Origin of the sequence: Flagellimonas sp. (genome assembly GCF_965215805.1) — a bacterium.
GTDB lineage: Bacteria > Bacteroidota > Bacteroidia > Flavobacteriales > Flavobacteriaceae > Flagellimonas.
Genome location: NZ_OZ244124.1, coordinates 2,544,918 through 2,601,795, shown reverse-complemented (window position 1 = coordinate 2,601,795; position 56,878 = coordinate 2,544,918). Strand labels below are relative to the sequence as shown.

Below are 56,878 nucleotides of genomic sequence, written 5' to 3'. Positions count from 1 at the left end.
TTTTTGAAAACTTCTTTGCGGATTTCGGCAAAAAACCATCGGATTATTACCAATTGGAAAAGCTAAGTCCGGCCTATAAGATCTTCTTTAAGGACGATAGTGTAACCATTGGTGACTGTATGGATCAAATTTGTCTTGAATTTGACCGTATTGAAAGCGGCAGTGGAAATCACCTTCGGACTTTTATCAAAAAAGCCCAGGAGAATTACAATATTGCCATTAACAAAGTGGTCCTAAAGCCTGGTATCTCCCCTTTTGAATTGGTGACCAAGGATACGGTACTTCGCTTGGACCAATTTTTCAAGAGCATAAGCCAAGAGGTACGGAAGCGGTTTGAAAACCCCAAATTGATCTCTACTTTGGAGTTTCCTGTGTTGTTTTTGGGAGCCAAGCCCAGCAAGACCCCTTCTTTTTACAGCTTTATGAATTTTGCGGATTTCGGTTTGGGAACATGGCATCCCAAGGGTGGTATGTACGAAATCATTAAGGCAATGGTTCAATTGGCCCAAGAACTCGGGGTCAAAATTCGAACCAATCATCCTGTTGATAAAATTTTGGTACTTGATGGAGAAATCTGCGGTGTCCGTAGCAATGGTGCTAACCTTACCTCCGATTATGTGATAAGCGGTGCTGACTACCATCATTCCGAAACCTTGTTGGATAAAAAATATCGGCAATATTCCGAAACCTATTGGGATACCCGTACCTATGCCCCCTCTGCCCTTTTGTTTTACGTAGGATTCAACAAAAAATTGAAAAACGTTCATCATCATAATCTCTTTTTTGACACCGATTTTGAACGGCACACCCAAGAAATCTATGATGAACCCCAATGGCCGAGTGACCCTTTGTTTTATGCCAACTTTCCTTCCATAACAGATGGAACCATGGCTCCCAAAGACAATGAAACAGGATTCTTTCTTGTCCCCATTGCACCCAATTTAGAGGACACTACAGAATTGAGGGCTCAATATTTTGATATTGTGATGGATAGATTTGAATCTTTGACAGAGCAAGAAGTAAGAAATTCCATTATCTTTAAAGAGAGCTTCTGCGTTAAAGATTTTATTGAGCAATACAATTCCTATAAGGGTAATGCCTACGGAATGGCCAATACACTGAAACAAACAGCTTTTTTAAGACCAAATCTTAAAAGCAGCAAGGTAAAAAACTTGTTTTTCACAGGTCAGCTTACGGTTCCTGGTCCAGGAGTACCACCGGCTTTGATTTCTGGAAAATTAGTGGCAAATCTGTTAACCAAAAACTTAAAGTGATGAAATCTATCTTCGATGATGTCTCCAGGGATTGCAGTAAGATTGTTACCAAGACTTATAGCACTTCCTTTGCTTTGGCCACAAAAATGTTGGCGCCTTCCATTCGAAAGGACATCTACAATATTTATGGGTTTGTGCGTTTTGCGGATGAAATTGTGGACACTTTTCACGATTATGACAAAGAGGTTTTGTTTGATCAGTTTGAAAGGGACATGGAATTGGCTTTGGAGCGAAAAATTAGCCTCAATCCTATATTAAATTCCTTTCAGCATACCTATCACAAATATGATATCCCACATCATTTGGTAGAAGCTTTTATGAACAGTATGCGAATGGACCTCACCAAGAAAGACTATCAGAGTTTTGAGGAATACAAGGGTTACATTTATGGTTCCGCAGATGTAGTTGGACTTATGTGCCTCTGTGTTTTTGTGAACGGAGATCAGGCAAAATATGAGGAACTCAAGGAATATGCCATGGCTTTGGGCTCGGCCTTTCAAAAAGTGAACTTTCTGCGTGATCTAAAAGCGGATTTTGAAGATTTGGAACGCACCTATTTTCCCAACACCAACTTGATGGAGTTGGATGAGGCCTCCAAAAAACGGATTGTAGACGAAATTAGAGCTGATTTTGCCATGGCCTACTCAGGAATTCTTAAACTTCCAAAAGAGGCCAAATTTGGGGTTTATACCGCCTATAGGTACTACAAAAAACTGCTTCAGAAACTACAGAGTACGCCTCCCCTGGAAATTAAGAACACCCGGATCCGTGTGCCGGATTATCAAAAATTGGGGCTTTTGGCCCAGTCGTATGTAAATTATAAACTCCAACTGCTCTAAATGAAGATTGCCCTTTGGATATTGATTTTTTTGGGGACTTTTTCCATTATGGAATTTATGGCCTGGTTCACGCATAAATATGTGATGCACGGCTTCTTATGGAGTTTACACAAAGATCACCATAAAAAGGACCACGACTCTTGGTTTGAGCGCAATGATGCCTTTTTCATTTTCTATGCCATTGTTAGCATGGTCTGCTTCTATTTGGGAGCGGAAACCGAATTTTGGTACGGCTGGCCCTTGGGTTTTGGTATTTTGGCCTATGGTATTGCTTACTTTATGGTGCACGATATTTTCATCCACCAACGTTTTAAGTGGTTCAGAAACGCCAACAATTGGTATGCTAGAGGAGTGCGCAGAGCCCATAAAATTCACCACAAACACTTGAGCAAGGAAGACGGGGAATGTTTTGGGATGCTGGTAGTACCTTTCAAATACTTCAAGAAATAAAATCACTCAGCCACCAGCTGATCCAATAACTCCCAAGTCTCTTCGGAATCCCATTGGGCTGCTCCAATTTCCCTAACCACAATAGCTCCCGATTTATCAAGTATAAAGGTTGCAGGAATGCTTCGCGATACCAATAAATCAGGTGTGCGGGAAGCTTCAAAATACACAGGAAGGTCAAATTCCCGCCTGGCCAAAAAAGATTGCACCTTTTCTTTCTCGTCATTGGCAACAAATGCGAATACCACTTTGTCCTTATATGCATTGTGAAGTCTGTCCATGCTAGGGAGTTCCGCAACACAAGGAGGGCACCAAGTAGCCCAAAAATTGACCAAAACTACTTTTCCGCGGGTATTTTCAAAGTTGAGCTGATTACCATCCAAATCCACCAAGCTCCAGTGGTAATTTTCCAAAGTTTCCCTTTTATCTTCAGCAATAACAGCAGCATTGCCCGAAAACAGTTTACCCGTTAAAACGCGAAGATGAAATCCAATCGGGGTAAATAAAATCAGGATGATGGCCAAAATCCAGATTCCATTGCTAATTTGTTCCTTGCTCAACTTCATGGTAATTCCACTATTCCGCTATCAAAGTGTCCAGGAGCGTGTACACTTTATCATTGCTCCAATCCGCAATCTTCTCTTTATAAATGACAACATTGCCTGACTTATCAATCACATATGAAGCGGGAACCACATCAGGATTTATGGGCATTTTTTCGCCAATGATCAAATAGGTCACTGGAAAGGTGTATTCATGTTTTTCCATAAATTCCTCAACCGGAGGTCTATTCTCATTGGTAATTATATAGAAATCCATCTTTCCCTTGTAGGCATCGTACATTTCTTGGATACTGGCAAGCTCTGCTTCACTGGGCAATCGCCATGAGGCCCATAAATTGATGAAGACCACTTTTCCCTTGGATCGCTCAAAATTGAAGAAATTCCATTCAGCATCTTTCAATTTCCAGTCAAAGTCCCCCAATTTTTCCCTTTGGGAAGCCTCTATAATAGGTGGTGCCGAAGCAAAAATCCTATTCAGCAACACTTTGCCATAGTGACCTGTGGGGCCAAAAAAAAAGGAAAGCACAAAAAGAATCAGAATAACGTTAATGATAGTCTTTTTAGTTCCTTTTTTCATTTCGATGGGTTTGTCTCAAAACTAAAAAACTCCTGACATAAAATCAGGAGTTTTTCATATTTAAAGTAAAACTATTTTAAGCATTTTCCTTTTTGATCATATTCAAGGCAGAACCCTCCTTGAACCAATCAATTTGGGAAGCATTGTACGAATGGTTTGCAATGATATTGTCTTTGCTACCATCAGCATGAACCACTTCCAAGGTTAAGGGCTTACCTGGAACGAAATCTGCAATATCCACAAAATTGAAGGTATCGTCCTCTTGAATCAAATCGTAATCGCTTTCATTGGCAAAAGTCAGAGCCAACATCCCTTGCTTCTTCAAATTGGTTTCGTGAATCCTAGCAAAAGATTTCACCAAAACAGCGGCAACTCCCAAATGTCTTGGCTGCATGGCCGCATGTTCCCTAGACGATCCTTCCCCGTAATTATGGTCTCCCACAACTATGGTTCTAATCCCCTCTTTCTTGTAGGCTCTTTGCGCATCTGGAACTGCTGCATATTCTCCTATAAGTTGGTTCTTCACAAAATTGGTCTGCTTGTTAAAGGCATTTACGGCACCTATCAAGGTGTTATTTGCAATATTGTCCAAATGCCCCCTGTACCTCAACCAAGGTCCAGCCATGGAAATATGGTCCGTAGTACATTTTCCAAAAGCCTTGATCAATAATTTTACACCTTGCAGGCTCTCTATGGAAATAGGAACAAATGGCTCCAACAATTGAAGTCTTTCAGAAGTGGACGATACCACTACCTGAACTCCACTTCCGTCTTCCATGGGAGCAATGAATCCAGCATCTTCCACAGCAAAACCTTCAGGAGGCAATTCATAGCCTCTTGGTTCATCCAACATCACTTCTTCCCCATCCTCATTGATCAATTTATCCGTTACTGGATTAAAATCCAGTCGACCTGAAATAGCAATTGCGGTAACCAATTCAGGTGACCCTACAAATGCAAGTGTATTTGGGTTTCCATCCGCACGCTTGGCAAAGTTTCTATTGAAGGAGTGTACAATGGTATTTCTGGGTCCTTCCGCCGCCTTATCTCCATATCTATCCCACATTCCAATACATGGGCCACAGGCATTGGCAAATACGGTTGCCCCAATACTGTTGAAGGTATCAATAAATCCATCACGGTCAATAGTGTAGCGCACTTGTTCCGATCCCGGAGTAATCGTGAACTTGGATTTGGTCTTTAAGTTTTTATCTGCAACTTGTTTAGCCAAGGAAGCCGCTCTCGAAATATCCTCATAAGAAGAGTTGGTACAGGATCCGATAAGACCCACCTCAACATTCAAAGGCCAGTCATTGGCCTTAGCGGCCTCACTCATTTGGGAAATTGGCGTAGCCAAATCTGGAGTAAAAGGACCGTTCAAATGAGGTTCTAAGGTACTTAGATCGATTTCTATTAGCTGATCAAAGTATTGCTCTGGATTTGCATACACTTCAGGATCCGCTGTAAGGTGTTCTTTCACTTCCAATGCCGCATCCGCCACATCCGACCTATCGGTTGCACGTAAATAGCGATCCATGGATTCATCATAACCAAAAGTAGAGGTGGTTGCCCCAATTTCGGCTCCCATATTACAAATGGTTCCCTTACCGGTACAGGACATAGCGGTGGCTCCTTCTCCAAAATATTCAACAATGGCCCCAGTTCCTCCTTTTGCGGTAAGAATACCGGCAACTTTTAGAATTACATCCTTTGGAGCGGTCCAACCGGATAGTTTTCCGGTCAATTTTACACCGATCAGTTTTGGAAATTTCAGTTCCCAAGCCATTCCAGCCATTACGTCCACAGCGTCAGCTCCACCAACTCCAATGGCCACCATTCCCAAACCGCCTGCGTTAACAGTGTGGGAGTCGGTTCCAATCATCATACCACCGGGAAAGGCGTAGTTTTCCAAAACCACTTGGTGGATAATTCCTGCTCCAGGCTTCCAAAATCCAATTCCATATTTATTGGATACGGATTCCAAAAAGTTGAATACCTCATTACTGGTTTCGTTGGCACGTTTCAAATCCGTTTTGGCATCGACTTTGGCTTGAATAAGGTGATCACAATGTACCGTTGTGGGCACGGCAACCTTGGGTTTACCGGCATGCATAAACTGCAACAAAGCCATTTGGGCGGTTGCATCCTGGCAAGCTACCCGATCAGGAGCAAAATCCACATAGTCCTTGCCCCTTGTAAACTGTTTTGTGGGTGTTCCTTCCCACAAATGGGAATACAATATTTTTTCAGCTAGGGTCAACGGTTTTCCCACTAAGTCGCGGGCCTTCTCGATGCGCTCACCCATGGAGGCATATACCCCCTTGATCATGTCAATGTCAAACGCCATTCTGCAATTGGATTTAAGATTTTTGTAATTCGGCTAATTTACTAAAATACCTACGATTTAGGAATTAGAATTTAGCAAATAAGTCGAGGGAATATTGTATTTATAACAATTCCAGGATGATTTTCTCCTCAGAAATGCCTTCGGCCTCCGCTTTGTAGTTTTTGAGAATTCTATGGCGAAGAATTCCCATGGCCACTGCTTGGACATCTTCAATATCCGGTGAGAATTTTCCATGGATCGCAGCATGTGCTTTTGCTCCCAAGACCAAATTCTGGGATGCCCTTGGGCCTGCGCCCCAGTCCACGTAAGTATTTATAAAATCAGAGGTGTTTGGTATTCCAGGGCGGGTCTTGTTTACCAAGTTTACCGTGTAGTCTATGACATTATCGGGTACGGGAATTCTCCGCACCAAATGCTGAACAGCCACAATTTCTTCCGCGTTAAAAAGCGGATTTAGTTCTGGATGCTCATCTGAAGTTGTGGATTTCACAACCTGGATTTCTTCTGCGATGGACGGATATTTGAGCTCAATGGCAAACATAAATCGGTCCAATTGCGCTTCGGGCAAGGGATAGGTTCCCTCTTGTTCTATTGGGTTTTGGGTTGCCAAAACAAAATAGGGCATGGCAAGCTTATGTTGCTCTCCTGCTATGGTCACCGCCTTTTCTTGCATGGCCTCCAATAACGCAGCTTGGGTTTTGGGCGGGGTACGGTTGATTTCATCCGCTAAAATGATATTCGCAAAAACGGGTCCTTTGATGAACTTAAAATTTCTGTTTTGATCCAATACCTCACTCCCTAAAATATCGCTGGGCATTAAATCCGGGGTAAATTGGATTCGTTTAAAATCCAGACCCAGGGTTTGGGCAATGGTATTTACCATCAAGGTTTTGGCCAAACCAGGAACACCAATCAACAGCGAATGCCCCCCCGTATATATGGAAAGTAGAATTTGCTCGATCACCTTTTCCTGGCCCACAATGACCTTGGCAATCTCATCTTTTAATTCTTGATGTTTTTTTACGAGACTTTCTACCGCTGCAACGTCTGACATGCACTTACTCCTTTACCCAGTTGTTTGCAAAATCGCACTCCCTGTTTTCGTTGTTAACATGGATGTAGGTGTCTTCAATGTGCTCGTTCATCCACTCTTTTATAGCCTTGAACTGCTTTTCACGCAGGGCCAATTCCTGAATTTTGAGATAGTCCTTTGCAAAATCTGCTCTATGCTCGTCATAGCGATTGGAAATCTTCATGATCTTAAATTTGGGAGGGCCTCCCCTGGGATCATCTTCCTTTATGGGTCTCGAAATTTCTTCGTCCTTTAGATTTCGTACCTGATTGTACAGCGCGGGATCCATATTGGTCAATTCAAACCGTGAACCGTAGTTGATGGGGTTTCGGAGTACACCACCATCATTTTTGGTTTCTTTTTCATCGGAAAAGTTCAGGGCCGCCTCTGCGAAGGTGTATTTTCCGTCCATGATGTGTTGGCGAATACTGTCCAGTTCCTTGACGGCAGCATCAATGGCACTTTGCGGAATTTCAGGAATCATTAAAATGTGCCTAAGATCCAGTTCCTGTCCGCGTATTTTTTCAATGAAGATGATGTGGTATCCAAACGGGGATTCAAAAGGTTCGGATATTTCCCCTTCCTGCAAGCTAAATGCCACATCCTTAAATTCCTTTACAAATGGGGTTTCCCTCGTCATACTATAAAAACCTCCCTTGGATTTGGAACCTGGGTCTTGGGAATAAAGAATGGCTTTTACATTGAAACTGGCATCGTTATCCTCCACATCCTGTTTGATCTGTTTCAAACGGTCTATAACCTTTTGTTTTTCCTCTTCGGGTGCCGTAGGTTGTTTTACAATCTGGGCAATTTCAAGTTCCGCTCCAAAAACAGGCAATTCATCTTCGGGAATCTTACTAAAGAACTGCCTCACCTCTTCAGGGGTTACCTCCAGTTCTTCCACTATACTGCTCTGCATTTTTTCAGATAGCATGCGCAACTTATTGATTTCGAAGAGTTCTTCCCTAAAACTTTCGATATCAGGTTTCTTATAGAACTTGAGCACTTTATCCATAGACCCAACTTGGGCTACCAACTGCTGAATCTGTCTATCGCTCTGCGCATTTACCTGATCATCGGAAACCAGCAAACTGTCCTGAACCGCCTGGTGGGCATATAAACGATCTTCCATCAACTTGCCCAAAAGACTGCATTTGGTAATATCTTCGGTAGATGCCCCTTGACTTTTTAAATCGATCAATGTTTTATCCACATCGGAATCCAAGATTACATAATCCCCAATTACCGCTGCAATTCCATCCAACTTTACCCGCTTAATAGCCTCCGTTGAATCTGCTGTGGCCTGCATGGCCTGATCAGCATCCTGGGCATTAAGGATTCCAGCAATTGCAAAAAACAATAGGCCAAATACTTTTTTATTCATCTTTTTCATATACCTCAAATTCTTTCTTCTTAATAGCTTCGTCAATTATCTCAGTTTCCAGCTTTCTAACGTATTGCATTCTCCTACGATTCAAAATCAGCTGTTTAATATCTGGTAAAATATACTCAAAAGGAGCTATATCATTAATTTCCAGGACATCTGTAACCTGTCCCAAATATACCTCCAAGGAATCCTGTAATTCAAAAAATTGTGATTTTTTTAAGTAGTCCTCTTCATTCAAAGGGGTTAGAGGTGGGATTTCCTCCATTACACGGGAGGTACGTACCCAAATAGAATCGTTGAAATGGATCTTCTTGAACTGTACCGCAATGGAATCCAGATATATACGATCCTCCTCACTCCATGCTTTCATTCTCGAAACCACATCGTCCTTGTCCAAAAATTGAGCAGGCAGCCCAACAAATCGAAGTTGAACCAGTTTTTCACCCAGTTTAAAATTCTCTTTTTCCCTTTCGTAATATTGTCTAAGCTGCGCAGTGGAAACAGCCGTATCTTGCTCTTTGAACACCAAAGCTTCAACATACGCCCTTGTATATAGATCGGACCTGTAATCGGAAACCAAGCGATCAAACTCTGCCAATTTTTCCTCAGGTAAGTTGATCTTGGATTTGGATAGCAACAATTGCTTGGAAGCCCAATTGTTAATATAATTGGTCACAAAGAGGGCACTATCCTGGGGCGACATATCATCCCGAATCAAAGGAGCCACATCTTCCCTGTACAAAAATTCCTCCCCAACCCTGGCCAAAGGTTCTTTTTCCACTTTTTGCCTGAACAAGGAATCGCAGGAAGTGAGAACCAACAAGCCTGATATCAAAACTGAGAATAAAGTATGCTTTTGAAAACCATGCATTGCGCAAAAATAACAATTACTTAAACCCTTACAAGTAGGTTATATCCCTGTTAACAGATTTTTATTAGCCAATCCCCACTATTTAATTTATTACATTAGTAGCAGAACCTATACCGATGAAATACACTTGTGAAATTACAGTTGATCTTCCACGGGATGCATTTATTGAAAAATTGGACAATCCCGATAATATGAGACATTGGCAACGGGGGCTTTTGGGCTATGAACATTTATCCGACAAACCTGGCACAGAAGGTTCCCAGATGTCCTTGAGATATAAAATGGGCAAACGGGAGTTTGAAATGGTAGAAACTATTTTAAAACGCAACCTTCCGGACGAATTCCACATGACCTATGATACCAAAGGGGTACACAACATCCAAAAGAACCATTTTAAGGAAGTTGACGGAAAAACCCTCTGGGTTTCGGAAAGCGAGTTTCAGTTTTCCGGTTTTGGCATGAAATTGATGGCGTTTCTGATGCCTGGCGCATTCAAAAAACAGTCTTTAAAGTATCTGGAAGATTTTAAGGCTTTTGCCGAAACAGGAAAATCAGTTCTGGATAATGGATAAAGTACTGGACAAAAAAATCAAGCTCATTTGGGATTTTCGGGGACCAGGGGCAGCGCGAACAGCCGAACACTACCGCAAACATCTGGAAGAATTTATTGTGATCGAAGAGCTCAAGTTTGACATTACGGGCCATAAGCACTTGAGCCCCACCCACAGCATCACCTTTATGGTGGTTGCCGAATTTGAGCTACCAGAAGTAAAGGACATACTAAAACCCCACAGGGGAGAAGTGTATTTGGATGGATACTAAAATTTCAATCTTTGTTAAGGTAATCGCCACCGTTCTATTGCTGACAGTGATTTTCATATCCTGTGAGGGAAATTCCAAGGGCAATGTGCTAGATGCGGTTCTTGCATCAAATAACCCCAAAATTAAAATGGTGATGGACAGTTTGGAGCAGTTTGAGGTGCAAATAAGATATACCCAAATAGACCGCTCACAGGACAGCATTGTTTTTACCGATTACGACTTTCAAGTGGATGAAGACAACTATTTTTATCCTGCCAGTACGGTCAAGTTTCCAGCTGCGGTCGCCGCTTTGGAAAAAATAAATGAAATTGATTCCCTTTCCGTGAACACCCGTTTTTATGTGGAAGGAGATTCCGTAGAGACCACTTTTGCCAAGGCGGTTTCAGAGATTTTTGCGGTTTCGGACAATGCGGCCAACAATCGATTGCTTGAGTTATTGGGACAGGATCAGCTGAACCAACGAATGCAAGAAAGGGGGGTGGAACCTATCCGAATTGCGCATCGTCTTTCCACTTCAAATGCCGATGAGATTACCTCAAAATCCTTGGTCATATACCTAAACGATTCTACCACATCGCTCAGTCAACCTATTATAAACACATTTCCAGAGGAACTTGCCATAAAGCGCGTCCATAAAGGAAGTGGGTACTACGATGACGAAGGACTCCAAAATGGCGCCTTTGATTTTTCCTTGAAAAACTATTATCCAATAAAAGCCCAACACGCGCTGTTAAAACGAATCATATTTCCTGAAAGTTTTGTGGTGGAAGAGCGTTTCAATCTAAGCTCCGAGCAACGGCGTCTTCTACTTGATGCCATGTATATGCTTCCTGGGGATGTGGGGTACGATTCGGAGAAATACTATGACAGTTATGTAAAATTCTTCATGTTTGGAGATTCAACAGACCCCATTCCAGACCACATTAAAATCTACAACAAAGTGGGTTACGCCTACGGTACCTTGACCGACTGTGCCTACATCACAGATGAGCAAAACGACATTGATTTTCTGGTGACTGCGACCATTTTGGTCAATAAAGATGGTATCTTTAATGATAATGCCTACGAATACGACGAGATTGGGATCCCATTTTTAGCACAATTGGGAAGGGAACTTTATCAACAAGAATTAAAACGGAAACGATGAGCCAACTTACGTTTGACAGCTTCACCAAGAAGATTTATATAAAGTCCACCATGGAAAAGCTCTACTGGTGTTGGGGTACTGAAGCGGGAATTTGCTCCTGGTTTTTACGTTCTTCAGTGTACACATCCACCAGCGGAGAACGGCGTAAACCAGAAGATCAGGTTCAAGCTGGGGACAGTTACACTTGGATGTGGCATAACTGGGACGGAGAGGAAAAAGGAACAGTACTGAAGGCGAATGGAAGCGATTTCTTGGAAATCTCCTTTGCGGACAGCAAAGTTTCTGTCTCTTTGGAACAGCATGAAACCGCAGTACTGGTCAGTTTAAAACAACACCAAATCCCTACAGATGAGACCAGCAAGCTCAACATACATCATGGGTGCAGCAATGGATGGACCTTTTGGCTGGCCAACCTAAAAGCCTATTTGGAGCATGGAATTCTATTGAATGAGACTGAATTCGATTTAAGGAATATCCCCCTATCGGGCTACGAGTTTGTGAATATGTAAATTGATATCGGCCCAATAAAAGAAATAACTGTTTATGCGGTTAAATACCCTTTTAATAGGCGATTGTCACTTCGAGCGTAGTCGAGAAGTCTTAATAAAACCGATTCTTTAGCTGGCCTCGACTGCGCTCGACCTGACAAACATCACAAGCTATTTATAATCTACTAAACAGGTATATTTTCAAATTCAATTCACATTGAATCATGTAAAAAGTTTTGCTCCATTATGTTGTCACGGCAGGATGTATCAGATTACAATCAAGGAAATCAGAAAAATAATGATCATCGCAGTAACGCCTAAAACCAAAGTTCCTGCTGTCTGAATCTGGTTACCTTGTCGCACGTTCATCCCAGTGAGTTCCGTAAATACCCAAAAGAAACTATCGTTGGCATGTGAAACCACGGCAGATCCAGCCCCGATGGCCAGAACGGTCATGGTTTTCATAAAGGGTGCATCCAACCCCAAAGCTGGTAAAATGGGTGCTACAATGGACGCTGTGGTTATGAGGGCCACGGTGGAGGAACCTTGGGTGGTCTTTAAACAAGCCGCTAAAAGAAACGGGAAAAACAGCCCTATTTGAACATCGGACAGGCTTTCTGTTATCACCTCTGCCATCCCAGAATTCTGAAGCATTTTTCCAAATATTCCACCAGCACCTGTAATCAATATTATAGGAGCGGCAATTTTTACCGAATCCCCTATCCAACCCGAAGCGGCATAGATTTTTTTATCCAGTTTTTCAGGTAAAAGCAAGGTGAGGATAATTCCTATCAACAGGGCAATCATGGGAGTGCCCAAAAAAGAAACAATGGGATAAAACGAGCTTTCCTGCAATCCCAGTTCAGGATAATCAAAAATCGATTTTAAAACGATAAGCAAGATTGGCACAACTATCGAAAGCATCGATTTCCATAATTTGGGGAGGTGTGATGGGTTTTCAATGCTTTCCAAGCGATACGGAATGATAATTTTGGAGGCCACCTTTTTTGCAAAAAGATAGCATGTACTCAATGACAACAAACTCACTAAAATTCCCCAGGCCACCACACTACCCAATGGGGCATCCAAAATGCCTGCCGCTGCAATGGGTCCTGGAGTTGGAGGAACCATGACGTGGGTTGCCGTTAAACCCAAAGCCAAAGCCGCGGTGGTTCCAGCATAAGAGACTTTTGCTTTATGGGATAAGGCTTTGTTCAAGGAATTCATCATAAGAAAAGCACTGTCGGCGAATACGGGAATAGACAATACGTAGCCTGTTAACATCATGGCCAAATGAATAGATCTTTCCCCAATCCATTGTAAAATGGAGTTGGCAATGACAAGCGCTCCTCCCGATTTTTCCAAAATGGTGCCTATAACCACCCCAAAAAATATGATCAATCCAATTTTGCCCATAATACCGCCAAATCCATCGTTAATGGAAGCGATGATCGTGGAAACATCCATTCCCGCCAAAAAGCCATATCCAATAGCTGCTAGTAATAGCACAAAAAAGGGATGGATCCCAAACCGTACAATACCTAAAATGATAAAAGCCAAAGCAAGCAGCAATGCAACGATATAAAGCATAGTCAATGTTTAAGATGAAGTTGTTTTTGATTTTTCATATTGCATCGTGTTGAGGGAATATTACCATTCGGTAAAACTTCCATCTTCATTTCTCCAAATAGGATTGCTCCATTGATGACCAACTTTCTGAGCCTCCTTTAATTTTTCCTCATCAATACGCACTCCCAAGCCAGGTTCTTTGAGTAATGGGATGTACCCATCCTCCAGGGTGAAAACTTCCGGGTTTTCCATATAGTCCAAAAGATCGTATCCTTGATTATAGTGAATGCCCAAGCTACTTTCCTGAATAACAGCATTTATGCAAGCAAAATCTATCTGCAATGCCGAAGCCAACGAGATAGGGCCCAATGGGCAATGGGGTGCCAGAGCCACATCATAGGCTTCCGCCATGGCCGCAATCCTTCGTACTTCCGAAATTCCACCTGCGTGACTAAGGTCGGGTTGGATAATATCAACCACCCCTCGATGAAGCACTTCTTTAAAATCCCATCTGGAATACATGCGTTCCCCTGTGGCAATAGGAATAGAGCTATAGGTATATATATGATCTAGGGCGTCGTTGTTTTCGGTCAATACGGGTTCTTCTATAAACATGGGATTGTAGGCTGCCAACTCATCAATGAGTGACTTTACCATGCCTTTGTGTACCCTTCCGTGAAAATCGAGGCCAATATCGAGTGCATTACCAAACTCTTCACGTAATAATTGGATGTTTTTGGCTACATCTTTTATTTTTTTGTTGGAATCAATCCACTCGAAAGCTCCCGTGGCATTCATTTTTACGGCCTTATAACCTTCTTTCACTTTGGATTGGGCTTGCTCAATGACCACTTCCGGGCTATCGCCACCAATCCAGCAATACATTTTCATTTTCTGCCTGACAGCACCTCCCAACAATTCATGGACAGGAACACCCAATGATTTTCCCTTGATATCCCAGAGTGCCTGATCAATTCCAGCCAAGGCGCTCATTAAAATGGGCCCGCCCCTGTAAAATCCACCTCTGTACAAGGTCTGCCAAATGTCCTCAATTGCGTGGGCGGAACGCCCTTTTAGGTATTGTGAAAGTTCATTTACACAAGCCGCCACGGTGTCCGCCCTACCTTCCACAACGGGTTCTCCCCACCCAAAAATGCCCTCCTTAGTGGTTATTTTCAAAAACAACCAACGCGGTGGAACCTTGAAGAGCTCTACTTTTTCAATCTGTAATGCGTCCATATTTCTTTGTAAATGCTACGAATTGTTGCGCCTTACTGACGATTTCGCCCAAATCTTCTTGCTTACTTGTCTCCTTTTTAACCAATGTACTAGCAATGCCAACGCCATCAATTCCCGCCTTGAACCACTCTTCCAAATTATCCATTCCGATTCCACCTACGGCAAAGAATTTAGTTTCTGAAAAGGGCCCTTTTAGGGATTTGAAGTACGAAATACCCAACTGACCGGAAGGAAAGAGCTTTATGATGTCCGCACCATAAACAACCGCATTCGCAATTTCCGTCGGGGTAAAAGCTCCCATGGCAACAGGTATGTTAGCCTTAATCGCTTTATCCGTTACTTCTTTATTGGTATTTGGGGTTATCAAAAATTGGGCTCCTGCCTTTATGGCCTTTAGTGCGAGTTCTGTGTTTGTAATCGTCCCGGCGCCGATCAAAATATTGGGATACTTCTTTCTGGCATCGGCAATTTCCATTTCAAAACCAGGAGTGTTCGAGGTAATTTCCAATACCTTGATTCCCCCTTGAACCAAGGCGTCAATAACCTTGGATGTATACTGTCCGTTTTTTAGCCGAACAATGGAAATGAGCTTTTCTTCCAGTAACTGCTGTACAATCTCTTCTTTTTTCATCGTATCACGTGCCCAGATAGGTTGCCATTCATAATTGAGCGTATTTCTTCTTCAGTGCTTGTGTGCAAATCTCCCTTTAGGGTGTGTTTTAATGCAAAAGCAGCCGTTGCAAACTCTATACTTGTATCGCTATTCCATCCATTGTCAATAGCATGCAAATAAGCCGCCGCAAAGGCATCACCAGTACCAAAACGATCTTCAATCTGCACACTATAAGGTTTGGATGTAGTTATTTCACCATTTGACCAGAGCATTCCCATCAACTTGTTTTGGGAAGCCGAGTCGTGCTCCCGGATTGTAAATACCATATTGTTGACATTAAATAAGCCATTGACTACCTTCATAGCTTCTTTTGTCCGCTCTACGACATTATCTCCTGAAAATTCTAGATCGTATACATCTGCCAATGCGCCCAGATTAGCAAAAACGGTATCTGAACTTGCAATTATGGAATTAAATACTTCCCTAGCTGCCTTACCATCTTGCCATAGTGATCTTCTAAAGTTTAAATCAAAACTGACTTTAACTCCCATTTCTTTGGCGATTTTTGCAAGCCATATGGTTTCCTTGGCACACCGGGCTGACAAGGCAGGCGTAATTCCTGAAAGATGTAACCACTCCTTGTCCTTCAAAATGGTTTTCCAATCAAATTCTTTGGCTTTTATTTGGCTTATGGCTGAGTTTTCTCTGTCATAAATTACCTTGGATGGTCGGATGGACGAGCCCAATTCAATAAAATAGGTTCCCAATCGCTTACCTCCTACCAATACATTTTCTGTGGAAACCCCAAATTGTTTGAGGCTCATCAAGGCAGCATTACCTATAGGATTTTTAGGCACCTTGCTCACAAAATCAACTTGATTTCCCAAACAGGCGAGGGAAACCGCTACATTGGATTCTGCCCCAGCATAACCCACAGAAAATTTGGGAGCCACGGATAGTTTACCGCCCTTTACTGCTGGGGTAAGTCGTAACATGATTTCACCAAAAGTGACAAATCCTTTCATGGTCTTAGTGCTTTTATATAGTTTTCACGAGTGACTTTTAAATGCTCCTTCATAAAACTTTCCGCTCTTAATGGGTGTTTTCCAATGATGGCATCGGTTATCATTTGATGGAAATAGAGCATTTTTTCTTTTTCTTCCTCCAAATTTCCTGCAATCGTCTTACCAAAAACACCGAGCTTAAATTTTGGCATCAAATTGAAAACAGGGTCTATCAACATATGAAGTACAGGATTATCAATGCAGTCAAGGATGATTCTATGGAATTGATTGTCCAATTCAGCTTCTTCCTTTTTGTCCTCTAACGGACACTGCCGCATCTTTTCCATATTCTCCTGAAGCAGATCCATGTGTTTTTCCTTTCTGATTACTGCCGATTTTGAAGCAATCATAGGTTCTATCATAGCACGGGAATCTATGGTATGCAGCAGTACATCCTGATTGGAAGAGAGGCCAAAGAAAAGATTCAAGGTCTCAGAAGCATTTTGGATACTCATTTCTGAAACATAAACCCCGCTTCCCTTTTTCACGTCGACAATCCCCTTGGCATTGAGACCCTTTATCGCTTCCCTAACCACTGTTCTGCTCACATTAAAAATGGAACAAAGCTCATTTTCCGTAGGTATTTTTTGCAAAGGTTGGTATTGGCCTATTCTAATGGCCCTGGTCAATTCAGCCTCCACATGCCCGCTCAGAGATTCGCGTTTTTCAATGGGTTCAAACATCAAATTCTAAATTTGTCATACATCATACAAATTTATAAAAATAAATATACTTACCTAGTGCATAACAAGTTCAACCCATCATGTAGTCCATTTGGGCAGTGCGCCTGAAATGGAACTACCACTTTCAGGAATGCACCTTTTCGGCATCAACGTACAAAATCCAAGGCTACATCAAAATTGCAGTAAAAGATGAAAGTTTAGCCTTCAAGGATTTCCGTAACGGGAGTTTCCCATTGTCCATTGGCCAACAATACTTCGTCAAAATTGATTCCAGGAATGGGCTTTAATTCTTCCTTGTCCACATCCCATTCAATTTTTTGGCCCAATTTCCAGGATAAGCCAGCCATGTGTGCCGCTATGGCTTCCTCAAAACCTTCCTTGATACCACAACTGACCTTTCCTCCATTCTTTATCACACTCAACCATTCGCGCATGTGCAGGAAGGTAGAGTCCACCCGAACCCCATTGATATAGGTCCACATCAATCCTTTGTCCGCAAAATATTGGGAAGTGGCCGATGAGATCGCATCGGGAACATTGGCAGCTGGGTTATATTGATAAATGGGCACATTAGGCTGCATTTTTCCCAATTCCAGCATATCCCCGTAGCGGGTAGAGGCTCCATCTGGCCAAACCGTGAGTCTGTTTCCCAATTCCATGGTGGCATCATGCCCCATTAATACTGTAGGTCTGTTAAATGAATTTCCCAAAGAAGCACTGTAACAAAACGTCATACCGTTTTCCTTGCCTTTATTTTGACTACTTCCCGTGGAATAGTTCGGGAATTCCATATTCACTTGCAAAACATCAGGTACATCACGGCCATCGTTGTGGGTATAGATTCCCCCAGACGCGCTTACGGATTCAGGAATACCCATATTCAACACACAATTCAAGCGGTCATAGTCATGCGTAAGCAGATCCCCGGAAAGTCCTGATCCATAGGCCCACCACTTTCGCCATCTGAAAAAGTGGTTTTTGTTAAACGGCACTTTGGGTGCCGATCCCAAGAATTGTTCCCAGTCTATGGTCTGTGGATTGGCCTGTTCATGAATGTCATAGTTCCAAGCACCATTGTCATCATTACGATTGGTGTTGGTCTGGATTAGGGAAACGTGACCAAGGGTTCCTTTTTCCACAATGTCCCTTGCTGTTATAAAACTCAAGGTCTGTCTATGCTGGTGTCCAACGGCAAAAGTGGCTTTGGACGCCCTTGCAGCCTCCCGAAGCCTATAGGTCTCTTCCACGGTATGCGTCATGGGTTTTTCCACATACACACTAACGTTGTTGTTAAGGGCTTCAATGGACATTGGAGCGTGCCAATGATCAGGTGTGGCAATCACCACCGCATCTACGTTTCCACTACGTATCATGGCCGTATAGGTGTCATACCTCTTGATCTTGTTGTCGTCCGTGTTGAATGACCTCAGCGCCTTTTCTGCCCGTACGTCAAAAACATCGCAAACCCCAACCAAATTTATATTCAGCTTATCCTGTTTTTCAAAATCCGCCAAAGCCGAATGGTTTGGATCTTCCTCTGCCGCCAATCTCATCTCCTCTTTCCATTCTTGTGTAGCAAAACCCAGAGATCGGCAAAGTTGCTCCCCTCGGATTCCAAAACCAATAATACCAACTCTAATTGGGTCTCCGTCTATGCCTGGTACTGTTGGAGGCAAAGATGGCATAATATTCAACTGTTCCAATATTTGGTTGCGTTCCCTCATTTTTCTTCCTACACCGGCTGCACCAGCCCACCAAACTGCTCCTAAAATGGGTAATCCGCCCAATCCTTTTAATAAATCTCTTCTTGTCCAGTCCATTATTGTTGCGTTTTGGTTAATCTTCCTTTTCTAAAGTATGCAAGACCAAAAAATTGGCCCGTTGGGAAATTGTAGAGCAATATACACGCTACCAATTCAATTAGGTTTTTGTTTACAATCCAATAATTCCCTTCCACATTGATTTGGTGAACCCCTGGTAAGGATGGATGGGCCAAGTAGTACAAGCTGAGCAGCCCAATACCTACCAAGGCTCCCTTTTTTTCAAAAATCCCCAATAACAACGTAATCCCGACGATTAGCAGGGCAACCATGTTCAGCACATCTACCCATTGAAGCATAGGTTCTTGGGCAAGCATGAAAAAAACAGGTTTTAGTGGCCCTTGGGCCGATGCCAAATACCCAAATGAAGTCCATTCGGGGTTGTATAGTTTCGTTACCCCTTCATACAGAAAATGCCATCCAATAAGAATTCTGAGCAGGGTAATACTCATCGTGACCTTGCGGTCTGCAGCAGTATTGACCATAGTCCTTGATTTTGATTTAGTACAAACAAACCAAAGCTACAAGGAAAAATTAAATGACAAAATGATAATTATCACGAGTTTGCTGAAGTGAATCAAGGTTTCACCGGAACCCCATACAAATCAAAGTCAGACGCTTCCGTGATTTCTATGTTCACAAACTCCCCAATTTTCACGTAGTGCTGGCTTGCATCAATCAAGACCTCGTTGTCCACATCTGGAGAATCAAATTCCGTTCGGCCCACAAAATGGTTCCCTTCCTTACGATCAATGATACATCGAAATGTTTTACCCACTTTTTCTTGGTTGAGTTCCCAAGAGATTTGGGATTGGAGCTCCATGATCTCATTGGCCCGTTCCTGCTTTATGTCCTCTGGAACGTCATCGGTCAAGCTATAGGCATGTGTATTTTCCTCATGGCTATAGGTGAAGCAACCCAACCGTTCAAATCGCATTTCCCCGACCCATTCTTTTAGCGTATTAAAATCTTCTTCACTTTCACCAGGGTATCCCACAATCAAGGTGGTACGAATTGCCATTCCAGGCACCGCAGTTCTAAAATCCTCCAACAATTGTGTTGTTTTTGCCTTGGTGGTTCCCCTTCTCATGCTCTTTAAGATGGCATCCGAGATATGCTGCAAAGGAATATCAATATAATTGCAAACCTTTGGTTCTCTCTTCATTACTTCCAGCACATCCACGGGGAAACCTGTAGGAAAGGCGTAGTGCAGACGAATCCACTCTATCCCTTCCACTTTTACAAGTGCCTCAAGCAATTCGGCCAGATTCCGCTTTTTATACAAATCCAAGCCGTAGTAGGTAAGGTCCTGGGCAATCAGAATCAACTCTTTTACTCCTTTGGCAGCCAATTTTTCGGACTCACTCACCAACTCTTCTATGGGTTTGCTCCTGTGCTTACCACGCATCAAGGGAATGGCACAAAAGGAACAGGGCCTATCACAGCCTTCGGCAATTTTCAAATACGCATAGTTCTTGGGAGTCGTGGTCAATCGCTCCCCAATGAGTTCATGCTTATAGTCCGCTCCAAGCGCTTTCAACAAATTGGGAAGGTCACTGGTTCCAAAATATTCATCCACATTCGGAATCTCCTTTTCCAAATCGGGTTTGTAACGCTCACTTAAGCAGCCTGTCACAAAAACCTTGTCCACATCCCCTGCTTCCTTTTTCTGGACGTACTCCAAAATTGTATTGACACTCTCCTCCTTTGCATTGGCAATAAATCCACAAGTATTGATCACCACCACATTACCTTCTTCCTCATGGGCCACTTCCTTGTTGTTGGCCCTCAACTGTCCCATGAGCACCTCTGAATCGTAGACATTTTTGCTACATCCAAGGGTTACTACATTGATTTTGTTCTTTTTGAGTGTTTTTGTTCGCATAATTGCCTTAAAATGGGGTGCAAAAATACGAATACCATATCAATCTCTTTTAGGAATCATATTGGAAGTGTCCACTGGAAAGCTATCGTATTTGTTGTACAGCTTCAAATACTTTTGAGGGTCTATGGGTTCTTCTGACAAAGTTTCCAAAAGTCCACGGAAAAATCCCTCCCGTTTTTGTGATGGATTAAAGAGCAACGTAAGTTCCACTTTTTCCTCAGTGTCATTTTGAAATCCATGAGGTGTGAACCTGGGGACATAGATAATGGCCCCCTTTCCTGCTTTAAAGATGTCTTCCCCCACTTGAATGGTCAGTTCACCTTTGTCCACAATAAAGGTCTCGTCCATAAACCTATGGTAGTGCAATTTGGCACCAATGGCCATGGGGTTCAACGTGATCTTGTAAACTCCCAGTTGATCGTTGGACATTTCACTGGTGACTTTAAAGGTAAACTCAATATCCTTGAGCAATAGCCGTTCCCCCTCGTTGGGCAATATTACAGTAGCTTTGTTTTCAAGAACATCGTTAAAATAATCGGTTTTAGTTTTAGCTATATTATTCATTTGTTGTCATGTTAAGGGTTGAATCAATTGCAAGTTGAAGAGTCTTTTTGTTCTTATCCACCAAATTTTGGTAGGCAGTTCCTTCCAGGGAGAAGGTTTCAACATCCTTTATCCCCATATGCGCAAAAATGGCCTTGAGGTAAGGTTCCTGGAAATCCAATTTTTCCATTGGAGTGTTTTTATAGACCCCTCCCTTGGAAGTGATCAAAAACACCTTTTTGTTTTGGAGTAATCCGTGATACCCCTGTTCATCCATGCCGAAGGTATGCCCTGCCCGTACCACCTGATCCATATAGGCCTTAAGGTTGGAAGGCACATTAAGATTGTAAAGGGGGCTGCTCACCACCACTTCATCAGCCTTTTTAAGTTCGCTAATCAGCCGATTGGAAAGCGCCACTGCATTTTTCTGATGGACATCTGCCTCGTGTGGAGAAACATGGAAGCCCTCTATGGTGTTGTTCCGGATATGCGGCAATTGTTCCCGAGTTAAATCCCTGTGGATAACACGGCCATCCGGGTTGGATTGTTTCCATCTTGCTTCAAAATAATCTGCCAATTCCCTGGAATGGGAACCTAGCTTTCTGGCGCTACAGTCAATTCGTAACAATGTCTTCATAGTATTTTGCTTCATATGAATAGGACAAAATCCGAACGGAAAACGTGACACTGTTCCCATAGTATTTCTTATTTTTTCTTTAATGCGGTTACTTGGATTTCAATTTTCATTCGGGGATCCGATAGCCCGGCAGAAATCATGGTGGCTGCCGGTCGAACAGTTCCAAAAAATTCACGGAGTACAGGCCAACACTGTTCAAATTCCTGTGCATTGGGAAGGATATACAGTACACGTACCACATCTTGTAAACCGGATTCGGCTTTCACCAGGGCCTCATCAATATTTTTAAGGCATTGCCTTGTCTGTTCTGTCAAATCTTCTGAGATGGTCATGTTGGTGTAATCAAAACCCGTGGTACCGGAAACAAAGACCCATCGGCCATCCACTATGGCGCGGGAATAGGCAATCTGTTGCTCAAAGGTTGAACCTGAGCTAATTCGTTCTCTAGTCATGTATTTTTTTGATTTATGGATTAACGGCCGATTTAAGTGCCTTTAATTTATTGGGTGCCAGTTGCGCATGGATTTGGACGATCTTTCCATCCTCAATCTGAAATATCTGGCAATTGACCAACACCCCGTCCTGGTAGTAAAGCAAGGCAGGTTGATGGTTAACCTCGGTAACAACTATCTTGTTTTTTTGTTGATACGTCTTAAACACGTAGAGAAGAAGCTTAACGGCTGCTTGAAGACCTTGGGTCAGTTCCCGAACCACTTGGATTTCGTCGCCACCATCGGCTGAAACCATAATATCTTCGGACAACATTTGCTCCAAGTTTTTGACATCCCCACTTCGAATGCTATCCACATATCGTTTTAGATACGCCTTGGGAACCTTGGCATGGTCTATGGAAACTCCTCTTTTTAGGGAGCGCAACCTACTCCTACCCCTGCTCAACAGCTTTCTTGAATTCTCAAGGGTCATTTCCAACACCAAACCAATTTCCTTATGGGAATACCCAAATGCTTCTTTAAGAATAAAAACTGCTCTTTCCTTTGGTGAAAGTTTTTCCAAAAGCACCATCATGGAATAGGATATGATCGCTGAGCTATCTATCTGTTCGTCGGTGGTATCCGTAGCAATGGGTTCTGGAAGCCATAAGGCATCGGACAAGCCCAATTGCCGTTTCTTTTTAAGGTTGATGGACTCGTTGATTACGGATCGTACAAGATATCCCATTTCATTTTGGACAGCTTGGTTTTTTACGTCCTGGTATTTGATCAAGATTTCCTGTATGGCGTCCTTGGCATCATCCGCCGAGCCTAAAATGTTATAGGCATAGGGAAATAACTTATTTTGATAATCTTCCATGACTTAATGACAAACCAAAACCAAAAAACGTGACATTATTTTGAAAAAAGATTGCTTTCCAACAAGATACTTGTACAAAAACCAGGGAACCATGGAATCAATCCATATATGCTTTTGGAATTTTACGTGCTTGGACAAGGGATTCAAAAGCAGCCCCGAGGGCATATAGTTTTCCCTCTTGAAATTGTTTTCCAACAAAGGTCAAATTTATGGGTTCTCCAGAAACTTTATATCCCATGGGAACAGTGAGGGCGGGATATTCAGCGGCGGCCGCTGCGCCAGCGTCATGGTTGTTAATAGATAGAATGGCATCCAAGCCATAATCGTTCATAGGAGTATTAAAATAGGTGCGTCCAGCCCTCCTTGTCCTTTGTTTAATCTCTTTAAGACCATCGGCAGATGTGGTGTCCGCCAAAATCCCATCCAAACGAGCTTGGTCATAAGGAATTCTGGTCAGACTGTCTTTTTTATTAAACTCCACAACGTCTTGTACACTTCGCACTGCAACTCGATTTGTATCCTTTACATGCGCACCAATATATGATGGCAAGTCATTTTTCATATCGATATTGAGAATGGAAAGGAATCCATCAAAATTGACTTCAGGGGGTTCAAATTCAATAATTTTTGCCCCAGCTGCTCTTAATTGCTCCATGGTCTCCCTGTAAATGGAATCACTTTTCATATAGTTTTTGAAGGCACCAAATTTTTTACCCTTCAAACTCACTTTCTCAGCATACCAATTTTCATCCCAATCCGCTTTGACCGACTTTTCATCCTCTATGTCAAACCCCCTCATGGCATCCAGAAGTATACCGTTATCCACAACACTTTTGGTCATGGGGCCTGGGGTATCCAAAGTACTCGAAATGGGTACAATACCAGTACGGCTCAGCAGACCTACTGTAGGTTTCATTCCCACCACGGAGTTTTGGCCCGAGGGAGACAAGATAGAGCCTGAAGTTTCCGTTCCAACTGCAGCCACGGCGTAATTGGCCGCCACCGAGGTCCCACTTCCAGCACTGGACCCACCTGTATCAAAGGCACGACGACCGTAGGGGTTCAAAGTTTGCCCACCAACAGCACTTTGTCCGTTGGGGCACTCACAAATAAAATTGGCCCATTCACTTAGGTTTACCTTGCCCAAAATGAGTGCGCCGTTTTCTTTTAATCGTTGCACGATAAATGCGTCCTCCGTTTGGTTATCCCGTAGTGCTATAGCCCCAGCAGTGGTATTCATTCCGGAGGTACCGATATTGTCCTTCAGTAAAATTGGCATTCCGTAGATAGGATGGTGTCCTTCCGCATTGGTATCCAATTTCTTGGCTTCATCCAAAACATTGGGGTTTAGCGCAATTAACGTGTTCAAAGTGGTGGCTTTATCCAGCTCATACCTATAGATTCTACTGAGATAGAACAGTACCAATTCCGTGTAGTTGAATTTGCCCTCCTTAATCGCGTTTTGTATGGTTGGTATGTCCTGTTCCAACACCAACGGTTTCATCATTTCGTATTTTTCCTTTGGGAACTTGGACACCTCGGCATAAAGCGGAGCAAAAACCTCATTCTTGTCCAAAATTTTGGATTGAATGAATTTGAATCGCATTCGCTCATTTTCATGATTAGCGTTCTCCTGAATTTCTGCGGTCTCGTCATATGGAGTCCAAAGGGACTCCTTGGTTGTCTCCGTTATTTCTTTTTCCGTATCCACAGCTGCGGAAGCACTTTCATCTTCAGTATCAACCTCTTTCTTCTCAATGAATTGGCAGGATTGCAACGCAAAACATAATGTCACCATTCCCAAGGCAACCCTAAGGGAATTCTTTCGCATTTTCATTTTTGTTCCAGTAATTTTTCCCATTTAGCAATGTTCTTTTGATTCATCCGAACAAACTCATCTTTCTCCAGATTTGCAGCAATTTTTAGTGACTTCCGAGCAGAAGCTATGGCTGACCCATAATCTCCCAACTGGGCTTCCACAAGGGATTTTACCCTATGAAAGTAATAAGTGTCACCTCCCAATTCTAGGGCCTTGTTCAAATAACCCAAAGCTCTTTTGGGGTCTTTGTTTTGCTCCTGCAGGTAGCGTGCCGCTTCATAATAGGTTTGGGCTGTTGGCGATTTCTCCAACTTTTTTGCGATTTCCCTTTCCATTTGGGCATGGGTATCTACTTTGAAGGGGATTACCACCTGCGTGTTTGCCCATACCAATTTCATCTGCGCGGAATTATGGGTTATGGCATCAAAAGTGATCAGAAAGTTCTCTTGATGGCCACCTATTTTCTCGGGTTGCACCGAGATACGAAATAGGTCTTCCTCTGGTTTATAGTTCTTTCGACCATCTCCCCAATGGCTCAAATTGTTGTGGAATGCAATTTCCCATGCTTCTGATTCAGGAAAAGCATATAGCGCATAAGTCCCTTTGGGAAGGACTTTTCCCATAACCTCCATATCCGTATCCACAGTAATTTTAGTGGATTCATTGGCCCCAACACGCCAAATGCGACCGTAAGGTACCAAGTCGCCAAAAATATTTCTCCCTCTAACAGCAGGTCTGGAATAGTGGACTATTATCTTAGAAAGTCCCACAGCCTGTTCCACCATCGCTGCGGGACTAGCTTTGGGATGTGTGAGCTGTGCTGTGAGTTGCGTTGTTGACAGCACAAGCAGTAATCCAAAAATTTGCAAGGTCAATTTAAGCTGCGCCATGCTGATATCAATCTAAGTCAATTTCCCAATCATCTGTTCTAAAAGCCGAAGCAGGTAAGCCCTCCTGATTGAACAAATTGGGCAATGCCTTGTCATAAAATGCAAACCTGACTGCAACGGGTTCCTTTACTTTTGAAGAAGACACTTCTACCCTATTGCCTTTGATTCTTGCCTTGGCTTCATGAAACACTTGGTCCTCGCCTGCTATATAAAACTCTTTCAAAGTTTTCCCATCCATCTTCAGTCCGTTTTCAGCATGGTCAAAATCCAGCGTTATTTTGTTCCGCTTGATTTCCATGCTTTTGTACACGGGTCCGCTATAGGTTAAATCTGTTACGCCATAGGTTTTGGCCAAAGCCCATAGTGCCAATCGCCTGCCCACTTCCTGTTTATTGGTGGGGTGTATATCTTTCAGATTACCGATATCATTGGTAACGGCCATGCCCGTATTAGGAACGGATTGCATGGTGTACAACTGGGCATCCCGCACCACTGCGGCTTTGATATCTTTTTTCTCTTTGTCATAATCATAGGGTGCAATTTGGGCAAAGTAAAAGGGGAAATTCTTATTCCATTGTTCTCTCCAAGAATTGATCAATAAAGGGAACGACTTGTAATAGGATTTGGAATTGGCCCTATTGGATTCCCCTTGATACCAAATGGTTCCTGCAATGTCAAATTTCAACAGGGGATGAACCATTCCATTATAAGCAGTACCAGGTAGATGGGGCCACCATTCGAATTCTGAAATCTGCTGTGCAGCTAACTTTAATTCCTTGTCTTTCTCTATTTGTTCTTCCGGTATCCAAACTTCTACAGGGGTACCTCCCCAATTGGAACTGATCAATCCCACAGGTACGGATAAATCCTTATGGAGTTTTCTGCCGAAAAAATAGGCCACAGAACTAAAGTTCTGCATGGATTCAGGTGTGCAAGACGACCATTCGCCAGGTGTATCGTTCTGTGGGGTATCGGATTTTCGCTGTGGTACCTGAAAAAATCTAATATTGGGATAATTGGCGGCAGCTATTTCTTCCTTTACATTATCCAACCCCATATTGGGAGTCCACTGCATGTTGGATTGGCCCGAAGCTATCCAAACCTCCCCAATCATCACATTGGATAAAACAATTTCTTCATGACCCTTGATCGTAACCGTGTAAGGGCCACCCGCAATCGGTGTGGGCAATTGGACCGACCAAACACCCTGATGGGCCTTTGCTGTGACTTCAATATTGTCCCATGATCCAGAGATCGTAATCGTTTCACCCGTGTGGGTGGTCCAACCCCAAATGGTTGCTGTTGATTGTTGTTGGAGGACCATGTTATCCGAAATAATGGTGGGTGTCCATATTTTGGCAAAGGCAAAGCTTGTGCAGAATAGAAATATGAAAAAAAGTAATCTTCCCATAATGAGGTTTAATTGGTTGTTATTTAGAATTGAAGATAATCTCTCCCTATTTAGGAGTTCCCAAAAGGTACAAAATAACTCCGGGACCGGATTTGACCCTTTGGATTTCCCAATGGTATGAATCTACCTGTTCCAAAGAAGCCACCAAAGCTTCCATTTCCTTAACGGAGTAGGTACGAAGGGAGGATACAATGCCATCCCACAACACAAACAAGGGAACAATGGGAATAAGATAGGTAAACAGCAGACGACCCCATTTGAAGGGTCTAATAAAAGGGGTAGTCAACAAAACACTGATTGGTGAGAACAACATGGCCAAAATACTCGGAACACTTCGTTCCTGGGCTTCAAATACACCAATGCCTGAACTGGCATTTACTGCATTTTGAAGAATTTTTTGAGCATCTTTGGGTTTAAAATGATGTAGGGAAAGGAACTGCGTTCTAAAACCCTTTAAATTTTCAGGCACATTTCTGGCATCCACTGGGGGGTCTATGAATTCAAAATTTCCCGCCTGCTTTTGGGTAAATTTAAAGGCATTGAGGTTGGGGTAAAAATCGGTCAAAACAATTTTTAATCCAGGATTGGATTTCAATAATTCCGAGTTCAACCAAAGTAGGCCGCCGCCACCGCCGGAGCCCAAATCCACAATGGTATCGACTCCGCAGGTTTTAAGCCCTTTTTCCAGCACGGGAACAATAGGCTTGTACATTTTGGTCTTGTTGGAAAGAAATTGCAGAAAATCTGTACCGTAATTGCGCAGAAAAGCGGGAAACCACTTTTGATCCTCAAATTCGAACAGATGAATTCTACCCATAAAGCTGATTATTCTATTTTAAAAAAGGAATCTACAAACTCATATTTATTGAACACTTGTAGGTCTTCAATACCTTCTCCCACCCCAATATATTTTACGGGTATTTGAAATTGGTCAGAAATTCCGATGACCACCCCACCTTTGGCCGTACCATCCAATTTGGTGACCGCCAAACTGGAAACTTCTGTTGCCTTGGTAAACTGTTTGGCCTGTTCAAATGCATTTTGTCCTGTTGAACCATCCAAAACCAGAAGTACATCATGCGGGGCGTCCGGCACCACCTTTTGCATTACCCGTTTTACCTTGGAAAGCTCATTCATAAGGTTGACTTTGTTATGTAGTCGGCCTGCGGTATCTATCAACACAACATCGGCCTCTTCCGCAACCGCGGAGTTTAGGGTATCAAAAGCTACTGAAGCCGGGTCACTTCCCATTTTTTGTTTGATGATGGGTACATCCACCCGATCCGCCCAAACTTGTAACTGGTCAATGGCGGCAGCCCTAAAGGTATCTCCAGCACCCAAAACAACTTTTAGTCCTTGATTTTTGAATTGGTGGGCCAACTTGCCAATCGTGGTGGTCTTCCCAACTCCATTTACGCCAACCACCATGATCACATAGGGCTTTTTATCTTTCGGCACTACGAAATCCGTGTCCTCTCCCACATGGGTTTCGGACAATAAACCAGCTATTTCTTCCCGTAGGATCGTATTGAGTTCATCGGTTCCCAAATACTTGTCCCGGGACACCCGTTCTTCTATCCTATCAATAATTTTCAACGTGGTGTCCACTCCAACATCGGATGTAACAAGGACTTCCTCCAAATTATCCAACACCTCATCATCCACTTTGGATTTCCCTGCAACGGCCTTCCCCAACTTTCCAAAAAAACTGGTTTTCGACTTTTCCAGGCCTTTGTCCAAAGTCTCTTTTTTATCAGAGGAAAAAATGTTTTTAAATAGGCTCATAAGCAATCTTCATCAAGCTTCAAAGATAGGAAAGTAAAGGCATAAAAAAAGCCGCTTAATAAGCGGCTTTCAATTTCTTCGACAACTGATTATTTTTTGTTCAACCAGTCGTTTACCAATTCTGGCGCCATAACTGACTCCACAAAAGTATAGGCTCCTGTTTTTGGAGACTTGACCATTTTGATGGCCTTGGTCAATCTTTTGGATGATGACTGAAGCGTTGCTACTGTTTTCTTTGCCATGGCTTACTTGTTATTGCTTTGAATCTTACTTCGTAAAATCCGAATTACTTAATTTCTTTATGAATTGTCATACGCTTAAGAATGGGATTGAATTTTTTAATCTCCATTCTATCGGGCGTGTTCTTTTTGTTCTTGGTAGTAATATATCTAGAAGTACCGGGCATACCAGACTCCTTGTGTTCTGTACACTCCAAAATAACCTGAATTCTATTTCCTTTCTTTGCCATTGTCTTGAACTTAAAATCTTGTCAATCTATTTTTTGGAATTGATTTCCTTTAAAACAGCAGAGATTCCTTTTTTATTGATGATTTTTAAACCTTTGGATGATACATTAAGGGTTACCCAACGATCTTCTTCTGGGATGTAAAATTTCTTTTTGGAAATATTCGAGTCAAACCTTCTCTTGGTTTTATTGATAGAGAAGGAAACGTTGTTTCCAAACATCACCTTTTTTCCTGTAACTTCACAAACTTTAGACATCTCCCTAACTTTTGAGTGATTTTATTGAGGCTGCAAATTTATGCCATTTATACGGACGGACAAAATTCTTTTTCAGAAATTTAAAATTTCTTTCCAAAGCATTTCAAACGCTCTATTTACCGAGCGGTTCACGATACGTTCCCTGTTCTTGCCGATGGTAAATTTCTGGGCAAATGTATCATTTGGAGTGGCGATGGCAATAAAAACGGTTCCCACTTCGGCATCGGAATCCCCTTTGGTTGGTCCTGCGTTCCCTGTTGTGGCTATTGCAAAATCCGTATCCAACAGATTTTGAACATTTTTTGCCATGGCTATGGCCACGGGCTCGCTCACTACCGAATGCGCCTCAACCATGTCTTGCGGAACGTCCAACACTTTAATTTTGGTCTCGGTGGCGTAACTAACCACACTCCCTTTAAAGTAGGCTGAAGCCCCTGGAACAGCTGTGATTTTTTCCGCTATTTTTCCCCCGGTAAAGCTCTCGGCGGTGGCCAAGGTCAGCTTTTTTTTGGTCATGACCTTTCCTATCTGTTGTTCTATGGAATCCCCATCGTCCTCCCCGTAAATTATATCGCCAATCAATCGATAAAGACCTTGCACCTCCTTCTCCACTGCCTCCACAATGGTTTGCTTCTCCTTGCCCTTGGCCGTCAGTCTGAGTCGTACTTTCCCAAGGTTCGGCAAATAGGCCAGTTTTATAAAGTTGGGAAGATTGTCTTCCCAATTTTCAATTTTGTCCGCCAAAGCGCTTTCTCCCAATCCATAGGTAACAATGGTCTTGTGATATATATGGGGTCGCTCAAATTCTTTGGTGATTTTGGGAACAACCAGATTACGGATCAGGTGTTTCATCTCAAAAGGTACCCCTGGTAAGGAAACAAAGACCGTTTCGCCTCGTTTCATCCATAATCCTGGCGCCGTTCCATTGGGATTTTGAAGAACCACCGCTTTAGAAGGCACCAAAGCTTGTTTTCTATTCAAATCGGAAATGGGAGTGGAAAAATATTTCTTGAAGAGTTCCTCAACATTTTTAAGTACGGCATCATCCTGTACCAGTTCATCATCCAAAAACTCACAAAGGGTATGTTTCGTGATGTCATCCTTGGTAGGTCCAAGTCCTCCCGTCATGATTACAATGGAAGATCGGGTTCCCGCAGTTTCCATAACATCCAAAATTTGCTCCCGATCATCTTGCACGGAAGTTATTTGGTGAACGGAAACACCAATCTTGTTGAGTTCCTTTGCTATAAATGTAGAGTTGGAGTCCACCACCTGTCCAATGAGAATCTCATCCCCAATGGTTATGATTTCTGCCTGCATTTAAAGATCAAAATCTTTTTGAAGTTCGGACACTACTTGAAGTACATCCTTCTTTAGAAGGGGAAATTTTTGCTCAATTTCGTCCATATTGGCCGTGTTCTTGCCCAAGGTTTCAATTTCCAGGGCCGTGGCACGGGTCTGTTCCATTCCCAGAAGATCCACATTGGGTTTGATTTTGTGGGCGAGCTTGTAAACATTTTCATAATCCCGCGCTCCAATGGCCGTTTCCAAGCCTTCCAAATCAACGGGAACTTCTTCCAAAAACACAGAAATAACAGATATTACGAAATCTTGGTCGCCTTCCGCCATTTCATTAATCTTGTCGAGGTTGTAAATCATTATTTCACATTAATTTCAAACAGCTGTTCTCCTTCCAGCATCCCTACAAGGTAATCATTTGGGCTTACTTTACCAACACCGGCAGGGGTGCCAGTGAACAAAATATCGCCCTTTTTGAGCATAAAATAAGTGGAAACATGAGCAATAAGTTCATCTATTTTCCACAGCATCAAGGAAGTATTGCCATTTTGGACTTCCTCTTCATTTTTTATTAGTTGAAATGATAAGTTGTCAACATTTTCGTACGAATTTTTCAGCTTCCACCTACCAACAATGGCTGACCCATCAAATCCCTTTGCTTTTTCCCAGGGTAATCCTTTTGCTTTTAACTTGGATTGAAGGTCTCTTGCCGTAAAATCAATTCCCAATCCAATTTCATCATAATAGGTATGTGCAAATTGTGGGGCTATATGCTTGCCCACTTTTTTGATTTTTACCAAGACCTCCACCTCGTAATGAATGTCCTCTGAAAATTCTGGAATGTAAAAATCCTGCTCTTTGGGCAAGATGGCGGAATCGGGTTTGATAAATACTACAGGTTCTTCAGGACGTTCGTTGTTCAACTCATCAATATGCGCAGCATAGTTTCTTCCAATGCATATCAGCTTCATTCCCTTTTGTGATTTTGATTATGACAATTTGTTGTTCAGTTTGCTCAACTTTATCTGGGTAAGTACTTTTTTGGTGTACAATGGGAAATCGGCATTCAAAATCCAACCAAAATATCCAGGTTCGGATTCCATCACCTCATCCACAGTTTTGCCCTTATGCTTTCCAAAGGCAAAGATGGGCCGCTCTTGATCATCAATGCCAATGAATCCCGCAAAATCCAAGGATTGTTTACGTGTTGTGAATTCCGAGAGTTTTTTCACATTGTTCTCCAACTCGGGGTATCTGTCCAGTTGGGCCAAGAGTACTTCGTAGGTCGCCAAGGTGTCGGCTTGGGCACTGTGTGCATCTTCCAAATTCTTGTCGCAGTAAAATTTGTAGGCCGCTTCCAAGGTTCTTTTTTCCATTTTATGAAAGATGGTCTGTACATCTACGGAAACCATGTTCTTCATATCAAAATCCACATCGGCCCTAAGCATTTCCTCGGCAAGCAATGGGATATCGAACCGATCCGAATTAAACCCTGCCAGATCACTGTCCTTGATCATTTTATAGATTTCCTTGGACAACTGTTTAAAGGTAGGCTCATTGGCCACCTTTTCGTTGGAAATACCATGCACGGCCACCACTTCAGGCGGGATGGGCATCTCGGGATTCACCAGCCAGGTCTTACTTTCCTTGTTACCATTGGGAAAAACCTTTAGGATGGAAATTTCCACAATTCTGTCCTTGGCCACATTGATTCCCGTAGTCTCCAAATCGAAAAAACAAATAGGCTTGGTAAGTTGTAACTCCATAAAATTCTATTTCGATTTAGAAAATAACCAAGTTAACAATTCAGGTTCTTCAAAGGTGTTGTCCCAGCTATTATGACCTACACCTGGGTAAACTGTATATTTCACGTTAATCCCTGACTGCCCCATGGCCTTCACCATGTCTCCTGAACATTTTTCCGGTACAACCTCATCCGCAGCCCCATGGAATACCCACCAATGCGGTTTGCCCAATTTTTTGCTGATGTTGGGATTGGCTCCACCACAAATAGGAAATGCAGCGGCAAACATTTTTGGATTTCTTCGTACCAGTTCAAAGGTTCCCATTCCGCCCATGGAAAGTCCGCCTACATACAACCTGTTTTTATCCAGCTTGTAGTTCTTCTTCAAGTATTTTATAAGACCTTCCAGTAGCAACATATCCTTTGTGGGTTCCGCATTTTCATAAAAGATGAATTCCCGATTCCCGAAATCTCCCTTAACATCAATTTTGGCCCAAGAACTGTTGGCGGCGCATTGCGGGAATACCACTATCGCCTTCTGTTGCTCTCTTACCTCATCTTGTAAAAACAGCCCTGACCCATGGACCAGTTGCGACTCGTTATTATTGCCCCGCTCCCCGGAACCATGAAGGAAAAGTATCAAGGGGTATTTTTCCTTTGGATTGTAATCTTTGGGTAAAAGCAGTCTATAGGGCAGACTATCCCCATTTTTTACAAAATGTTTTTTCTGATAAACGGAAAGGTCCTGAGCACTCATAGGCAAGCAGAACAAAATAAGAAACCCTAAAGCAAGGGGCATAAGCTGTTTCATGGATTGATGAATTAATTCAACCCCTAAAATAAGCATAGTGAAATGAAAAAGACCTCTTTTACGGGCTAGATTTCCCGATTAATATCCCAGGCTTCCAAATAATCCGCCACAGTCTTTACAAACATACCGCCAAGAGCGCCGTTGACCACCCTATGATCATAACTATGGGAGAGGAACATCTTACTGCGGATACCAATATACTCCCCTTGATCGGTTTCAATTACAGATGGCATCTTGCGGATAGCACCCAAGGCAAGAATTCCTACTTGGGGTTGATTGATAATGGGCGTACCAAAAATACTTCCAAAGGAACCTACGTTGGTCACGGTATAGGTGCCATCTTGGACCTCATCTGGCTTTAATTCGTTGTTTCTGGCCCTATTGGCCAAATCGTTCACGGTTTTGGCCATCCCCACCAAATTAAGTTGGTCGGCGTTTTTAATCACTGGAACAATAAGGTTGCCATCAGGTAAGGCTGCAGCCATACCTAAATTGATGTTCTTCTTTTTGATGACCTTGTCCCCATCCAAGGAAATGTTCATCAAAGGATATTTTTTAAGAGCCATGGCAACTGCCTCCATAAAAATGGGCGTAAAGGTAAGTTTCTCCCCCTCCCTTTTCTGGAAAGCATCCTTCATTTTGTTCCTCCAGTTGACCACATTGGTTACATCCACTTCCACAAAACTTTGTACATGCGCCGATGTAGTTATGCTCTCTACCATGTGGTGGGCGATCAACTTGCCCATCCTGGTCAAAGGAATGACTTCATCACCACTCGCTACTGGTATCGGTGCAGCCTTGGCCTCCTCCTTTTTAGGTTTTGCGGGAGAAGGTGCGGCTTCTTTGGTTTCTGGTGCAGCGGTAACTGGGCTACCGTTGGTTGAACGATGCTCCAAAAATGCCTTGATATCGTTTTTTGTGACCCTTCCTTCCTTACCTGTTCCAATTATGGTTTCCAATTCTTCCATGGAAACGCCCTCTTCCTTGGCAATATTCCGCACCAAGGGTGAGTAAAATCTTTCGGAAGACCCAAAATCAGGTGTTGGTGTTGCAATGGATTCTTGTACTTGGGATATCTGGCTTTCAAGTTCCGCTGCAGGAACTTCAATGGCTTCCTCGGGCTCCGTTGTATCTTGTCCGTTTGATGCTGCCTCGACAACTTGATCAGTTTGAATAACGGCTACCACCTCTCCAACTTTGATTACATCATCCACGTTGAAACGCTTTTCCAAAAGCACACCCTCTACTTCACTGGGCACCTCTGAATCAACTTTATCCGTGGCAATCTCAAAGATGGCTTCATCCATTTCAATAGTGTCGCCCACTTCCTTCAACCATGTAGTCAATGTTGCCTCTGCAACACTTTCTCCCATCTGCGGTAACTTCAATTCAAATTTTGACATATTCTTATTTAACGAACGGATATCGACCTTTATTTTGCAAAAATAATAAAGAAATCCGCTTATTCTTATTTTTTATGCATTATTCTGCCGCTATCAACTTGCCTTGATTGCGTTTTCAAACGGAATTCTATTCAAGATGCTCCTGCCCAAAGTGACTTCATCTGCATATTCCAGTTCATCCCCTACGGAAATTCCACGGGCAATGGTGGAAGTAGTCACCTTTAACCCCTCCAACTGCTTATAGATATAGAAATTGGTAGTATCTCCTTCCATAGTAGAGCTCAAGGCAAAAATCAGTTCCTGCACTTCCCCTTGTTTCACCCTATTGATCAAGGGAACAATATTTAAATCTTGCGGTCCAATACCTTCCATAGGGGATATTTTGCCACCCAGTACATGGTACAATCCTTTGTATTGGGAAGTACTCTCAATGGCCATTACATCCCTGATGTCCTCCACAACGCATACCAAGGAGCGGTCTCGTTTGGGACTGGCACAAATCTCACAAATCTCTGTATCTGAGATATTGTTGCAGGTTTTGCAAAAATTCACCTCGCTTCTGAGCTTGGATAAAGCTTCCGCCAAGTGATTTGTCTGCTGCTCGGGCTGCTTCAGCAAATGCAGCACCAATCTAAGGGCCGTGCGCTTGCCTATGCCCGGTAATTGGGACATTTCATAAACGGCATTCTCCAAAAGCTTCGATGAAAAATCCATAGTTCTGCTTATCCCACAAAATTACGATTTTACGGTTACCAATTTACTTTTGTACTTTGCAATTCAAATTCCTCTTATGTCCGCATTTCAGATTCTCTTGCTCGTTGGCGCCTATTTCATGGTGCTAATGCTCATTTCGTATTTTACAGGTAAAAACGACAGTAACGCAGATTTTTTTAAAGCTGGGAAACAATCGCCTTGGTATCTTGTGGCCTTTGGTATGGTGGGAGCCTCACTTTCCGGGGTTACTTTCATATCCGTTCCTGGGTGGATTGAAGCTTCCCAATTTGGATACATGCAGGTGGTTTTAGGGTATCTGTTTGGGTACTTTGTGGTTGCCTATGTGCTTCTGCCCCTCTACTATAAAATGAACCTGACTTCCATCTATGAGTATCTCTTGGAACGATTTGGAGTTGTAAGCCATAAGACTGGAGCCTTCTTTTTCTTTATTTCCCGGGTTTTGGGAGCAGCGTTTAGACTGTATTTGGTAGCTATTGTCCTTCAACAGTTCGTCTTTGATGATTTGGGTGTACGCTTTGAATTTACCGTGGTCATATCCATTCTTTTGATTTGGATCTATACCAACAGAGGAGGTATTAAGACCATTGTTTGGACGGATACCCTCCAGACACTGTTCATGATATTGGCTGTTGTGCTTTCCATTATCCTAATCAATAGGGAACTGGACTGGAGCTTTGGCGAGTTTTTGGTATCGGAAGAACTAAAAGCCTATGATAAATTCCTGTTCACGGAGAGTTTTCTGGATAGAAACCACTTTGTAAAATCCTTTATCGGCGGTATGTTCGTTACCATTTGTATGACTGGACTTGATCAGGACATGATGCAAAAAAACCTCACCTGTAAATCCCTAAAAGATGCACAGAAGAACATGGTTTCCTTTAGTTTGGTCTTGGTAGGAGTGACATTCCTGTTCATGCTGCTGGGAGCCCTCCTATTCATCTATGCAGGCAAAAATGGGATTTCCATTCCGCTAATGGATGGTAAACCCAAATCCGACCTATTGTTTCCTGAGGTGGCCTTAAACAGTGGTTTGGGCATGACACTCTCCATTACCTTTATGTTGGGACTTGTGGCCGCCGCCTATAGCAGTGCAGATAGTGCCCTCACCTCCTTGACCACTTCTTTTTGTGTGGACTTTTTGGAGGTGGAGAAAAAAGAGGAATCCCGGCAAAAGCAGATACGAAAACGAACCCATATTATCATGAGTGTGATGCTTGTTTTGGTGATCATCGCATTCAAGTACATCCTAAACAGCAATGTCATAGATAGTTTGCTTACCGTTGCTGGATACACCTACGGTCCGCTATTGGGTCTTTTTGCCTTTGGGATTCTCACCAAACAAAAGATTCACGATCAGTGGGTGTGGTTGGTAAGTGCCCTTTCTGTTGCCACTATTTGGACAGTGGCCAACATACCTTCCGAATACTTGGGTGGCTATGTTTTGGGATATGAATTGCTTCCTTTAAATGGACTTTTGACCTTTTTTGGACTTTGGCTTATCCGAAAAAAGGGAGAAAAAGTTAGTACTGTCCAGTAGTCAACAAGACCAAGGTGCAGGAATTTTCCACCATTATTCCGGCATCTTCCAAAATTCTAACAAATTCAGGGTTTTCTGTACCTGGATTAAAAATCACTCGTTTGGGCTTTAAATCCAGTATGTCTTGGTAGTATTCCTTCTGACGCAACGGATTGAGGTACAAAGTAATGGTGTCAACATTAGGAAAATCATCCAGCTTGGTTTTAATTTGTACTTCGGAAACGTTCCCTTCCCTTGCCCCAAATGCCATTGTATCGATGTTGTTCTCAACTAATCTGCGGATTGCAAGGTTACTATATCTACTGGGATTTAAGGACGCACCAAAAACAAGTGTCATAAGCATTTGTTAATTTATATGTTAAACTGATATAAAGATTGTAACTATTAAAAAAAAAGCCCGTCTATTGTACGTACAAAATTAAGCATTGGTAAGTCTGTATTTTTTTATAGTTAATGGTTAGTGTTTAGTATAGCTTATCAATGTATTTGGCCCTGGTGTTTCGGTTTAGACTGAAAGTCAGGGCCTATTTTTTTTCCAAACCTGGATTTTTGTCCGCATAAAACCTCCTGCCTTACAAGCCCTTATCTTTTTTGTGGTTGTTAAAATGTGTTAAACCCAAAAGGAAATGTAACATTCTCCGTTTAACGTCGTCTTGTAGACAACATCAATCAATCAAAAACAAACAGCTCATGAAAAGAGTAATCTTTCTTTTTGCACTACTCCTGTGCATCATTTTACCTGAAAACGCAAAAGCCAACAATGACAATGAACCCCCTGTGGGTTCCATTTCCGGTACTGTTATTGACAATGCCTTGAACCAACCGGTTGCCTATGCGGCCATTGTTGTTAAATCTGAGGATGGTACGGAAACCATTACCGGAGGAATCACCACGGAGGATGGTACTTTCGAAATCAAAAAGCTTCCCGAGGGAAATTTCGTATTGGAAGTTCAGTTTATTGGGTACAAAACGTATTCCCAAAAGTTGGTTATCACCAAAAGGAATAGAAAAGTAAACGTTGGTACCATTACCCTAATGGAAGAAACTGAAGAACTTTCAGAGGTGGAAGTGGTTGCAGAGCGCACCACTATTGAGCAGCGCGTTGACCGAAAGGTAATCAACGTTGGAAAAGACTTAACTACGGCTGGAGCTACAGCTTCGGATATTATGAACAATATACCCTCCGTAAACGTGGATTCACAGACCGGGGATATCACTATGAGGGGAAACAGTAATGTAAGGGTGATGGTAGACGGAAAGCTCTCCAACGTTCCTGTTGCGCAATTGCTACGTCAAATCCCATCAACATCCATCAAATCCATTGAATTGATCACCAATCCTTCAGCCAAATACAACCCTGAAGGGATGAGCGGTATCATCAATATTGTGTTGCACAAAAATGCAAATATTGGTTTCAACGGTAGTATTACCACAGGTTTGACCAAGGGTATTGAGGCCAAATTCAATAGTTCCATCGATATGAACTACAGAAATGGGAAGTTCAATTTTTATGGTAACTACGGAAACAATATTGGGAAATACGTGAACGATGGACATATTTTGAGAGTGGACGAGAACTCTGTCCAAGACTTCGATTTTTTCAACAACAACAAATCACATTTGTACAAGGTTGGGGTTGATTTTTATCTGAACGACAAAAACACCATTTCCGTTTTTACCAATCAAAACATATTTGATGGGGACGGAGAGGGAATCACAGCCATAACCTATAGGGATGACCTATCCAGAAACTTAACACAGTTTTTCTCTGACGTAAGCGACAATCGCAGCGAACAGTACAACTTTGATTACAAACTGGATTTTAAAAAAGAGGGGCACAATATTGAGTTGGAAGTAGATCATAATCGCTTTGAAAACAATCAAGATGCCGACTTTAGGACCACTGGAGCGAGTCTGTTCCCTGATTATATGGATTTTGTGGACACCGAGCGTACACAAACCATTGCCAACTTGGATTATGTGAATCCGCTTGATAGCATTTCCAAATTGGAAATTGGGTTGGAGTCCAGAAACTTTGAAACCAATGTGGGCTACAATTCCACAGGATTGTCCTTTAATTCCCAAGGCAATCTGGTTCCAACACCTAGCACAGACTTTGATTACAATATGGATGTGTATTCTGCTTATGTGACCTTTGGTCAGAACCGGGAGAAATGGTCTTACCAAGTTGGTGCAAGAATAGAAAATGTGGAGGTGCAGGCCGATACAAACAGAGTTCGCTCATTCACGGACAAATACACGGAAATCTACCCATCCGCTTTCTTGACTTACAGACCCAATGAAAAAGATCAGTTGCAGGTAAGCTATAGTAGAAGGGTTGACAGACCAGGTCTACAACAGGTTAACCCCATTAGGGAATGGGCTACTCCGTTGATTTCCTCTTTTGGTAATCCTAGTTTGGTTCCCCAGTTTACCAACTCGTATGAGGCCAACTACACCAAACGAATCAAAAATGGAAGCATTACGGCTGGAGTGTTCTACAGGGCCATATCTGATGAAATTAACAGGGCTGTCTACGTAGACCGATTGGATTTCAATAAACTGATCCTAACATTTGACAATTTTGATGAGACCTCTGCCTATGGTTTTGAAACGTCCATCAACTACAAACCCCTTAAGTGGTGGAGCATCAACGCTAGTTTTGATTACTATTCACAAACCAATCGCGGGATAACCGAAAGTTTGGTGGGAGACAATCCAGACCCAACGGAGAATGATATTCTTGTGGAAAACGTGGAAGTGGATAACAATGCGTGGAACCTAAGGGTGAACAACAGCTTTACGGTTACCAAAAAACTGACCATGCAGGTGTTTGGCTTCTACCGCGGACAGAACCAAAATATCCAGTTTACTATAGAACCCATGTATTTTGTGAATCTAGGTGCACGCTACAGCTTTGCACAAGGTAAAGGTACCATCAGTGTAAATTACAACGACATGTTCAACAGTATGATGTTCCAATTTGATGGGCAACGTCCTTATGTGCAGGACGGAGGATTCAACTGGGAAAGCCATAACGTTTATGCGGGTCTTTCCTACCGATTTGGCGGTGGCAAATACAGAGCCAAACAACGTAAGCGAAGAGATAACAACACTAAGCAATCCAGCGGAGGAATTCTATAGCATGATTTTGGTATTCCTTGACAGAGTGTTGGTTGGTTAGTCTTCAAGGTCTATCATTTAAAAACCCCAATCTCTTAAGAGATTGGGGTTTTGTTTTATTCCTTATTGGTTTCAAAACCATCTATGCTGGTTACATTCTTTTTTCGCCAATATTTTTCCAAACCTTCGTCACCCTGTTTTTCGGCCCAGTCCAACAGCCCTTCCCGTTGGGATTGATAGTCCATTAATGGCACCCCCATCCCACAAGAAATTTGCACTTTTTCAATATCCACATCTACCAATTGTCTACTTCCAACTATTTTGGGGAACAATTGGATATGCTTATTCCAGTTTTCATTTTCGGTACCATACACTTTTGCATTTCCGTAAAGTCGAAGAATTGTTGGGTCGCCCTCAAAAGCGCAAAACATCAGGGTAATTCGATCATTATGACTGAGATGGATGGCCGTTTCATTGCCACTTCCTGTAAGATTGAGCCATATGACTCTGTTTGAATCCAACACCCGCAGGGAATCCAAGCCTTTTGGCGAAAGATTGATGCTTCCTTCTTCCATGGCTGTTGCCACAAAAAACATTTTTTGTCTTTCTATGAATTCAATCAATGGTGGAGTTAAACCCTTTAGTTGCCTGCCCATCCTACCACCTTATGATCACACTTCCCCAGGTAAACCCACTACCAAAAGCAGCCAAAACCACCAAATCACCTTCTTTTACCTTACCCGCTTCCCATGCCTCGGTCAGGGCAATAGGAATAGATGCTGCTGTGGTATTCCCATATTTCATGATGTTATTGAAGACTTGATTATTGGAGAGGCCGAATTTCTTTTGCACAAATTGGGAGATGCGCAAATTGGCTTGATGCGGAATCAGCATGTCAATATCTTGAGGACCCAATTGGTTCTTTTGAAGTCCTTCCATAATTACCTCGCTAAAGCGAACCACGGCATTTTTAAAAACAAACTGCCCATTCATGTATGGATAGTATGAAGTATCCTCAGGATCTTTGTCATCGATAATATCGGTAACCCATCTTTTGCCCATTCCTGGGGCAATTAGGGATAGTTCCTCCGCATGTTGGCCTTCAGAATGTAAGTGGGACGAAAGAATTCCTTTGGAGGTATCCTCCTCGCGCGTCAGTACGGCCGCCCCTGCCCCATCACCAAAAATCACTGATACACCCCTACCTCTGGTAGTCATATCCAGACCATGGGAATGTAGTTCAGAACCGATAACAAGTACATTTTTGTACATGCCGCTCTTAATATATTGGTCTGCCACAGAAACCCCATAAACAAAGCCAGAACACTGATTTCTAACGTCAAGCGCGCCAACCGTTTTGATTCCCAAATCCCTTTGAACCAGTACTCCTGGGCCTGGAAAATAGTAGTCCGGGCTTAGTGTTGCAAAAACGATAAAGTCAATGTCATCTTTGTCTATTCCAGCGCGTTCAATGGCAATTTTGGCCGCCTTGACACCCATGGAAGTGGTGGTATCCGTTCCTTTTACCACATGGCGACGCTCCTTGATTCCTGTTCGTTCCTGAATCCATTCGTCACTAGTCTCCATCACCTTGGTCAAATCGTCATTGGTAACCACATTTTCGGGAACATAATACCCGAGTCCAGATATTTTGGAATTGTACATAAAGTATTCTTTAAGCCACTCTTGCAAAACAAGCAAAAGTATTTCGTGGAAAAGTAAAAAATATATTCAAGCTAGTAGTTATATCTCTCAAAAAATAGAATATGGGATGTCCAACCCAATAAGCCCTAACGGAGAACGCACTACCGAGCGATAGTGCGTTTCCAACAACCTAACCAATAAACAAACGTGTTACAGCATGAAGTTTTCATAGCAATCTTCTTCCATAACAGTACAAATATATAAATTTTGTTTATTCTTTTTTAATTTTTGTTAAACAAAATTATGTTAAAATTGAAGGTTCCCCTGCGATGTCAGTTTGTCAGCTTTGTAATTCTGGTATTTTTTTTGTCATGCTATGGAAAAAAGAAAACTATTTAACAATGGCTACAGGCAAAATCAATGTTTCCGTAGAGAACATATTTCCCCTAATCAAGAAATTTCTATACAGTGACCATGAAATCTTCCTTAGGGAACTCATTTCCAACGCCACGGATGCAACCTTAAAACTGAAACACCTCACGTCCATTGGTGAGGCCAAAGTAGAATATGGCAATCCTCAGATTGAGGTCAAAGTGGATAAGGACAACAAACAAATCCGTATTGTTGACCAAGGTATTGGTATGACGGCCGAGGAAGTAAAGAAGTACATCAACGAGGTAGCTTTTTCCGGTGCCGAGGAATTTTTGGACAAATACAAGGATGCCGGTAAAGATTCAGGAATCATAGGGCACTTTGGACTTGGTTTCTATTCAGCTTTTATGGTGGCAGACAAGGTAGAGATCATTACCAAGAGTTTTAAGGATGAACCAGCCGTTCACTGGACCTGTGATGGATCTCCCGAATTTACCTTGGAAGAAACCCAAAAGGATGATAGAGGAACAGAGATCATTCTTCATGTTGCCGAAGATTCCACAGAATTTTTGGAAGATTCCAAAATAAGGGAGCTGTTGACCAAGTACAACAAGTTTATGCCCATCCCCATAAAATTTGGAACCAAGACCGAAACGCTTCCAAAACCTGAAGGTGCTAAGGAAGACGACCCAGCTCCAACCCAGGAAGTGGATGACATTATCAATAACCCTACTCCTGCTTGGACCAAAAAGCCCACAGACCTTAAGGAAGAAGACTATAAGAATTTTTACCGGGAGTTGTATCCCATGCAGTTCGAGGAACCTTTGTTCAACATTCATTTGAATGTGGACTATCCCTTCAACCTGACTGGGATTTTGTATTTCCCCAAATTGACTAATGATCTAAATGTTCAAAAAGACAGGATTCAGCTCTATCAAAACCAAGTTTTTGTAACAGACAACGTAGAGGGGATTGTTCCTGAATTCTTGACCATGCTAAGAGGGGTAATCGATTCTCCGGATATTCCGTTGAATGTTTCCCGTTCCTATTTGCAAGCGGATGGGGCGGTGAAAAAGATATCATCCTACATCACCAAAAAAGTTGCGGACAAATTAAGCTCCCTTTTCAAAAATAATCGTGAGGATTTTGAACAAAAATGGAACGATATCAAGGTAGTGATCGAGTATGGTATGCTTTCCGAAGAGAAATTCTTTGAAAAAGCGGACAAATTTGCCCTATACCCTACCGTTGATGGTTCCTACTTCACATTTGAAGAGCTGGAAAACAAAATCAAGGACAATCAAACGGATAAAGACGACAAATTAGTAGTACTGTATGCTTCGGACAAAGAGGCACAGCACAGCTATATAGAAGCTGCCAAAGCCAAAGGTTATGAGGTATTGCTGATGGATTCCCCAATTGTTTCGCATCTGATGCAAAAATTGGAAACTTCCAAGGAGAAGCTCTCTTTTGCCCGTGTGGATGCAGACCATCTGGACAACCTGATCAAAAAAGAGGATACCGCTATTTCCAAACTTTCCGACGAAGAGAAAGACCGTCTCAAGGCCGATTTGGAAAAAGTTGTCCAAGAGAAAGGATATACGATCCAAATGGAAGCCATGGACAGCAGTGCTTCCCCATTTATCATTACGGAACCGGAATTTATGCGCCGCATGAAGGAAATGCAGCAAACCGGTGGAGGTGGAATGTTCGGGATGGGCAATATGCCGGAAATGTACAATTTGATCGTAAACACCAACCACGAATTGGTGGGTGAAATCCTTAATACCAAAACGGCTAAAAAACGGGAGCGTTTAATCAATCAATCCCTGGATTTGGCGCGTTTGTCCAAAGGACTGCTTAAAGGTGAGGAGTTGACCAACTTCATTGCCCGTAGCTACGATATGATCAAGTAGATATACAGATGATGTCAGTTCGAGCGTAGTCGAGAACGTCTTAAAAGACTATCCAAGCATATCTTGGCTCCGCTCGAACTGACATTTTCATTTTTAGGCCCATCTCTTAATAAAATAGCGCTTGAGGACAAAGGCTTGGAAACATACCATGAGCCCTATGGCCCCTACCATATAGCTAAACGTTTTTGAAATCTGTAGCTGCGGCATTTTTGCAGAAAACCAACTTTTGGCATCTGATAACAGCTGAATAACTTGACCCTCGGCGGGCGTTGTTGCAGAATTGGTGGTGAACAGGTAGAACCCAAAAACTCCCAACATGCCCAGGGCTATTAAAATGGACTTTATGGACATCACGGGTTTATACTCGGCTATAGATTGCTGAAGCTTGGTCACTTCCTGCATTACCACGTAAGTAAAATTGGATGATGGAGTTTCCAACGGGGCCTCTTCCATCATTTTATCCACTAGTCTTTCCAATTCTTTATCCTTGTCCATAACTTTGTATTGTTTCTGGTTCCAATTGTTTTTTTAAAATAGCTCCTAGCCTATTCCTGGCCCTAAACAGTTTTACCTTGGCCGTGTTAGCACTTAGATTTAATGCCTTGGCCATTTCTTTAAGGTCTTTTTCTTCAAAATAAAAAAGTGTCAGCAAAGCTGCATCAACTGCAGACAACTGCTGTATACATCTTTTAATGGTTTCAGCCCGTTCTTGCATCACCATTCTGTCAAGGGCATTGCCCATTTCCATCACCGCCTCACTTCTTACCTCCTCAATGGGTGTATTTTTAAGTTCCTTTTTATGCTTCTTTACCCGATCCAAACAGGTATTGTATGCAATCCTATAGATCCAGGAAGACAGCTTGGCATCGCCTTTAAAATTCTTTAAGGACTTAAACACCTTTATAAAGGTATCTTGGGCCACTTCCTCTGCCTCTTCCCTATTTTTCAGGGTACGTATGGCAACCGTAAATACCAAGTCCTTGTACTGATCCACAAGGATGGAAAATTCCTGCGTATCCCCATTTAAGATGGCAGCAATATCCGGTTGGTTTTTCGTTTGCTTCATTTGTTGAGTAAGACGACGTTGGAAGGCCCTAGGTTACATTAAAGTTAAAAAAAAGTAATGGCGCATTTGGATAACAATTCGTCCATTCAATTGGTCTTTATGGTTCTACAATGAAAAATGGAAAACGGTAAACTAATGTCTGGTGCTTGGTGTTTGGTGCTTGGTGCTTGGTGCTTGGTGCTTGGTGTCTGAAGATTGAAAATGGAAAGTTGAAAACGGCCCATCCCAACGCGCATCTCGAATCCAGCATTCCGCCAATTGAAAATTCAAAACTCAAAATTTAAAATTGTTAATTGCTCATTGAAAACTGTAAACCGTCAATTGAAAACGTGCATCCGTCAATTCAAAACAGGGATACGTCCATTGGTACATAGTAATAGAGGTAAGCTGGTTTATTTTTCCTGAAAATTAATTTAGGAACAAACCTGCTTTATCATGAAAACCATTCAAATCAAAAAAATTGCGTACTACCTTTTTTTAGGTGTTTTGACTGTTCTATTTACCAATTGCTCCAAAGACGACCCCAAAACTCCAGAACCTCAACAGATTTTGGGGTGCACAGATCCAGATGCCAACAACTATAACCCTGACGCAACGGATAGTGATAATTCATGCACATATACTATTGTAGGATGTATGAATCCTGATGCCTCCAATTATGACCCAGACGCCACTGAGGACGGCTACTGCGAAATAGAGGGGTGTACCGATCCCAACGCACTTAATTATAACCCAGATGCCAATGCCGAAGACAGTACATGCCTGTACAACTGCACAGACCCATTAGCCGAAAACTTCAATGAAGATGCAGAATCCGACAACGGAACCTGCTCTTACTCTGGAGATTTGACCATCCAGTTTACCGAAAACCCAGAAACATATACTCGAAAAATTCTATTGGAACCTGTTGTGGGGACAGATACAGGGTGGAGCGTTGATGTTCCGGTCAGGTTAGATGCTCTCAATGAAAATTTTGAGAACATAATTGTTTCCAATATCTACAATGGAAATGGAAATTTATCACATCAATTATTATACATCTATGTATATGAGACCTTTGGTGTAAACGGTATTCCCACAGGTATGGTTAATAGAAGGAAATCGATTTCCAGCGAAGATTATGTGATGTCACGAAGTGAATGGGAAAGTAACGTTGCAGAACAATCAGGTGAAACAGCAAATATGGGCCTAGCGATTAGTTCGAGAATTAACAACAATGACGAACTTGAAGTATTTGTAGAGGCAGGGTTTAGAGCAAGTGAAAACAGTGTCTCGTTAAACGTCTATCTCTTGGAAGATGGCTTAGTAGAACCTCAAGACAATAATTACAGTTTCGAAAATGGAAGTCAATACGAAGGACATCCTTTTTATGAGGAGGAAGATCCCATAAATGATTATATCCACAATAACGTATTCAGAGAAGCTTTAACACCATTGGAAGGCCTTGAGATATCGGACGAAGTAGTTGCTGAGCAGAGGAAGTTTCAACGCATGTTTAAAGTCAGTGACCTTAGCAGCTATAATAAGGATAATCTAAAGATTGTTGCCTTCGTCGCCAAAAATGGGGGGACCGTAGATCAAAAATACGTGCTTAATGCACAGCAATTGGCGGTTAATGGGGATGGTACCTTAACTGTACAAGATTACGATTAAGATCATGTAGTTTGACATAAACATTTGTCTTTAGCCCTGCCAGAATTCATTTAAATTGGTGGGGCTTTTTCATACAATCTAAAATTTAAGTTCAGGAAATGGAAACCAGAAAACCTCCTCATCCTTAGAACAACTAGCATCCAGCATCTCGGGTCTTGGGTCTTGGGTCTTGGGTCTTGGGTCAAATCTGTCGAGAATTAGAATTTTAAAACAAAAACCTTGTTCTGGATACTTTTTCCTTCGGAAAAAACTAGAACTGACGGTTTTTGAGTTAAGGTGTTTTCAAATGCACCACGGAAAAAAATACTAGATGAACTGTAACCTCAACAAAAAAAGTGTCGTCTTATCGCAAAACGAGTTTATTAATCAATTAAAAAACGAATATCATGGCAGAAGCAATTTTAATTCCAATCAGCTTTTTTCTGGTAGTTTTCGCAATTTGTTACCTCTATTTTTCCACTCGCAATAAAGAACGACTGGCCTTAATAGAAAAAGGGGTAGATGCCAGTATCTTTTTTAAGTCCAAGGACGATGGCGAACTGTCTACATGGAAAATTGTATTGATCAATTTTGCCGTTCTTCTAATGAGTATAGGGATTGCCATCTTTTTAGGTTCTTCCATGGTCAACGGTTTGGGCTTGGATGAGGAAATAGCATTTCCCGGAACCATCTTTCTACTGGCAGGGATAGGCTTGATGGTGGGCTTTTTCATCACCAAAAGGTTCGAGAAAAAGGGATAAAAAAAGAATATCTTTCTGTTAAAGACCATCGGTAATCCCGGTGGTTTTTTTAATTTCAGCCTATGCGAATCATCTCTACCAATTTGGGCAAGCCCACTCCCATAGTCTGGAACGGTCAGGAAACCACCACGGGGATTTTCAAATACCCTGTAAACGAACCAATTACCCTGGAATCTGAAAGTGTTGCCAAGGACAACATAAGCGACAGAAAAGTGCATGGAGGTGTTTTTAAGGCCTGTTATCTCTTTGCAAAAGAGCAATATCCTTATTGGAAGGAAAAGTACCCCAACCTGGATTGGGATTGGGGCATGTTTGGAGAAAACTTGACTGTTGAAGGCTTGGATGAGACTACCCTTAAAATTGGAAATATCTACAAGGTGGGTACTGCCTTGGTTCAAGTTACCCAACCACGGGAGCCCTGTTTTAAACTGGGAATCCGTTTTGATGACCAAGACATTTTAAAAACATTCATAGACCATGGGTATCCAGGAACTTATATACGGGTTCTGGAAGTTGGTCAAGTCCAGATTGGGGATGAATTTGAGTTGGTTGAGGAATCTCCCAACCCTTTGACTACCCAACAATTTTATCAACTGCTTTTTACCCGAAAAAAAGATCCAGAGCAGATACAATTGGCTTTGGAAAATGAGGCCTTACCGCAACGGAAAAGGGACAAACTGCGGAGATTTCTTAAGTAAGCTCAAGTTTCAGTTCAAGGTTCAGCGTTCAGCGTTCAGCGTTCAGCGTTCAGATAATGGAAAATTGAAAATGAAATGTTGAAAACGGTCTTCTGCCTTCGGTAAACTAAATGCCTCTAACAATCCAATAATCAAAGAATCCGCGTTCCAAGTTCAAATTCAATTCTTGCTTAATCAGTTGTCAGTTGCTTGCTGTCTGATGCCCGATGATTGAAAATGGAAAATGAAAAGTTGAAAATGGAAAACCGCCCTATCCTTAGAACAACTAGCATCCAGCATCTTGGGTCTTGAGTCTGATGTCTGATGTCTGATGTCGACGATTGAAAATGGAAAATTGAAAATTGAAAACGGCCCATCAACACCTACATCCAGCATCCCACATCCCGCATCTAGCATCCAACATCTAGCATCCAACATCTAGCACCTAGCATCTTGGCTCTTGGCTCTAGAGTCTTGGATCAAATGAATTGAATATTGTTAATTGAACATTGTCCATTGAAAATCCGTCAATTGAAAATGGGCATCCGTCAATTCAAATAGGGCACACGTCCATTGGGATAGAAAAAGATTACAAACCCGATGTACTTTTGGACCTTAGTGCAACAGAACCATTGCAATCCAAGATTACGATTGAAGTGATGTAATTAGTTAGTGTTCTTTTTGGCCTGTCGGGTGCAATGGGCTTTTCTTTTCCCGGCAGGTCTTTTTTGTTTCTCCACAAAAAAAGAGGCCCAAAATTGGGCCTCCCTCAAAACTGAATTTAACTAAACAAACTTATTTTACGCTAATGGTTTCCTTGAAGGTACCAGATTCGTCAACTACCACTACAGTATAGCTGTCTTTAAAGGCCTTTTCAAAATTGAAAGCTTTTTCAACTACAAGTTCTCCGCTCACAGTTTCTTTGAAAACCAGCCTGTTTTGACTGTCATATACTTTTAGAGTTACTTTCTCCTGGGATAGGTTCAAAAGGTTCACAAACAATTTGTCCCCCTTCTTTACAAATACAGGATCAAGTTCAATGTTGATCAAATTTTTCTCTACCTCGCTTTTTGCAGGTCCGTTTGCATATCCCATTGTACCCAAAAGGAATGCTGCTACTGTAACATAATTCAAAACTGATTTCATAACGTTTCGTTTTTTTAATAATTACAAGACAAAACTACTATGGCAATTCAGCTCCCAACACTACCCTATTTTCCAATTTATGTTCAATTTTACCCTATTAAGCATGTTAATTTGGTGTTAAGGTTAAAATAGCACATATTTTAGGTAATTTTGCATAGCAGCTTGGTTTAAAGCACCTTAATTTTACAGTACCAAATAAAATTGAACGCGATGAAACAGAAGCCCGCTTTTGAAGCTATAGAACCTACTTTCGGGCACTCGTTCACCTACCAAAAGTTTAACGAGAACAACGAAAACAAAAACAATGCTTGGCACTATCACCCAGAATTGGAGTTGGTATATATAAACGGGGGATCGGGAAAAAGGCAAATTGGCAGCCATGTCTCCTATTTCAGGAACGGAGACTTGATCTTGATCGGTTCCAATCTACCCCATTGCGGTTTTACAGATAAATTGACCGGCAACAAAAGTGAGACCATTGTACAGATGAAATTGGATTTTCTGGGAAATGACTTCTTTAATATCCCAGAAATGAAGAACATCCAAACATTGTTTGAAGTGGCAAAAGGGGGTATTGCCTTCTTTGGAAAAACGAAGCTCAAGGTGGGAGAAAAAATGGAAATTTTGGAGTATCAGACGGATTTTCAACGTTTGCTCTCGATCCTGAACATTTTAAACCAATTGGCAACCTCGGAAGAAATCAAAGTGCTGAATGCCGAAGGTTTTTCCATGGAGACCGAGGTCAAGGACAATGACAGGATCAATATTGTTTTTAACCATGTAAAGGCCAATTTCAAGGAGGATATAAGCTTGGAAGAAATTGCAGATTTGGTTAGTATGACCGTTCCTTCTTTTTGTAGATACTTCAAAAAAATAACCCATAAAACTTTTACACAATTTGTAAATGAATATCGGTTGGTACACGCCTCCAAACTTCTGGCGGAACAGCCCATCAGCATCACCGAGGTATGTTATGAAAGTGGATTCAACAATTTTTCGCACTTCAATAAAAGTTTTAAGGCCTTTACAGGGCAAAATCCATCAGAGTACAGAAACCAGTTGAGAAAAGTCCTTAAATAAAATGGAGCTTTTTGACACCAAAATAGACTTGGATCTGCAAAACGCTGATATTATTTATCATCCTTCATTCCTAAGTCCTGAACGGGCCAACCACTTCTTCCGAATACTGGGCGAAACCATACCTTGGCAGCAGGATCAAATCACCGTTTTTGGCAAAACCCATCCCCAGCCAAGATTAACGGCTTTATACGCTGATAATGACAAAACCTATTCCTATTCTGGAATTACAATGAACCCACACAGCTTTACACCCGAATTGCAACAAATTAAAAAGGAGGTGGAGCAATTGACCCAGAACACCTTTACCACCTGCCTACTTAACTTTTATAGGGATGGAAAAGACAGCAACGGCTGGCATTCCGATGACGAAAAGGAACTGGGAACAAACCCGATAATCGCTTCGGTAAGTCTGGGCGCCGAACGCTTTTTCCATTTGAGAAACAAGGCAGACAAACGAATAAAGTCCAAGATTCTATTGCAACATGGGAGCTTATTGATCATGAAAGGGGCAACCCAACATTTTTGGCAGCATCAAATCCCAAAAACCTCAAAAAAGATTGGTGGACGAATCAATCTAACGTTTAGGGTAATCAAGTAGGCGCTATTCAAAAAGGTCATTGAGCACCTTGGCCAAACGAAACCCACCTCTTTGAAGTTGTTGGAAAAGCACTTCATTATATTTATAGCCATACTGGTAGCCGAGTTTGTCACCCGTTTTGGCCGAGTCGTAAATATCGGCACATATCTCATGGGACTCCTCTACCCAGTCGTATATGGTTCCTTCCTGAACTTTCTTACGTTCCTTACGGCTCAAATGGTCCAGTTCAGTGGCCAATTCCGTGTAGGTCATGCCGTAGGATTCAATCAGGTTTTTGTCCCATACCCTGTGCAAATTGCTTCCTTCCCCAAACCACTGCACCTGAATGGAATTACCACCTTTGTCCTCCGCCCTACTGGCATGCATGGGCTGATGCAGATCGCCAATCAAATGTACCAGCATTTTAAGATGAAAGGAACGGACTTTCTTGCTGTTTTCTTTGTTCTTAACCATGCGGATACACTCCTCTATCCCCGTGATTATATCACCGTATTTGCTTTTTTCCGAATCCTCATAGCGGGTACCCAAAGGATAATTCACAAAATGCCAGGCAAAATAACCCGAATACTTGCGGTCGGCCTTGATTTCATCGGCAAAGGTGGAAACATACGCCAAGCTGTGCCCGTCCAACAAATCCTTTAATGCCCTTTTGGCTTTTCCGGTCAAATGATTTTGGGCTATATGTCCGGTAACCCGATGTCCGGTTTTACCCCAAAAAGTATTACTGAAAATCAAAGTAGGAACAAGCAAAAAAAGAAAGGCGAGGTTTCTCATGATTGATGATTTTTTCAAATGTAAAAACTACAAATTAAAGTTTGTAACGCCTCATCGATTAATTCAAATCAGCCATTCGTCAAGTGAAAACAAACGATTGTATTTTTTAGGATTTTTTTAACTACGGTTGCCCTTAAATTTGTCAATCTAACTCAAACACCCTTATGTTGAAACTTCGCTTGGTATTGGCTTTGGCCATATCACCTTTGCTCCTCACCGCACAATCCAACGAGAAGAGTTTTACCGTAAAGTACATAACCCAACCCATTACCGTAGATGGCGTTCTGGACGAATCTGTCTGGGATACAGCTGAAAGTGCACATGGTTTTCAACAGTACTTTCCAACAGATTCTGTTTTGGCCGAGCAAAAGACAGAAATCAAAATGCTTTTTGATGATACCACCCTGTATATTGGGATTCGCCAGGAAGCCGAAGGAAAGGAATATATCACTCCCTCCTTGCGTAGGGATTACCGCGCCGGTAACAGCGACAACATAACCCTATTGTTTGATACGTTTAATGACGGAACCAATGCCTTTCTATTTGGAATCAACCCATTGGGCGTACGAAGAGAGGCCTTAATTTCCGGTGGAGGCAATGACCTCAGGGGATTTACCACCTCATGGGATGTGAAATGGCGCGGTGAATCAAAAATTCACGATACGTATTACATCTCGGAAATGGCCATTCCTTTGACCTCCTTTAAATTCAGGGAAGGTGAGACTAAATGGCGATTCAACAGCTACCGTTTTGATTTGCAAAGCAATGAACGTAGTAATTGGACCAAAATACCCCAAAACCAGTGGGTCTTCAATTTGGCCTTTATGGGCGATATGCATTTTGAAAAACCACTGGGGAAATCAAGAACCCCCTTAGCTTTAATTCCCTATATCAACGGGATTTCAGGCAAGGATTTTGAAAATAATGAGTCCAGAAACAATGTAAAAATCGGAGGGGATGCCAAAGTTGCCATTGGAAATGGAATGAATCTGGATATTACCCTCAATCCGGATTTTTCACAGGTAGAAGTGGATAATTTTATCACCAACCTTACCCGCTTTGAGGTGTCGCTTCCGGAAAGACGTCAATTTTTTATTGACAACAGTGACCTTTTTTCCACTTTTGGGGGTGGCAGGGACGCCAATCCATTTTTCTCCAGGAGAATTGGTATTGCCAAAGATGCTGATGATAATACCATAGAGAACAAAATTATTGGTGGGGTGCGTTTGAGTGGCAAACTCAACAATAATCTTAGACTTGGGTTTCTTAACATTCAGACCGAAGAAGATGAGGCCAATGAAATAGCCTCCAACAATAATATGATGTTGGCCTTACAACACAAGGTTTTTTCAAGATCGAATGTTGGCATGTTCTTTATCAATAGACAAACTTTTGATGCTCCCAATTTCTTGGAAGAGAGCGAAGAATATAATCGTGTGGTGGGTATGGATTATAACTTAGCCAGCGCGGACAACACTTGGAGTGGTAAATTCTATGGGCATAAGTCTTTTCAGCCCAATGACACGAAAGGTAATTATTCCTTGGGAGCCTTTACCAACTACAATGCGAAGAACTATGGAGCTTTTATAGACTTAGTTTATATTGATGAAGATTTCGAATCGGATTTAGGATTTATCCCCAGAACGGATATTTTCAAAATAGCCGCCAATTTCAATCGAAATTTTTGGCCCAAGGATCGTAAAATCAATAACCACAGCATAGCGCTTTTTTCCATTTACACCTGGCGGCCAGGTTTGGATTATCAGAACACAGATTACTACTATAATGTGAATTGGGGAGCGGAATTCAACAATCTTTCCATGCTCAATGCAGATATTACCCACAGGTTTATCTATTTGACAGATGAATTTGAACCCACAGGTAAGGATGGAGCCGTTGCCCTTCCAGCTAATCGCGGCTACCATTTTACTGCCTCTACGGTGGAGTATCAATCCGATCGTAGAAAGACATTTTCGTTTGGGGTTATGCCAACCTATGGTCAGTTCTTTAATGGCAATCGCTTTTCTGTTGAAGGAGATTTAAATTTCAGGTTGCAACCTGTGGTCAATTTATCCATGAATCTTAATTATGACCATATTGAATTACCTGCCCCCTACGCAAGAGCAGATATATGGCTTGTGGCCCCGAGGGTGGATATTACGTTTAGCAAATCCATTTTTTGGTCAACTTTGGTGCAGTACAGCAACCAGAGGGACAATCTTGGTTTCAACTCCAGGCTGCAATGGCGTTTTGCACCTCTTTCTGATTTGTTTTTGGTATACAATGACAATTATTTTGTCAATACCTTTATGCCCAGAAATAGGTCCATTAACCTAAAGCTTACCTATTGGCTCAATATTTAGCATGAATTTTAAGATACTTTGTTCGGATTTGGACGGTACCCTCCTGTCCAGCAAGAATGACGTTTCCGATTTTACAGTTTCGGAAATAAATCGGATAAAAAACCAAATGCGGGTGGTACTGGTTTCGGCCCGTATGCCCAAGTCCATGAGGTATCTCCAGGATAGAATGGATATTGGAGGTAATCCTTTGGTTTGTTATAACGGCGCCTTGGTTTTGCACAATGCGGATGAGCTTTGCAACATTATGATATCCATTAATCAAGCTAAAGAACTCCATACTGTTTGCAATGGCCGTGGGATAAAGCTTGGACTTTATCAAAATGATGAATGGTGTGTGGAAGGGACTTCAGAACGGGTGGAAAAGGAAATTTTTAACACCAAGGCCCAACCCATATTTGAATCCACTGCCAAAACCCTACAACGATGGGAACAGAATAATACTGGCCCACATAAAATCATGCTTATGGGTTCCAAGGGCATGATGGATGAAATTACCCCGGTTTTGGAATCCCGTTTTTCCGATACCATGAATGGTTACCGATCTAATGACACCTTAATCGAAATTGCTCCTAAAACAGTCTCCAAATTGGGTGCCATCCAATCTTTATTACAGTCGGATGAATCTCTTGAAGATGTAATCGCCTTTGGGGATAATTTCAATGATGTGGAGATGTTGCAAAAGGTAGGCTGCGGGGTTGCTGTTGCCAATGGTCGCGACAAAGCAAAAGCAGTGGCCAATTGGGTTACTTTGAGCAATAAGGAACATGGGGTGGCCCAATTTATCAAGGACCATCTTTGATTTTCCTATATTTGGGAGTCACTAGATTTATTGTATGAACCAACTACCTTTTACCGAAGATACCATCATCTTTGGTCTTCTCTGTTTATGTCTCGGTTTTGTTTTTTACACCTCATCCATTAAGACAGGCTTTTGGAAAAAATTCTATGGTATTGTGCCAACAGTGCTCATGTGTTATTTGCTTCCGGCCATCTTGGCCAGTACGGGAATCGTGGATGAAAAATCCTCGAATACCTATTATATGGCTAGTCGGTATTTGTTGCCTGCAGCCTTGATCCTAATGACCTTGAGCATAGACCTAAAGGCCATTGCAAACTTGGGTTCCAAAGCATTGATCATGTTTTTGACCGGATCGGCAGGAATTATCATTGGAGGGCCCATTGCTATATTGATTGTATCCATATTTTCTCCAGAAACGGTTGGCGGTAATGGATTTGACGCTGTATGGCGCGGGTTGGCCACAATTGCAGGGAGCTGGATAGGTGGCGGGGCCAATCAAGCGGCCATGTTGGAAGTTTTCCAATTTAACCAGGAAAAGTATGGCGGAATGGTGCTGGTGGACATTGTGGTAGCCAATCTTTGGATGGCCATACTGTTATTGGGTATCGGTAAAACCAAAAAAATAGATAATTGGTTGAAGGCGGATACCTCATCCATTGAAGAACTGAAGGAAAAAGTCAGCACGCATACAGCGAAAATAGCACGCGTGACTTCCCTACATGATTTTATGATGATGTTGCTTTATGCTTTTGCAGGGGTTGGAATCGCACATTTAGCGGGACATCACTTTGCGGAGTTTTTGGAAGCCAATTTTGAGGTCATCCGGAATAAGGAAAAAATTTTGTCATCCCTAGGTTCTAAATTTCTATGGATGGTGGTTTTTGCCACGACCATTGGGATAGGTCTTTCCTTTACCAAGGCCAAAAACTACGAGGGAGCCGGGGCCAGTAAGATAGGAGGCATGTTTATTTACATTTTGGTGGCAACCATTGGGATGAAAATGGATTTGGGCCGCGTTATGGAAAATCCTGGACTCATTGCCATTGGTCTGGTTTGGATTACCATCCATGCAGGTTTGTTGATCTTGGTGGCCAAATTGATCAAGGCACCTTATTTCTTTTTGGCGGTGGGCAGTCAAGCCAATGTAGGCGGGGCTGCTTCAGCACCGGTTGTAGCGGCAGAGTTTCACCCCTCCTTGACCTCAGTTGGGATTTTGCTGGCCGTTTTTGGATATGTGGTGGGTACCGCGGGCGCCTATTTATGTGCTTTGCTCATGGAAGTTGCTTCCAAGGTTTAATTATTCCATAAGTTTATGCATATTTGCCACGCAAAAATTTTATTCATGAAGCGGATTTTATCAGTTTTGACCCTCCTTGTGCTTTTGATATCCTGTGCAAGCAAAACCGAAAATACAATGACGGTTTCGGGGAACATCAAAGGACTTAAAAAGGGAACCTTATACCTTCAACATTTTAAGGACTCTACTTTGGTTGTTTTGGATTCTGTTGAGATTCAAGGTGATGGGAACTTTGTCTTCGCCCATGAATTGGATGAACCCGATGTATTCTACCT

59 protein-coding genes (2 of these 59 only partly in view) are annotated in these 56,878 nt (G+C 42.2%); 19 read left to right on the top strand and 40 right to left on the bottom strand.

What is annotated here, in order from left to right; genetic code table 11:
* The 3 genes in view from ACOOE0_RS11500 to ACOOE0_RS11490 are tightly spaced (each overlapping or abutting the next) and all read left to right on the top strand, a layout consistent with a single transcriptional unit that may run on beyond the window.
* A protein-coding gene (locus ACOOE0_RS11500) for a phytoene desaturase family protein (protein ID WP_420399059.1) crosses the window boundary here: on the top strand, positions 1–1,274 show its 3' portion. Its footprint begins 181 nt before the window's first position; only the last 1,274 of its 1,455 coding nucleotides appear in the window; its start codon lies beyond the left edge, outside the window; it ends in the stop codon at positions 1,272–1,274.
* Positions 1,274–2,113, top strand: coding sequence for a phytoene/squalene synthase family protein (locus tag ACOOE0_RS11495; protein WP_420399058.1), 840 nt, complete (start codon positions 1,274–1,276; stop codon positions 2,111–2,113). The genes ACOOE0_RS11500 and ACOOE0_RS11495 overlap by 1 nt, the downstream gene beginning before the upstream one ends.
* Entirely contained in the window at positions 2,114–2,563 is a 450-nt protein-coding gene (locus ACOOE0_RS11490) for a beta-carotene hydroxylase (protein ID WP_420399057.1), read from the top strand. It begins immediately after the preceding gene.
* Between the two features lie 2 nt (positions 2,564–2,565).
* Here ACOOE0_RS11490 and ACOOE0_RS11485 read toward each other — a convergent pair whose 3' ends face one another.
* The 6 genes from ACOOE0_RS11485 to ACOOE0_RS11460 form a co-directional block, all read right to left on the bottom strand.
* A complete protein-coding gene (locus tag ACOOE0_RS11485; RefSeq protein WP_420399056.1) occupies positions 2,566–3,126 on the bottom strand; it encodes a TlpA family protein disulfide reductase in 561 nt (186 codons plus the stop codon).
* Positions 3,127–3,136: 10 nt separating this feature from the next.
* Positions 3,137–3,700 carry a TlpA family protein disulfide reductase gene (locus ACOOE0_RS11480; protein WP_420399055.1) on the bottom strand — a complete coding sequence of 188 codons (564 nt, stop codon included), beginning with the start codon at positions 3,698–3,700 and terminating at the stop codon, positions 3,137–3,139.
* A gap of 76 nt (positions 3,701–3,776) precedes the next feature.
* Positions 3,777–6,047 (bottom strand): aconitate hydratase, encoded by a 2,271-nt coding sequence (locus ACOOE0_RS11475; RefSeq protein WP_420399054.1) that lies wholly within the window; start codon positions 6,045–6,047, stop codon positions 3,777–3,779.
* Between the two features lie 100 nt (positions 6,048–6,147).
* On the bottom strand, positions 6,148–7,101 hold the full coding sequence (locus tag ACOOE0_RS11470) for an AAA family ATPase (protein WP_420399053.1): 954 nt from the start codon (positions 7,099–7,101) through the stop codon (positions 6,148–6,150).
* 4 nt (positions 7,102–7,105) lie between these two features.
* Positions 7,106–8,503: a peptidylprolyl isomerase gene (locus ACOOE0_RS11465; RefSeq protein WP_420399052.1), complete on the bottom strand. Its 1,398-nt coding sequence runs from the start codon at positions 8,501–8,503 to the stop codon at positions 7,106–7,108.
* Complete coding sequence (locus tag ACOOE0_RS11460; RefSeq protein WP_420399051.1) at positions 8,496–9,377, bottom strand: peptidyl-prolyl cis-trans isomerase; 882 nt, start codon at positions 9,375–9,377, stop codon at positions 8,496–8,498. Before ACOOE0_RS11460 ends, ACOOE0_RS11465 begins: the two co-directional genes overlap by 8 nt.
* A gap of 116 nt (positions 9,378–9,493) precedes the next feature.
* On the opposite strand from ACOOE0_RS11460, the gene ACOOE0_RS11455 reads away from it, so the two are divergent.
* Genes ACOOE0_RS11455 through ACOOE0_RS11440 form a run of 4 tightly spaced genes read left to right on the top strand, consistent with a single transcriptional unit; the run spans position 9,494 to position 11,855 of the window.
* Entirely contained in the window at positions 9,494–9,949 is a 456-nt protein-coding gene (locus tag ACOOE0_RS11455) for an SRPBCC family protein (RefSeq protein ID WP_420399050.1), read from the top strand.
* Positions 9,942–10,199: a hypothetical protein gene (locus ACOOE0_RS11450; RefSeq protein WP_420399049.1), complete on the top strand. Its 258-nt coding sequence runs from the start codon at positions 9,942–9,944 to the stop codon at positions 10,197–10,199. The genes ACOOE0_RS11455 and ACOOE0_RS11450 overlap by 8 nt, the downstream gene beginning before the upstream one ends.
* Entirely contained in the window at positions 10,189–11,346 is a 1,158-nt protein-coding gene (locus ACOOE0_RS11445; RefSeq protein ID WP_420399048.1) for a serine hydrolase, read from the top strand. Before ACOOE0_RS11450 ends, ACOOE0_RS11445 begins: the two co-directional genes overlap by 11 nt.
* Positions 11,343–11,855 carry an SRPBCC family protein gene (locus ACOOE0_RS11440; RefSeq protein WP_420399047.1) on the top strand — a complete coding sequence of 171 codons (513 nt, stop codon included), beginning with the start codon at positions 11,343–11,345 and terminating at the stop codon, positions 11,853–11,855. The genes ACOOE0_RS11445 and ACOOE0_RS11440 overlap by 4 nt, the downstream gene beginning before the upstream one ends.
* Positions 11,856–12,101: 246 nt before the next feature.
* Here the strand turns inward: ACOOE0_RS11440 and ACOOE0_RS11435 are convergent, their stop codons facing one another.
* The 27 genes from ACOOE0_RS11435 to recR form a co-directional block, all read right to left on the bottom strand.
* A complete protein-coding gene (locus ACOOE0_RS11435) occupies positions 12,102–13,424 on the bottom strand; it encodes a GntP family permease (protein ID WP_420399046.1) in 1,323 nt (440 codons plus the stop codon).
* A 60-nt stretch (positions 13,425–13,484) separates the two neighbouring features.
* Positions 13,485–14,642 (bottom strand): galactonate dehydratase, encoded by a 1,158-nt coding sequence (gene dgoD / locus ACOOE0_RS11430; protein ID WP_420399045.1) that lies wholly within the window; start codon positions 14,640–14,642, stop codon positions 13,485–13,487.
* Positions 14,623–15,273 (bottom strand): bifunctional 4-hydroxy-2-oxoglutarate aldolase/2-dehydro-3-deoxy-phosphogluconate aldolase, encoded by a 651-nt coding sequence (locus ACOOE0_RS11425; RefSeq protein WP_420399044.1) that lies wholly within the window; start codon positions 15,271–15,273, stop codon positions 14,623–14,625. The genes dgoD and ACOOE0_RS11425 overlap by 20 nt, the downstream gene beginning before the upstream one ends.
* Positions 15,270–16,280 (bottom strand): PfkB family carbohydrate kinase, encoded by a 1,011-nt coding sequence (locus ACOOE0_RS11420; RefSeq protein ID WP_420399043.1) that lies wholly within the window; start codon positions 16,278–16,280, stop codon positions 15,270–15,272. Before ACOOE0_RS11420 ends, ACOOE0_RS11425 begins: the two co-directional genes overlap by 4 nt.
* Positions 16,277–17,002 carry a FadR/GntR family transcriptional regulator gene (locus ACOOE0_RS11415; RefSeq protein ID WP_420399042.1) on the bottom strand — a complete coding sequence of 242 codons (726 nt, stop codon included), beginning with the start codon at positions 17,000–17,002 and terminating at the stop codon, positions 16,277–16,279. Before ACOOE0_RS11415 ends, ACOOE0_RS11420 begins: the two co-directional genes overlap by 4 nt.
* A gap of 197 nt (positions 17,003–17,199) precedes the next feature.
* Entirely contained in the window at positions 17,200–18,822 is a 1,623-nt protein-coding gene (locus tag ACOOE0_RS11410) for a Gfo/Idh/MocA family protein (protein WP_420399041.1), read from the bottom strand.
* Complete coding sequence (locus ACOOE0_RS11405; RefSeq protein ID WP_420399040.1) at positions 18,822–19,307, bottom strand: DoxX family membrane protein; 486 nt, start codon at positions 19,305–19,307, stop codon at positions 18,822–18,824. Before ACOOE0_RS11405 ends, ACOOE0_RS11410 begins: the two co-directional genes overlap by 1 nt.
* Before the next feature lie 92 nt (positions 19,308–19,399).
* On the bottom strand, positions 19,400–20,707 hold the full coding sequence (rimO, locus tag ACOOE0_RS11400; RefSeq protein ID WP_420399039.1) for a 30S ribosomal protein S12 methylthiotransferase RimO: 1,308 nt from the start codon (positions 20,705–20,707) through the stop codon (positions 19,400–19,402).
* Between the two features lie 39 nt (positions 20,708–20,746).
* Entirely contained in the window at positions 20,747–21,271 is a 525-nt protein-coding gene (locus tag ACOOE0_RS11395) for a cupin domain-containing protein (protein ID WP_420399038.1), read from the bottom strand.
* The gene (locus tag ACOOE0_RS11390; RefSeq protein ID WP_420399037.1) at positions 21,264–21,887 is read right to left on the bottom strand and encodes an FMN-dependent NADH-azoreductase; all 624 of its coding nucleotides are present in this window, start codon (positions 21,885–21,887) and stop codon (positions 21,264–21,266) included. Before ACOOE0_RS11390 ends, ACOOE0_RS11395 begins: the two co-directional genes overlap by 8 nt.
* Positions 21,888–21,955: 68 nt before the next feature.
* The gene (locus ACOOE0_RS11385) at positions 21,956–22,339 is read right to left on the bottom strand and encodes a RidA family protein (RefSeq protein ID WP_420399036.1); all 384 of its coding nucleotides are present in this window, start codon (positions 22,337–22,339) and stop codon (positions 21,956–21,958) included.
* A gap of 13 nt (positions 22,340–22,352) precedes the next feature.
* Positions 22,353–23,198, bottom strand: a complete 846-nt coding sequence (locus ACOOE0_RS11380; protein ID WP_420399035.1) for a sigma-70 family RNA polymerase sigma factor — start codon at positions 23,196–23,198, stop codon at positions 22,353–22,355.
* Positions 23,199–23,295: 97 nt separating this feature from the next.
* Positions 23,296–25,059, bottom strand: a complete 1,764-nt coding sequence (locus ACOOE0_RS11375; protein WP_420399034.1) for an amidase family protein — start codon at positions 25,057–25,059, stop codon at positions 23,296–23,298.
* A complete protein-coding gene (locus ACOOE0_RS11370) occupies positions 25,032–25,907 on the bottom strand; it encodes a DUF2911 domain-containing protein (protein ID WP_420399033.1) in 876 nt (291 codons plus the stop codon). The genes ACOOE0_RS11375 and ACOOE0_RS11370 overlap by 28 nt, the downstream gene beginning before the upstream one ends.
* A 7-nt stretch (positions 25,908–25,914) precedes the next feature.
* Positions 25,915–27,318: a sialate O-acetylesterase gene (locus ACOOE0_RS11365; protein WP_420399032.1), complete on the bottom strand. Its 1,404-nt coding sequence runs from the start codon at positions 27,316–27,318 to the stop codon at positions 25,915–25,917.
* Between the two features lie 46 nt (positions 27,319–27,364).
* Positions 27,365–28,135 carry a hypothetical protein gene (locus ACOOE0_RS11360; protein WP_420399031.1) on the bottom strand — a complete coding sequence of 257 codons (771 nt, stop codon included), beginning with the start codon at positions 28,133–28,135 and terminating at the stop codon, positions 27,365–27,367.
* A gap of 8 nt (positions 28,136–28,143) precedes the next feature.
* Positions 28,144–29,103, bottom strand: coding sequence for a signal recognition particle-docking protein FtsY (ftsY, locus tag ACOOE0_RS11355; RefSeq protein WP_420399030.1), 960 nt, complete (start codon positions 29,101–29,103; stop codon positions 28,144–28,146).
* Between the two features lie 89 nt (positions 29,104–29,192).
* Complete coding sequence (locus ACOOE0_RS11350; protein ID WP_073181591.1) at positions 29,193–29,345, bottom strand: DUF4295 domain-containing protein; 153 nt, start codon at positions 29,343–29,345, stop codon at positions 29,193–29,195.
* 44 nt (positions 29,346–29,389) lie between these two features.
* Positions 29,390–29,572, bottom strand: coding sequence for a 50S ribosomal protein L33 (rpmG, locus tag ACOOE0_RS11345; RefSeq protein WP_053972430.1), 183 nt, complete (start codon positions 29,570–29,572; stop codon positions 29,390–29,392).
* A gap of 26 nt (positions 29,573–29,598) precedes the next feature.
* A complete protein-coding gene (gene rpmB / locus ACOOE0_RS11340) occupies positions 29,599–29,826 on the bottom strand; it encodes a 50S ribosomal protein L28 (protein ID WP_138839237.1) in 228 nt (75 codons plus the stop codon).
* A gap of 72 nt (positions 29,827–29,898) precedes the next feature.
* Entirely contained in the window at positions 29,899–31,146 is a 1,248-nt protein-coding gene (locus ACOOE0_RS11335; RefSeq protein WP_420399029.1) for a competence/damage-inducible protein A, read from the bottom strand.
* Positions 31,147–31,485 (bottom strand): Hpt domain-containing protein, encoded by a 339-nt coding sequence (locus ACOOE0_RS11330; protein WP_138839233.1) that lies wholly within the window; start codon positions 31,483–31,485, stop codon positions 31,147–31,149. It lies immediately after the preceding gene.
* Positions 31,485–32,096: a fumarylacetoacetate hydrolase family protein gene (locus ACOOE0_RS11325; protein ID WP_420399028.1), complete on the bottom strand. Its 612-nt coding sequence runs from the start codon at positions 32,094–32,096 to the stop codon at positions 31,485–31,487. Before ACOOE0_RS11325 ends, ACOOE0_RS11330 begins: the two co-directional genes overlap by 1 nt.
* A gap of 18 nt (positions 32,097–32,114) precedes the next feature.
* Positions 32,115–32,891 carry an exonuclease domain-containing protein gene (locus ACOOE0_RS11320; RefSeq protein WP_420399027.1) on the bottom strand — a complete coding sequence of 259 codons (777 nt, stop codon included), beginning with the start codon at positions 32,889–32,891 and terminating at the stop codon, positions 32,115–32,117.
* A gap of 6 nt (positions 32,892–32,897) precedes the next feature.
* Positions 32,898–33,680 (bottom strand): alpha/beta hydrolase-fold protein, encoded by a 783-nt coding sequence (locus ACOOE0_RS11315; protein ID WP_420399026.1) that lies wholly within the window; start codon positions 33,678–33,680, stop codon positions 32,898–32,900.
* Positions 33,681–33,745: 65 nt separating this feature from the next.
* A complete protein-coding gene (locus ACOOE0_RS11310; protein ID WP_420399025.1) occupies positions 33,746–35,083 on the bottom strand; it encodes a dihydrolipoamide acetyltransferase family protein in 1,338 nt (445 codons plus the stop codon).
* Positions 35,084–35,176: 93 nt separating this feature from the next.
* Positions 35,177–35,797 carry a recombination mediator RecR gene (gene recR / locus ACOOE0_RS11305; protein WP_420399024.1) on the bottom strand — a complete coding sequence of 207 codons (621 nt, stop codon included), beginning with the start codon at positions 35,795–35,797 and terminating at the stop codon, positions 35,177–35,179.
* Positions 35,798–35,873: 76 nt separating this feature from the next.
* Between recR and ACOOE0_RS11300 the strand changes: the two genes are divergently transcribed.
* Positions 35,874–37,355 (top strand): sodium:solute symporter, encoded by a 1,482-nt coding sequence (locus tag ACOOE0_RS11300; RefSeq protein WP_420399023.1) that lies wholly within the window; start codon positions 35,874–35,876, stop codon positions 37,353–37,355.
* Here the strand turns inward: ACOOE0_RS11300 and ACOOE0_RS11295 are convergent.
* Positions 37,339–37,698 carry a CoA-binding protein gene (locus tag ACOOE0_RS11295; RefSeq protein ID WP_420399022.1) on the bottom strand — a complete coding sequence of 120 codons (360 nt, stop codon included), beginning with the start codon at positions 37,696–37,698 and terminating at the stop codon, positions 37,339–37,341. The two genes, ACOOE0_RS11300 and ACOOE0_RS11295, sit on opposite strands and share 17 nt — an antisense overlap.
* Before the next feature lie 347 nt (positions 37,699–38,045).
* On the opposite strand from ACOOE0_RS11295, the gene ACOOE0_RS11290 reads away from it, so the two are divergent.
* On the top strand, positions 38,046–40,499 hold the full coding sequence (locus ACOOE0_RS11290) for a TonB-dependent receptor domain-containing protein (protein WP_420399021.1): 2,454 nt from the start codon (positions 38,046–38,048) through the stop codon (positions 40,497–40,499).
* Between the two features lie 95 nt (positions 40,500–40,594).
* Here ACOOE0_RS11290 and ACOOE0_RS11285 read toward each other — a convergent pair whose 3' ends face one another.
* On the bottom strand, positions 40,595–41,134 hold the full coding sequence (locus tag ACOOE0_RS11285; protein WP_420399020.1) for a pyridoxamine 5'-phosphate oxidase family protein: 540 nt from the start codon (positions 41,132–41,134) through the stop codon (positions 40,595–40,597).
* Between the two features lies 1 nt (position 41,135).
* The gene (locus ACOOE0_RS11280) at positions 41,136–42,143 is read right to left on the bottom strand and encodes a 3-oxoacyl-ACP synthase III family protein (RefSeq protein WP_420399019.1); all 1,008 of its coding nucleotides are present in this window, start codon (positions 42,141–42,143) and stop codon (positions 41,136–41,138) included.
* A gap of 380 nt (positions 42,144–42,523) precedes the next feature.
* Between ACOOE0_RS11280 and htpG the strand changes: the two genes are divergently transcribed.
* Positions 42,524–44,410, top strand: a complete 1,887-nt coding sequence (htpG, locus tag ACOOE0_RS11275) for a molecular chaperone HtpG (RefSeq protein WP_420399018.1) — start codon at positions 42,524–42,526, stop codon at positions 44,408–44,410.
* Positions 44,411–44,503: 93 nt separating this feature from the next.
* On the opposite strand, the gene ACOOE0_RS11270 is transcribed toward htpG, so the two are convergent.
* Positions 44,504–44,905, bottom strand: coding sequence for a hypothetical protein (locus tag ACOOE0_RS11270; protein WP_420399017.1), 402 nt, complete (start codon positions 44,903–44,905; stop codon positions 44,504–44,506).
* Entirely contained in the window at positions 44,892–45,476 is a 585-nt protein-coding gene (locus ACOOE0_RS11265; RefSeq protein ID WP_420399016.1) for an RNA polymerase sigma factor, read from the bottom strand. The genes ACOOE0_RS11270 and ACOOE0_RS11265 overlap by 14 nt, the downstream gene beginning before the upstream one ends.
* A gap of 435 nt (positions 45,477–45,911) precedes the next feature.
* Here ACOOE0_RS11265 and ACOOE0_RS11260 point away from each other — a divergent pair, with 435 nt between their 5' ends.
* The 3 genes from ACOOE0_RS11260 (at position 45,912) to ACOOE0_RS11250 (ending at position 48,567) form a co-directional block, all read left to right on the top strand.
* Complete coding sequence (locus ACOOE0_RS11260) at positions 45,912–47,129, top strand: Omp28-related outer membrane protein (RefSeq protein WP_420399015.1); 1,218 nt, start codon at positions 45,912–45,914, stop codon at positions 47,127–47,129.
* A 386-nt stretch (positions 47,130–47,515) separates the two neighbouring features.
* On the top strand, positions 47,516–47,869 hold the full coding sequence (locus ACOOE0_RS11255; RefSeq protein WP_420399014.1) for a DUF6249 domain-containing protein: 354 nt from the start codon (positions 47,516–47,518) through the stop codon (positions 47,867–47,869).
* Between the two features lie 62 nt (positions 47,870–47,931).
* Complete coding sequence (locus ACOOE0_RS11250) at positions 47,932–48,567, top strand: MOSC domain-containing protein (RefSeq protein WP_420399013.1); 636 nt, start codon at positions 47,932–47,934, stop codon at positions 48,565–48,567.
* Between the two features lie 774 nt (positions 48,568–49,341).
* On the opposite strand, the gene ACOOE0_RS11245 is transcribed toward ACOOE0_RS11250, so the two are convergent.
* Complete coding sequence (locus ACOOE0_RS11245) at positions 49,342–49,692, bottom strand: hypothetical protein (RefSeq protein WP_420399012.1); 351 nt, start codon at positions 49,690–49,692, stop codon at positions 49,342–49,344.
* Positions 49,693–49,902: 210 nt separating this feature from the next.
* On the opposite strand from ACOOE0_RS11245, the gene ACOOE0_RS11240 reads away from it, so the two are divergent.
* Positions 49,903–50,772 carry an AraC family transcriptional regulator gene (locus tag ACOOE0_RS11240; protein ID WP_420399011.1) on the top strand — a complete coding sequence of 290 codons (870 nt, stop codon included), beginning with the start codon at positions 49,903–49,905 and terminating at the stop codon, positions 50,770–50,772.
* A gap of 1 nt (position 50,773) precedes the next feature.
* Complete coding sequence (locus ACOOE0_RS11235; RefSeq protein ID WP_420399010.1) at positions 50,774–51,370, top strand: alpha-ketoglutarate-dependent dioxygenase AlkB family protein; 597 nt, start codon at positions 50,774–50,776, stop codon at positions 51,368–51,370.
* Positions 51,371–51,373: 3 nt separating this feature from the next.
* On the opposite strand, the gene ACOOE0_RS11230 is transcribed toward ACOOE0_RS11235, so the two are convergent.
* A complete protein-coding gene (locus ACOOE0_RS11230; protein ID WP_420399009.1) occupies positions 51,374–52,144 on the bottom strand; it encodes a S1/P1 nuclease in 771 nt (256 codons plus the stop codon).
* A gap of 164 nt (positions 52,145–52,308) precedes the next feature.
* Between ACOOE0_RS11230 and ACOOE0_RS11225 the strand changes: the two genes are divergently transcribed.
* The 4 genes in view from ACOOE0_RS11225 to ACOOE0_RS11210 are tightly spaced (at most 45 nt apart) and all read left to right on the top strand, a layout consistent with a single transcriptional unit that may run on beyond the window.
* A complete protein-coding gene (locus tag ACOOE0_RS11225) occupies positions 52,309–54,507 on the top strand; it encodes a DUF5916 domain-containing protein (RefSeq protein WP_420399008.1) in 2,199 nt (732 codons plus the stop codon).
* A gap of 1 nt (position 54,508) precedes the next feature.
* Entirely contained in the window at positions 54,509–55,306 is a 798-nt protein-coding gene (locus ACOOE0_RS11220) for a Cof-type HAD-IIB family hydrolase (protein ID WP_420399007.1), read from the top strand.
* Positions 55,307–55,340: 34 nt separating this feature from the next.
* Positions 55,341–56,603 carry a DUF819 domain-containing protein gene (locus ACOOE0_RS11215; RefSeq protein WP_420399006.1) on the top strand — a complete coding sequence of 421 codons (1,263 nt, stop codon included), beginning with the start codon at positions 55,341–55,343 and terminating at the stop codon, positions 56,601–56,603.
* Positions 56,604–56,648: 45 nt separating this feature from the next.
* On the top strand, positions 56,649–56,878 hold the 5' portion of the coding sequence (locus ACOOE0_RS11210) for a DUF4369 domain-containing protein (protein WP_420399005.1). 466 nt of this gene lie beyond the right edge of the window; only the first 230 of its 696 coding nucleotides appear in the window; its start codon is at positions 56,649–56,651; its stop codon lies beyond the right edge, outside the window.

Bases quoted from the DNA above. Each gene is read 5' to 3' on its own strand.
- ACOOE0_RS11270 (WP_420399017.1), bottom strand. From the start codon at position 44,905: ATGGACAAGGATAAAGAATTGGAAAGACTAGTGGATAAAATGATGGAA.
- ftsY (WP_420399030.1), bottom strand. From the start codon at position 29,103: ATGAGCCTATTTAAAAACATTTTTTCCTCTGATAAAAAAGAGACTTTG.
- ACOOE0_RS11455 (WP_420399050.1), top strand. From the start codon at position 9,494: ATGAAATACACTTGTGAAATTACAGTTGATCTTCCACGGGATGCATTT.
- ACOOE0_RS11235 (WP_420399010.1), top strand. From the start codon at position 50,774: ATGGAGCTTTTTGACACCAAAATAGACTTGGATCTGCAAAACGCTGAT.
- ACOOE0_RS11280 (WP_420399019.1), bottom strand. From the start codon at position 42,143: ATGTACAATTCCAAAATATCTGGACTCGGGTATTATGTTCCCGAAAAT.
- htpG (WP_420399018.1), top strand. From the start codon at position 42,524: ATGGCTACAGGCAAAATCAATGTTTCCGTAGAGAACATATTTCCCCTA.
- ACOOE0_RS11410 (WP_420399041.1), bottom strand. From the start codon at position 18,822: ATGGACTGGACAAGAAGAGATTTATTAAAAGGATTGGGCGGATTACCC.
- ACOOE0_RS11495 (WP_420399058.1), top strand. From the start codon at position 1,274: ATGAAATCTATCTTCGATGATGTCTCCAGGGATTGCAGTAAGATTGTT.
- ACOOE0_RS11435 (WP_420399046.1), bottom strand. From the start codon at position 13,424: ATGCTTTATATCGTTGCATTGCTGCTTGCTTTGGCTTTTATCATTTTA.
- ACOOE0_RS11325 (WP_420399028.1), bottom strand. From the start codon at position 32,096: ATGAAGCTGATATGCATTGGAAGAAACTATGCTGCGCATATTGATGAG.
- ACOOE0_RS11330 (WP_138839233.1), bottom strand. From the start codon at position 31,485: ATGATTTACAACCTCGACAAGATTAATGAAATGGCGGAAGGCGACCAA.
- ACOOE0_RS11300 (WP_420399023.1), top strand. From the start codon at position 35,874: ATGTCCGCATTTCAGATTCTCTTGCTCGTTGGCGCCTATTTCATGGTG.
- ACOOE0_RS11310 (WP_420399025.1), bottom strand. From the start codon at position 35,083: ATGTCAAAATTTGAATTGAAGTTACCGCAGATGGGAGAAAGTGTTGCA.
- ACOOE0_RS11470 (WP_420399053.1), bottom strand. From the start codon at position 7,101: ATGTCAGACGTTGCAGCGGTAGAAAGTCTCGTAAAAAAACATCAAGAA.
- dgoD (WP_420399045.1), bottom strand. From the start codon at position 14,642: ATGGACGCATTACAGATTGAAAAAGTAGAGCTCTTCAAGGTTCCACCG.
- ACOOE0_RS11450 (WP_420399049.1), top strand. From the start codon at position 9,942: ATGGATAAAGTACTGGACAAAAAAATCAAGCTCATTTGGGATTTTCGG.
- ACOOE0_RS11415 (WP_420399042.1), bottom strand. From the start codon at position 17,002: ATGTTTGAACCCATTGAAAAACGCGAATCTCTGAGCGGGCATGTGGAG.
- ACOOE0_RS11315 (WP_420399026.1), bottom strand. From the start codon at position 33,680: ATGAAACAGCTTATGCCCCTTGCTTTAGGGTTTCTTATTTTGTTCTGC.
- ACOOE0_RS11405 (WP_420399040.1), bottom strand. From the start codon at position 19,307: ATGGTCAATACTGCTGCAGACCGCAAGGTCACGATGAGTATTACCCTG.
- ACOOE0_RS11445 (WP_420399048.1), top strand. From the start codon at position 10,189: ATGGATACTAAAATTTCAATCTTTGTTAAGGTAATCGCCACCGTTCTA.
- ACOOE0_RS11220 (WP_420399007.1), top strand. From the start codon at position 54,509: ATGAATTTTAAGATACTTTGTTCGGATTTGGACGGTACCCTCCTGTCC.
- ACOOE0_RS11425 (WP_420399044.1), bottom strand. From the start codon at position 15,273: ATGAAAAAAGAAGAGATTGTACAGCAGTTACTGGAAGAAAAGCTCATT.
- ACOOE0_RS11465 (WP_420399052.1), bottom strand. From the start codon at position 8,503: ATGAATAAAAAAGTATTTGGCCTATTGTTTTTTGCAATTGCTGGAATC.
- ACOOE0_RS11245 (WP_420399012.1), bottom strand. From the start codon at position 49,692: ATGAAATCAGTTTTGAATTATGTTACAGTAGCAGCATTCCTTTTGGGT.
- ACOOE0_RS11375 (WP_420399034.1), bottom strand. From the start codon at position 25,059: ATGGGAAAAATTACTGGAACAAAAATGAAAATGCGAAAGAATTCCCTT.
- ACOOE0_RS11460 (WP_420399051.1), bottom strand. From the start codon at position 9,377: ATGCATGGTTTTCAAAAGCATACTTTATTCTCAGTTTTGATATCAGGC.
- ACOOE0_RS11395 (WP_420399038.1), bottom strand. From the start codon at position 21,271: ATGAATAATATAGCTAAAACTAAAACCGATTATTTTAACGATGTTCTT.
- ACOOE0_RS11255 (WP_420399014.1), top strand. From the start codon at position 47,516: ATGGCAGAAGCAATTTTAATTCCAATCAGCTTTTTTCTGGTAGTTTTC.
- ACOOE0_RS11390 (WP_420399037.1), bottom strand. From the start codon at position 21,887: ATGAAGACATTGTTACGAATTGACTGTAGCGCCAGAAAGCTAGGTTCC.
- ACOOE0_RS11240 (WP_420399011.1), top strand. From the start codon at position 49,903: ATGAAACAGAAGCCCGCTTTTGAAGCTATAGAACCTACTTTCGGGCAC.
- ACOOE0_RS11475 (WP_420399054.1), bottom strand. From the start codon at position 6,047: ATGGCGTTTGACATTGACATGATCAAGGGGGTATATGCCTCCATGGGT.
- ACOOE0_RS11285 (WP_420399020.1), bottom strand. From the start codon at position 41,134: ATGGGCAGGCAACTAAAGGGTTTAACTCCACCATTGATTGAATTCATA.
- ACOOE0_RS11440 (WP_420399047.1), top strand. From the start codon at position 11,343: ATGAGCCAACTTACGTTTGACAGCTTCACCAAGAAGATTTATATAAAG.
- ACOOE0_RS11215 (WP_420399006.1), top strand. From the start codon at position 55,341: ATGAACCAACTACCTTTTACCGAAGATACCATCATCTTTGGTCTTCTC.
- ACOOE0_RS11265 (WP_420399016.1), bottom strand. From the start codon at position 45,476: ATGAAGCAAACGAAAAACCAACCGGATATTGCTGCCATCTTAAATGGG.
- ACOOE0_RS11485 (WP_420399056.1), bottom strand. From the start codon at position 3,126: ATGAAGTTGAGCAAGGAACAAATTAGCAATGGAATCTGGATTTTGGCC.
- ACOOE0_RS11335 (WP_420399029.1), bottom strand. From the start codon at position 31,146: ATGCAGGCAGAAATCATAACCATTGGGGATGAGATTCTCATTGGACAG.
- rimO (WP_420399039.1), bottom strand. From the start codon at position 20,707: ATGCGAACAAAAACACTCAAAAAGAACAAAATCAATGTAGTAACCCTT.
- ACOOE0_RS11360 (WP_420399031.1), bottom strand. From the start codon at position 28,135: ATGGGTAGAATTCATCTGTTCGAATTTGAGGATCAAAAGTGGTTTCCC.
- ACOOE0_RS11295 (WP_420399022.1), bottom strand. From the start codon at position 37,698: ATGCTTATGACACTTGTTTTTGGTGCGTCCTTAAATCCCAGTAGATAT.
- ACOOE0_RS11225 (WP_420399008.1), top strand. From the start codon at position 52,309: ATGTTGAAACTTCGCTTGGTATTGGCTTTGGCCATATCACCTTTGCTC.
- ACOOE0_RS11250 (WP_420399013.1), top strand. From the start codon at position 47,932: ATGCGAATCATCTCTACCAATTTGGGCAAGCCCACTCCCATAGTCTGG.
- ACOOE0_RS11320 (WP_420399027.1), bottom strand. From the start codon at position 32,891: ATGGAGTTACAACTTACCAAGCCTATTTGTTTTTTCGATTTGGAGACT.
- ACOOE0_RS11380 (WP_420399035.1), bottom strand. From the start codon at position 23,198: ATGGAAGATTATCAAAATAAGTTATTTCCCTATGCCTATAACATTTTA.
- ACOOE0_RS11230 (WP_420399009.1), bottom strand. From the start codon at position 52,144: ATGAGAAACCTCGCCTTTCTTTTTTTGCTTGTTCCTACTTTGATTTTC.
- ACOOE0_RS11260 (WP_420399015.1), top strand. From the start codon at position 45,912: ATGAAAACCATTCAAATCAAAAAAATTGCGTACTACCTTTTTTTAGGT.
- ACOOE0_RS11365 (WP_420399032.1), bottom strand. From the start codon at position 27,318: ATGGGAAGATTACTTTTTTTCATATTTCTATTCTGCACAAGCTTTGCC.
- ACOOE0_RS11420 (WP_420399043.1), bottom strand. From the start codon at position 16,280: ATGAAAGGATTTGTCACTTTTGGTGAAATCATGTTACGACTTACCCCA.
- ACOOE0_RS11490 (WP_420399057.1), top strand. From the start codon at position 2,114: ATGAAGATTGCCCTTTGGATATTGATTTTTTTGGGGACTTTTTCCATT.
- rpmB (WP_138839237.1), bottom strand. From the start codon at position 29,826: ATGTCTAAAGTTTGTGAAGTTACAGGAAAAAAGGTGATGTTTGGAAAC.
- ACOOE0_RS11480 (WP_420399055.1), bottom strand. From the start codon at position 3,700: ATGAAAAAAGGAACTAAAAAGACTATCATTAACGTTATTCTGATTCTT.
- ACOOE0_RS11370 (WP_420399033.1), bottom strand. From the start codon at position 25,907: ATGGCGCAGCTTAAATTGACCTTGCAAATTTTTGGATTACTGCTTGTG.
- rpmG (WP_053972430.1), bottom strand. From the start codon at position 29,572: ATGGCAAAGAAAGGAAATAGAATTCAGGTTATTTTGGAGTGTACAGAA.
- ACOOE0_RS11385 (WP_420399036.1), bottom strand. From the start codon at position 22,339: ATGACTAGAGAACGAATTAGCTCAGGTTCAACCTTTGAGCAACAGATT.
- recR (WP_420399024.1), bottom strand. From the start codon at position 35,797: ATGGATTTTTCATCGAAGCTTTTGGAGAATGCCGTTTATGAAATGTCC.
- ACOOE0_RS11290 (WP_420399021.1), top strand. From the start codon at position 38,046: ATGAAAAGAGTAATCTTTCTTTTTGCACTACTCCTGTGCATCATTTTA.
- ACOOE0_RS11350 (WP_073181591.1), bottom strand. From the start codon at position 29,345: ATGGCAAAGAAAACAGTAGCAACGCTTCAGTCATCATCCAAAAGATTG.